Origin of the sequence: Streptomyces sp. NPDC049040 (assembly GCF_043197715.1) — a bacterium.
GTDB lineage: Bacteria > Actinomycetota > Actinomycetes > Streptomycetales > Streptomycetaceae > Actinacidiphila.
Genome location: NZ_JBICTO010000022.1, coordinates 57,672 through 105,017 on the forward strand (window position 1 = coordinate 57,672; position 47,346 = coordinate 105,017).

The window sequence follows — 47,346 nt, forward strand, 5'->3', positions numbered from 1 at the left end:
GTCCGCCTCGCCCTGCGCCTCGGCGCGCACCCGCTCGGCGGCGTGCTCGGCCGCGGACCGCAGCCCGGCGATCTCCTGCTCCGCCTCATGGTGCAGGTGCGCGACCGAGTCCCGCACCTGCTGCGCGGTCGCCTCGGCCGCCGCCACCAGCTCGCCGGCCCGCTGCTCGGCCTCCGCCGCCAGCCGGTCGGCCTCCGCCGCCGCGTCCTCGACCCGCTTGCGGGCCGCCGCCAGCAGCTCCTCGCTCTCCCTGCGGGCCTGCGCCCGCTCCTGCTCGGCCTCGCCGCGCGCGGTGGCCAGCTGCTCCTCCGCAGCCCTGAGCCGCCTGGCCGCCTCCTCCTGGGCGGCGGCCAGTGCCTCGGCCGCCTCCACCCCGAGGCGTTCCGCCGCGGCCGAGGCCTCGGCGCGCACCCGGTCGGCGGTCTCCTGCGCCTCGGTCCTGCGCTGCTCGGCCTCCGCCGCCGCCTCGGCCTGCACGCGCAGCGCGATGTTCTCGCCCTCGGCGCGGGTCTGCGCCGCGTCGGCGGCCGCCTCGTCCCGCAGCCGTACGGCCTCGGCCTCGGCCTGCTCGTGCAGGGTACGCACCCGCTCGGCGGTCTCCTGGCGCAGCCGCTCGGCCTCCTCGGCCGCCTCCGCGCGGATCCGGTCCGCCTCCGCGGTCGCGTCCCGCAGGCCCTGCTCCGCGGTGGCGACCCGGGTCTCGGCCTCCTCGCGCAGCCGGGCCAGGTCGACCTCGGCCTCCTCGCGCATCCGGGCCACGATCGTGCCGGCCTCGGCCCGCTGCCCTGCGGCCGCCTGCTCGGCGGCCTCCGTGACGGCCGCGCCCTGCCGCTCGGCCTCGGCCCGCAGCTCGTCGGCCTCGGCGCGGGCGGCGCGCAGCGCCTCCTCGGCCTTCGTGTTCAGCGCCGAGGCCCGCTCCAGGGACTCGGCCCGCATCCGCTCGGACTCGGCGGACGCGCTCTGCCGCTGCTCGTCACCGTCGGCCTTGGCCTTGGCCAGCAGCTCCTCGGCCCGGCTCGCGGCCTCCTCGATCTGCTGCACCGCCTCGCGGCGGGCCTCGCCGCGGATGCGCTCGCCCTCGGCCACCGCGTCGGCCCGCAGCTGCTCGGCCTCGCCGCGCAGCCGCCTGGCCTCCTCCTGGAGCTCGACCGTCCTGGCCCGGTACTCCTCGGTGTCGTCCTGCGCGGCCCCGCGCAGCTCCTGCGCCGAGGCCTCGGCCTCGCTGCGCAGCCGCTCGGCCTCGGCCTCCGCCTCGCCGCGGATCCGCTCGGCCTCCTCGCTCGCCCCCTTGGTGGTGGAGCGGGCGTCCTCCGAGGCCTTGGTCAGGATCTCCTCGGCCGAGCGGGCGGCCTGCGCCAGCTGGGCCGCGGCGTCCTCGGCGGCGGCGGCCCTGGCCGCCTCCTGCGCGTCGGTGCGGATCCGCTCCGCCTCGGCCCTCGCGTCGGCGACGGTCTGCTCGGCCTCGGCCTTGGCGGCCTCCGCCTCCCTGGTCGCCTCGTTGACCATCCGGGCGATCTCGGCCCTGGCCGTACGGGTGCGCTGCTCGTTCTCGGTCTCGGTGGCGGCCAGCCGCTTGGCGGCGCCCGCGGTGGCCTCCTCGCGCAGCCGCTCGGCCTCCGCGGTGGCGGTGCGCAGCGTCTCGTCGGCCTCCCGCAGCCGCTCCTCGGCCACCCGGGACAGCTCTGCGGCCCGGGTCCTGGCGTCGTCGGACTCGCTGCGGGTCGACGTCCGCAGCTGCTCGGCCTCTGTGGTCGCCTCCTGGGCCTGCGCGGAGGCGGCGGCCAGCAGCCGCTCGGCGTCCGCGCGGGCCCTGCGCAGCAGCTGCTCGGCCTCGGTGCGCGCCGTCTGGGCGTCGGCGGTCAGCCGCTCCCTGGTCTGCTCCGCCACCCGGGTGGCCTCGGCCCGTGCCGCGGCAAGCGCCGCGTCCGACTCGGCCCTGGTCTCGTCCAGCAGCCGGCGGGCCTGCGATTCGCTGCGGGCCCGCAGCTGCTCGGCCCACGCCACGTTCTCGTTGACATGGGTCTCGACGTTGGCCCTGCGGTCGGCGAGCTCCTCGTCCAGCTGGCGGCGCCTGGCGATGGCCTCGGCGTGCCACTCGGCCTCGAAGCGCGACTGGTGCTCGGCCTGCTCCTGGAGCAGCCGCTGGGTCTGGGCCCTGGCCTCGCGCAGTTCGCGCTCGGCGTCGGCGCGCAGCTGGTCGGCCTGGATCTGCGCGTTGCGCAGCAGCTGGTCTGCCTGGTGCCCGATGTTGTCGTAGGCAGGACGGGACGCCAGCATGCGCCGCGCCTCGTGCAGTTTGGCGCGCAGCACCTCGACCTGGTATCCGAGGTCGTCGGCGTGGTCGACCGCTTTGCCCCGCTCGGTACGAAGCCGGTCCATCTCGGCTTCGAGCTGAGAGAGGTGGTCGTCAGCCCGGTAGCTGTCGTTGCCCCGCACTCCGCGGTCCCATCGGTCTCCTGGCGTCCTCACCCGCCAACCGGGTGAGATTCTCCGTGGCCCTGTTTGAATCCAGGGCCATAGGAAGAATGGTGTCAGATCAACGGCGCGGAGCGGGAGCGTACCCAGAGCCCACCCCGGTCGGCCCGGTCACTCTACCGGGCAGGACGGGGGTTGGGTCAGTGGTCCTGAGGGTCCTGAATCTCCCGCGCACCGTCCGCGGCCCCGCCGGGGGCGTGCGCGGCGGCCGCGGTCACCAGTTCGGTGAGCACGCCGTGGCAGTCCTTGGGGTGCAGGAAGGTGATCCTTGAGCCCATGGAACCGGTCCGCGGCTCGTCGTAGAGCACCCTGACGCCCTTGCCGCGGATGTCGGCGGCGTCCGCGTCCACGTCCGCGGTGCCGAAGGCGATGTGGTGCACGCCCTCGCCGTTCTTGGCCAGCCACTTGCCGACGGCCGAGTCCTCCCGGGTCGGCTCCAGCAGCTGCAGGTAGGAGGCGCCGCCGTCCGAGGTACCGCTGATCTTCAGCATGGCCTCGCGGACGCCCTGCTCCTCGTTCACCTCCGTGTGCGACACCTGGAAGCCGTAGGTGGCCCGGTAGAACTCGACGGTCGCGTCGAGGTCGAAGCAGGCGATGCCGATGTGGTCGATGCGGGTCAGCATGGATCCAGTGCACCCCACGGGCCCGTGATTACGCAACGTGCGCGCCATCACACGGTCCGGCGGGTGACTCCGGCTTTACCCGTCAGTACATTGATGCTAACCCTCGTTAACTTCCTCTCTTCAGCCGAAGGGGTCGCACTATGCAAGACAGGACTCGATCGGTGATCGTCGCGGGTGCACGCACCCCGATGGGCAGGCTGCTCGGCAGCCTGCGTGGCTTCTCCGGCACCGACCTCGGCGGGATCGCCATCAAGGCGGCCCTGGAAAGGGCCGGCATCGGCGGCGACCAGGTGCAGTACGTGATCATGGGGCAGGTGCTCCAGGCCGGTGCGGGCCAGATCCCTGCCCGTCAGGCCGCGGTCAAGGCCGGCATCCCCATGTCGGTGCCCGCCCTCACCGTCAACAAGGTGTGCCTCTCCGGGCTCGACGCCATCGCCCTGGCCGACCAGCTGATCCGGGCGGGCGAGTTCGACATCGTGGTGGCCGGCGGCCAGGAGTCCATGACGAACGCCCCGCACCTGCTGCCGAAGTCCCGGGGCGGCTTCAAGTACGGCGCCGTCGAGATGCTCGACGCGATGGCCTACGACGGCCTCACCGACCCCTTCGAGAACATCGCGATGGGCGCGTCCACCGAGAAGCACAACACCCGGCTCGGCATCGAGCGCGCCCCGCAGGACGAGTTCGGCGCCATGTCCCACCAGCGGGCCGCGGCGGCGCAGAAGAACGGCCTGTTCGACGCCGAGATCACCCCGGTCGAGGTCTCCCAGGGCAAGGGCGACCCGGTGGTCATGACCAAGGACGAGGGCATCAGGCCCGAGACCACCGCCGAGTCCCTGGCCCGGCTGCGCCCTGCCTTCTCCCCCGAGGGCACGATCACCGCGGGCACCGCCTCGCAGATCTCCGACGGCGCGGCGGCCGTGGTGGTCATGAGCCGGGCCAAGGCCGAGGAGCTCGGGCTGTCGTGGATCGCCGAGATCGGCGCGCACGGCAATGTCGCGGGCCCCGACAACTCGCTGCAGTCCCAGCCCTCGAACGCCATCGCCCACGCCCTGGGCAAGGAGGGCCTCACGGTGGCCGATCTCGACCTCATCGAGATCAACGAGGCCTTCGCGGCCGTGGCCGTCCAGTCCATGAAAGACCTGGGTGTGACACCCGAAAGGGTGAATGTGAACGGCGGTGCGATCGCTCTGGGCCATCCCATCGGGATGTCGGGAGCCCGTATCGTTCTGCATCTGGCCCTGGAGCTGGGCCGACGCGGCGGCGGCACCGGTGCCGCCGCGCTGTGCGGGGGCGGGGGGCAGGGCGACGCGCTGATCCTGCACGTGCCCGCGAACTGAACCGGCCTCCTGCCGGGGGGTCGGCGCCGAACGGGCTCGCCCCCCCCGGCGAGTGGGCACGAGGCCGCGCCGCTGTCGAAGCGCGCCGCTGTCGAAAGGGAGAACGCGCAGAGTGAGCGAGGAACGGGCGAGGGAGCAGGACCGGCCGGCGGCAGCCGGTGTGGGCGGCCGGAGGCGCACCGAGCCGCCGAGGACGGTGGATGTCGGCTCGCTGGTCGAGCAGGCCCGCGAGGGCAGGCCCCGGGCGGTGGCGCGGCTGATCTCGCTGGTCGAGGGGGCGTCCCCGCAGCTGCGCGAGGTGATGGCCGCGCTCGCCCCGCTCACCGGCGGTGCCTACGTGGTGGGCCTCACCGGCTCGCCCGGCGTCGGCAAGTCCACCTCCACCTCGGCCCTGGTCAGCGCCTTCCGCAAGGCGGGGCGCCGGGTCGGGGTGCTGGCCGTCGACCCGTCCTCGCCCTTCTCCGGCGGCGCCCTGCTCGGCGACCGGGTGCGGATGTCGGAGCACGCCTCCGACCCCGGCGTCTACATCCGCTCCATGGCCACCCGCGGCCACCTCGGCGGCCTGGCCTGGGCGGCCCCGCAGGCCATCAGGGTGCTGGACGCGGCGGGCTGCGAGGTGATCCTGGTCGAGACCGTCGGCGTCGGCCAGTCCGAGGTCGAGATCGCGGCCCAGGCCGACACCTCGGTGGTGCTGCTCGCCCCCGGCATGGGCGACGGGATCCAGGCGGCCAAGGCCGGCATCCTGGAGATCGGCGACGTCTACGTCGTCAACAAGGCCGACCGCGACGGCGCGGACGCCACGGCCCGCGAGCTCAACCACATGCTGGGCCTCGGCGGCTCCCGCGGGCCCGGCGACTGGCGCCCGCCGATCGTCAAGACCGTCGCCGCCCGCGGCGAGGGCATAGACGAGGTCGTCGCCGCCCTCGACAAGCACCGGGCCTGGATGGAGGAGCACGACGTCCTCGCCGCCCGCCGCCGCGCCCGCGCCGCCCATGAGATCGAGACGATCGCGCTGACCGCGCTCAGGGCCCGCATCGGCGACCTGCACGGCGACCACCACCTCACCGCGCTCGCCTCCCGCGTCACCGAAGGCACCCTCGACCCGTACGCGGCCGCGGACGAGCTGATCGCCGACCTCACCGCGTAACGCCGTCCGGAGCCGGGCCGGGAGCCGGGGCCCGTCAGGGGCCGGGCGTCACGGCCGCCGGAAGCGCAGCCGCAGCGGCCGCGCCAGGGCCAGCGCGGGCAGCACCAGTGCCGCGCCGCCCGCCAGCAGCCCGGCCAGATCGCCCGTGGACGAGGTACCGAACCGCCCGGTGCAGTAGTGCGCGGCGGCCAGGGCCGCCGCGGCGCCGGGCAGGAAGGCGGCGAGCAGCCGCAGGTGGTGCGACAGCACCCGGGGGCGCCAGGCCAGCCGGCGGCGCAGCAGCGTGGAGGTCGCGAGCAGGCCCGCGGTGCAGGCCACGGCGTAGCCGGCCGCCATGCCGGTGACCGCCCAGCGGGCGGGCAGCAGCACGTAGGAGGCCCCGGCGAGCGAGGCGTTGACGGCGGCGATCAGCACGTTGAGGAAGAAGGGCGTCCTGGTGTCGCCCAGCGCGTAGAAGCCGCGGGCCAGCAGGTACTGGCCGGCGAACGCGGGCAGGCCGAGCGCGAAGGCCGCGAGCATCCACCCGATGGCGCCGGCGTCCGCGTCGGTGGTGGCCCCGTGCTGGAAGACCACGCCGGTGATCTGCGGGGCGAGGGTCAGGAAGGCCAGCACCGCGGGGACGACGGCCGTGCCTGACGCGTTGAGGCCGCGGGTCAGGTCGGCGCCGATCGCCGCGTGGTCGCCGTCGGCCGCGGCCCGGCTCATCCGCGGCAGCAGGGCGGTGACCAGCGAGACGGTGACGATGCCCTGCGGGACGACCCACAGGCTGTACGCGTTGCTGTACGCGGCATAGCCGACGCCCGCGTGGTGGCCGGCCGCCAGCGCGTGCTGGCCCGCGGAGGTGGAGAGCCGGGTGACGACCCAGTAGGCGGCCTGGTTGACCAGCACCAGCAGCAGCGTCCAGACCGCGGCCCGTACCGGCTGGGTCAGCCCCGCGCCCCGCCAGTCGAACCGCGGGTGCCAGCGGAAGCCGGCGGACCGCAGCGACGGCAGCAGGCCGAGCGCCTGCACGGCGATGCCCGCGGTACTGCCCAGGCCGAGGACCATCGCGTCGCGGTGGTCGATGCCGCCGTGCGCCATGGCGAGGTAGAGGGAGAGCACGGCGATGACGACGAGGTTGTTGAGCACCGGGGTCCACATCATCGCGCCGAACCGGTCGCGGGCGCCCAGCACCTGGCCGAGCAGTGTGAAGACGCCGTAGCAGAGGATCTGCGGCAGGCAGTAGCGGGCCAGCGTGACCGTCAGGTCGCGCTGCCCGCCGCTGAAGTCCGGTGCGTAGGCGGTCACGAGCAGCGGCGCGGCCAGTACTGCGAGCGCGGTGACCGCCACGAGGCCGACCGCGCACAGTGTCAGCAGCCGGTCGGTGTACACCCGGCCGCCGTCGGCGTGCTCCTTGGCGGCGCGGACCAGTTCCGGCACGAAGACGGACTGGAGGGCGCCGCCGATCATCAGGGCGTAGATGATGTTCGGCACCGTGTTGGCGACTCCGAAGGCGTCGCCAGAGGCGGCCGTGCCGACGGCCGCGGTGATCACCGCGAGCCGCAGGAAGCCGGTGGCCCGCGAGGCGAGCGACCCGGCGACCATGAGGGTGCCGCTGCGGCGCAGCGAAGGCCTCGCGTGGGCGCGCCTGCCCTTGCGGACCGCGGCTGTCGTCACCTTGCTCCCGTTCCCGTCCGCTGCGCTCTTCCGGCCGGCGCGCGCTTCTCCCCCCAGGGCCCGGCCGGGCGCCCCGGGTCCCGCCGATGCGCGGCCGTCCTCCGACCGGAGCGACGCCGTGGCCGGCGGCCCGGTTCCCCGAGCGCCAGGGTCGCCGCGACGCGGGCCGCGCGGGCGGTGCCCGTGGGCGCGCCGCCGGCGCCAGTGTGTCGCACGTGTCCCGGGCGCTCCAGCCCCGGGCGGTGTCGGGAAAGTCTCTGTCACCTCGGGGGCGGCACAGGCGTGACACAGGTGAGCGGGCCGCCCGGGCCCGCCGCCACGCGGAGGACGACGCCTTGACGATGACCACCCACCATCGCCCGCAGTCCCCCGCGGGGGAGCGCACCGCCCTGCGTGTGGGGCCGATACCCGCCGCGGTGCACGCGGACTTCCTGCGCCGGCCCGGCGCGCACACCGCGAGTTTCCTCCAGACCCCGGCGTGGGCCAGGGTCAAGACCGGCTGGCAGGCCGAGAGCCTGGGATGGTTCGACGCCGGCCGGCGCCTGGCCGGCTCCGCCCTGGTGCTCTACCGGCGGCCCCCCGGCGTACGCCGCTTCTTCGCGTACCTCCCCGAGGGGCCGGGGCTGGACTGGGCGGACCCGCAACTGGAGCGCTGGCTGGACCCGTTGCTCGACCACCTGGCAGGCACCGGCGCCTTCGCCGTACGGATGGGGCCGCCGCTGGCGTACCGCAGGTGGTCGGCGCGGACCCTCAAGGACGCGGCGGGGCCCGGCCGCAGGGTCGGCGACATCCTGCCCGACCTGGTGGAGCCGCTGGGCGCCGCGGTCGCCGACCGGCTGCGCGAGTCGGGCTGGCGGCGCTGCGGCGAGGACGGGCAGGGCGTGGGGGCACCTCCCGGGCGGCTCTCCGGGGGAGCGCAGCCCCGGCTGGTCTTCGAGGTCCCGCTGGCCGGGCGCGGCCTGGACGACCTGTGGACCGGCCTGAACCAGGAGTGGCGGCGCAACATCAAGAAGGCCGCCAAGTCCGGTGTGTGGACCGGTGTGGAGGGCCCGCAGACGCTGCCGGCCTTCCACGCCCTGCTGCGGATCACCGAGCGCCGCGACGGCTTCGACCTCGGCCGCGGTCTCGACTACTACCAGCGGCAGTACGCCGAGCTGAACGCGGAGCAGCCCGGCCGCATGTACCTCTACACCGCACGCCACCAAGGCGAACTGCTCGCCGCGCACACCCTGCTGACCGCGCCTGACGGCGGCCGCGTCTGGTACCAGACCGGCGCGTCCGCCGACCACCGCCGGGAGGTGCGGCCGAGCAACGCGCTCCAGTGGCGGATGCTGTGCGACGCGCTGCTGGCGGGCGCCGGGGTATACGACATGCGCGGGGTGCCGGACGACCTGGACCCTGGGTCCCGCGCGCACGGGCTGCTGCGCTGGAAGCTCGGCACGGGCGGCGAGGCGGTGGAGACCGTGGGGGAGTGGGAACTGCCGTTGCAGGGCGCGGTGAACAAGGCGCTGCACCGGGCGATGCACACCTATCTCACCCGGCGCTGAGTCCCGCGGGCCGGACCGCCGGCACCGCCCGGGTGCGCCGCACGGAGCGCAGCACCAGCAGCACGCTCAGGGTGCCGCCGACCCCCGCGCCGGCGATGACCGCGTACGGCGGCGCCCACTCGGCGAGGGCGCCGCCGACCGTGATGCCGATGCCCTGGAGCGTCATGAGCCCGGCGCCGAGCAGCGACATGGCCTGCCCGCGCATGTGGTCGGGCACGTCGGTGACGAACCACTTGTCCATGCCGAGCGCGTAGGCCGCGCACAGCCCGGTGAGCACCAGCAGGACCAAGGCCAGCGGCAGCGACGGGTCGACGGCGAAGAAGACCAGCGGCAGCAGCGAGACCGCCGCGAGCGGCAGCACGATCCGGTCCCGGGCGGCGGGCGAGAGCAAGGTGCCCGCGAGCACCTCGCTCACCGCGGTGCCCGCGGGCATCGCGGCGAGGAAGAGGCCGAAGCCGACCGTGCCGATGCCGGCGGCCTTGGCGAAGGGCGCCGCCAGGCCCTCGGCGACGATGAAGAACATCGGCGGCACCCACCACATCAGCAGCAGCGCCCTGATCCGCGGGTCGGCCATCAGCCGTCCGGCCGAGGCGATCGACTCGCGCATCAGCCGCCCGCTGCCGGTGACCCGGGCCGGGCGGTCGGCGGTGCCCAGCCGCAGCAGCAGCGCGGACCCCGCGAAGGTGCAGGCGGTCAGCAGCAGTGCGGAGCGCGGTGACAGCCACACCAGGACCAGGCCGCCGAGCCCGAAGCCGGCGATCTGCGAACCCTGGGCCACGATCCGGACCAGCGACCGCCCGAGCACGTAGCGGTCGCCCTCCAGGATGTCGGCAAGGCTCGCGGCGCGGGTGCCGGTGAACAGCGGGGCGATCAGCGAGACGGCGATCCGCAGCGCGAACAGCAGGGCCACCGGCGCCCCGGGTATCGCCATCGCGGCCACGCAGCCGCCGGACAGCACGTCGCAGGTCACCAGGACCCGGCGGGACGGATAGCGGTCGGCGATACCGGACAGCAGCAGGCCGCTGAGCGCGTAGGGCAGGTAGGTCAGGGCGAAGACGAGGGCGGAAAGGATGGCGGAGCCGGTCTCGGCGAAGACAAGGACGGCGAGCGCGACCTCGGCGAGCACACCGCCGAGCAGGGACAGCACGTGCGCGGCGAAAATGGGCCGGAATTCGCGGACAGAGAAGACGGCACCGTATCCGATGGGGGTGTCACTGTCGCCGCCGTGGGTGGTGGAGGCGTTCTCCGCGTTGTTCACGTGCTCTTCTCCGGCCGGCGAAAGCGGGTTGACACCGCGTGGAGGGTGCTCGCTGTCCGTTGTCATGCCATCACCCTGGAGCCGCAGGGACCCCACGTGTAGTCTTTCGCGTCCAGCCGAATCTTGGGGGTCATGATGTCGCTTCGCATGCGATTTGCGGCTGAGGACCTGCTGAGGTGCCGTTTCGCCATCTCGCCGCTGCGTGAGGCGCAAGGTGCGGTGCGCACCCTGTCCCGCCCCGACCGGCACGGCCACCACCTGCCCTGGCTGCGCCAGGTGCGGGCCGCCGCGGCCGGTCTCGACCTGGCCCCGCTGTGGCTGCTGGCCCCCGAGCACGGCTACGGCCCCGACTTCCTCCAGCCGATACCCGAGATGCCGCTCGCCGCCCTCGACGAGGAACTGGACATCGTGCGGGCCACCCCGCCCGAGGTCGCGAGACGGCAGATCCGCGCCGCCCTCGCCCAGACGCCTGGCGCCGCCGACACCCGCAGGGGCCGCGCCATGCTGGCCGACCCGGCGGGCACCGTACGGCAGCTCGCGGGACTGTACGAGCACGTGTGGGCGGCCCTGCTCGCCCCGCACTGGCCGCGGCTGCGCGCGGTGCTCGAAGCCGACGTCGCCTACCACGCCCGGCGGCTCGCCGACGGCGGCATGCAGCGGCTCTTCACCGGGCTGCACCCGAAACTGCACTGGTCGGACGGTGCGCTGACCACGGCAGGCGCCATGGGCCCGCTGCCGGAGCCCGGCGGCCGCGGCCTGGTGCTGGTGCCCAGCGTCTTCTTCTGGCCCGAGGCCGGCAGCGCCTTCGACCCGCCGTGGCAGCCGCTGGTGGTCTACCCGGCGCGCGGCATCGGCGGCCTGTGGGCCCCGGGCGGGCCGACCGCGTCCACCACTCTGGTCCGGCTGCTCGGCGGGAACCGGGCCGCGATCCTCAGCGGCCTCGACGCCCCCACCACCACCACGGCGCTGGCGCACCGGCACGTCATGGCGATGTCGTCGGTGTCGTCCCACCTCGCGGTGCTCCGCGACGCGGGCCTGCTGACGTCGCGCCGCTACGGGCACCAGGTGCTCTACGAGCGCACCGCGCTGGGCATCGCGCTCGCCACCGGTGGCCCGCTGTGACCGGCGGACCGGCGCGCGCGGCCGGACCGATGCGGTCCGTTCGTAGTCCGTGCTTGCCCGGCGCGTGACGGAAACGTGATCACTGTGCTACGCCAACATGTCCGGAAACGGCCGTCATCCGGCCAGATAACGCTCCACCGTCGCGACCTTGGAGTCCAGTCCGTCGGTGACTCCCGGCCGCAGATCGGCCTTGAGGACCAGCGACACCCGCGGCGCCCGCTCCTCGACCGCGGCGACCGCCCGCTTCACCACGTCCATCACCTCGTCCCAGTCGCCCTCGACGGAGGTGAACATCGCGTCCGTACGGTTCGGCAGGCCGGACTCGCGCACCACCCGCACCGCGTCGGCCACGTACTCGCCGACGTCCTCGCCGACCCCCAGCGGGGTGATCGAGAAGGCGACGATCATGCGCCGACCGCCTCCTGCGTCTGCGCGCGGGCGGCGACGACCACGTCCTCGCACTCGCGGGCCAGGGTGCGCTCGGCGAAGAAGCCGCCGGTGGGCAGCACCGACAGCACGAACAGCAGCGCCGCCCGCCCCAGGTTCCAGCGGGCGGCCCGCCAGGCCAGCGCCCACAGCGCGACATAGCCGAGGAACAGCACGCCGTGCACCGCTCCCATCACCGGCACCGCGTTGAAGTCCGTGGTGCGCTTGAGCACCGAGCAGACCAGCAGAAGCAGGAACGAGACCGCCTCCGGGGCGGAGATCAGGCGCAGCCTGCGCAGCGCGCGGGCGGTCATCAGATCCACGGGAACCTCACTGTAGGAAAGGGGAGGAGCTGTAGGAGCTCCCGGAACTGCCGGCCGGGATCTTGTGAACGCGATCACAAGCCCCGTCCCATTATCACCGCCCCGTATCGATGGCCCGCCCCCGGGGTAGGAAACCGTCCGACGGGCGATAGCGTCCCTGTCCACGACATCGTTACGTACACGACGGGGACCGAGACACGATGAGCATCGACTGGGACCGCCGGCACTGCGCCCGCAAGGGCCACATCACCTACGCGCCCGACGAGCTGCGGCTGCGCGCCCGGCTGCACGCCAGCACCGTGGTGGGCGAGGTGTGGCGCTGCCTGCGCTGCGGCGACTTCGTGCTGGGCGAGCCGCACGGCACGGGCCCCGCCGACCAGGCGCCGCTGGTGCCGCGCGGCCGGGCGCTGCGCGACCTGTTCATCCTGCGCTTCCTCGCGATCGAGCGGATCCTGCGCGGGCTGCTGATCATCCTGGCCGCCTGGGCGGTGTGGAAGTTCAGCAATTCGCAGGACGCGGTGCGCAAGCTCTTCGAGGACGACCTCACCGCCTTCAAGCCGGTCGGCGAGCACTTCCACTACGACCTGGACCACTCGCCCGTCGTCGACACCATCCGCAAGGCCTTCGACTACAAGAAGTCCACCCTGCACCTCGTCGCCGCCGCGCTGCTCGGATACGCGCTGATCGAGATCATCGAGGGCTTCGGCCTGTGGTGGGCCAAGCGCTGGGCGGAATACCTCACGGTCGTGGCCACCGCGGCCTTCCTCCCGCTCGAGGTCTACGAGCTGACCGAGAAGCTCAGCTACTTCAAGATCGGCACGCTCGCCCTCAACGTGCTGGCCGTCCTCTACATCCTGCTCGGCAAGCGGCTGTTCGGGCTGCGCGGCGGGCACGCGGCCTTCGAGGCGCAGCGGCGCACCGCCTCGCTGCTCGAGGTCAAGGAGGCGGCGGGCGAGAGCGGCGAACCGCTCGAACCGCTGCCGGTACGCCCCCGCACCGCCGCGGACAGCGGCTGACCCATGGCGACCTTCAGGCTCCAGGGCACCCGGGTGCTCGCCGTCGACCTGGCCGGCGACGCGGTCAAGGCCAAGAAGGGCGCCATGGTCGCCTACGACGGCGAGATGACGTTCAAGAAGATGGCCGGCGGCGGCGAGGGCCTGCGCGGCCTGGTCACCCGGCGGATCACCGGCGAGGCGATGGCGGTGATGGAGGTCAAGGGCCACGGCACCTGCTGGTTCGCCGACCGCGCCACCGAGATCAACCTGGTCCGCCTCACCGGCGGGAAACTGCACGTCGAGGCCTCCAACCTGCTGGTCACCGAGCCCTCGCTGCGCACCGGCACCACCTTCACGGGACTGCGCGGCGCCTCCCAGGGAAACGGGCTGTTCACCACCACCGTCGAGGGCACGGGACAGGCCGCGATCATGTCCGCCGGCCCGGCGATCGTGCTGCGGGTGACGGCCGGCACCCCGCTGGTCGTCGACCCGGGCGCCTATGTCGCCCACACCGGCGAGCTGCGCCAGCAGCTGCGCTCCTCCGTGGGCCTGCGCACCCTGATCGGCGAGGGCTCGGGCGAGAGCTTCCAGATCCACTTCGAGGGCGAGGGCCTGGTCTACGTGCAGCCCAGCGAGCGCAATACGGTCGGGGGGCAGATCTAGATGGCCTTCACCCGCCTCAACTCCAAGCTGGTCGAGGCCAGGATCGTGCCCGGACAGCGGATGTTCAGCCAGCGCGGCGCGATGCTGGCCTACCGCGGCCGGGTCACCTTCACCCCCAGCATCGCCGGCGGCCAGGGCGGTGTGATGTCGATGATCGGCCGCCGGGTCGCCAACGAGGCGACCCCGCTGATGATCGTGGAGGGCGACGGCCTGGTGATGTTCGGCCACGGCGGCCACCACATCCACACCGTGGACCTCACCGGCGAGACGCTCTACGTGGAGGCGGACCGGCTGCTCGCCTTCGACGGCTCGCTGGCCCAGGGCACGATGTTCATGGGCTCCCAGGGCGGCGTGATGGGCGTGATACGCGGCCAGGTCACCGGGCAGGGCCTGTTCACCACCACCCTCCAGGGCAAGGGCTCGGTCGCCGTGATGGCCCACGGCGGCGTCTTCGAGCTCCCGGTCACCCCCGGCCGCCCCGTGCACGTCGACCCGCAGGCGTACGTCGCCCACCGCGGCGAGGTGCGCAACAAGCTGGCCACCGCGGTGGGCTGGCGCGAGATGGTCGGCCGCGGTTCCGGTGAGGCCTTCCAACTCGAGCTCAGCGGCCAGGGCACGGTCTACGTGCAGGCCTCGGAGGAGAAGCTGTGAACCACGGCGAAGGCCCCGTCGTCCACGACCCGCACACCCTGCCGTCCGACGACAACGTCAACCCGTACGCCTTCTGCGTCGACCTCGACGGCCAGTGGTTCCTGCAGAAGGGGAAGATGATCGCCTACTACGGGCAGATCGACTTCCACGGCATCGGGCACGGCCCGCTCGACCACCTCGTCGCGGCGAACTTCCACTCCCCGCTGCACGCGGCCGCCTGGGTGGTCGCCCAAGGCCGCGGCAAGATGCTGCTCGCCGACCGGGCGTACGACATCAACTCCTACGACCTCGAGGACGGCAACCTCACCATCCGCTCGGGCAACCTGCTGGCCTTCCAGCCGGGGCTCGCCCTCAAGCAGTCGATCATCCCCGGCTTCCTGACCCTCATCGGCACCGGCAAGTTCGTCGCCGCCTCCAACGGGGCCGTGCACTTCGTGGAACCGCCGATCCGGGTCGACCCGCAGGCACTCGTCGGCTGGGCCGACTGCCCCAGCCCCTGCCACCACTACGACCACGCGTACCTGCGCGGCATCCTCGGCGGCATCAGGGCGCTCACCGGCATCGGGGGCGCGTCGGGTGAGGAGCACCAGTTCGAGTTCACCGGGGCGGGGCAGGTACTGCTGCAGTCCACCGAGCAGTTGATGCCCGCGGCGGAGACCGGCGGCGTCCCCGGCAGCGCGGGCGCCGGAGTGCCGGGCGCCGGGGTATAGGTCCATACCAGCTCAGGGCATATCGCTGCTTACCGTGACCGGATCACTACCCTGGCGATCATCCGGTATTCAACGGACGGTAGAATTCCCGGTATGACCACCGAGACCGCGGAAAGCGCCGCCACCTGGCTCACCGAGGAGGAGCAGCGCGCCTGGCGCATCCACCTCGACGTCAGCCGGCTGCTGATGTACCAGCTGGAGCGTGACCTGCAGCCCTTCGGCCTGACCAACAACGACTACGAGATCCTCGTCAACCTCTCGGAAGCCGACGACCGGCGGATGCGGATGAGCGATCTGGCGAAGTCGACGCTCCAGTCCAAGAGCAGGCTCTCGCACCAGATCACCCGCATGGAGGCCGCAGGATTCGTCCGGCGGGAGAACTGCGAGTCCGACCGGCGCGGGCTGTACGCGGTGCTCACGGAGCAGGGCTGGGACACCATGCGGCAGGTCGCGCCCCGCCATGTCGCCTCGGTGCGCGAGCACTTCATCGACCTCATCCCCGAGCAGGACCTGGCGGCCTACCGCCGGGCCCTCACCCCGGTCGCGGCCCACCTGCGCGAGGCCCGCTCCCGCTGAGGCCGGCCCGCAGCGGGGTGCCGGCGAAAAAGATCGGCGCCGCGCGTCACAAAAGGTTGCCGTCCCGCGTGTAAGAAGCGGGAGGGCAACGTACATGAACCCAGAACCCGCGGAGCTCACCGCGGACTTCGACCAGTTCTACGCCGCGACGGCGAAGAGGATGGTCGCCGTGGTGTTCGCGGTGACCGGCGACCTCGCGGAAGCGGAGGACGCGGTCCAGGAGGCCTACGCGCGGGCGTGGCTGCGCTGGCCCGCGCTGACGGCGGAAGGCGACCCGGCCCCGTGGGTCAGGACCGTCGCGCTGCGGCTCGCGGTGAGCACCTGGCGCAAGGCGCGCAACCGCGTGCGCGCCCACTTCCGCCACGGCCCGCCCCCCGACACCCCCGGCCTGGCCCCCGACCGGGTCGCCCTGGTCGCCGCGCTGCGCGCGCTCGGCGCCGACCAGCGCACGGCCGTGGTCATGCACCATCTGCTCGACCTGCCGGTGGAGGAGATCGCCCGGGAGACCGGGGTGTCGCCCGCCGCGGTCAGGACCCGGCTGAGCCGCGGCCGCAAGGCGCTCGGCGCCCGGCTCAGGGACGAACCCGAGCCCGCAGACCCAGAACCGGCCGCCCCCGGGCGACGACGCACCGAAGGGGTGCCCCTCCATGGCTGACGAGCTCGACGACCGGTTGCGGGACCTGGCAAGTGATGCCGAACCGCTGGTCGTCCTCGCCGGGCCGCAGGCCGCCCGCCGGCACGGCGAGAGGCGCAGGGCACGGCGCAGGGCGGCAGCGGCCGGGGCGGCCGCGGCGCTGGCGCTGACCGTCGGCGGCTGGCAGTTGCTGCCCCGGCTGCAGGACGGGCCCGACACCGCCGCGGCGCCCGCCGCCTCCGCGACCCGCGCCACGGGCCAGGCCCCGACCGCGCTCCAGGAGCGGGTCGGCGCGGAGCTGCTGCCGGCCGGCTCGCTGCCCTACGCCGACAAGTGGCAGTGGACGGTGGTGAGTCCCGCGGAGGTGGCGAAGTTCCCGCTGCCCTGCGGGATGGTGCCGCTCTCCGGCGCCCGCGCCGAGGCGAGCCGCACGTATCTCGCCCGGAACATCTCGGCGGTCGCGAACTACCGCCTGTACGCCCTCGACGACGATGACGCCGCCGCCTCCCGGTCCGACGCGCTGCGCCGGCAGATGCAGACGGCGTGCGGGATCGGGCTGCCTACCGGAGGCAAGCCCTCGGCGTACTCCGATCGGGCGGAGCGCTTTTCGGGGACATCGAAGCTGCAGCCCGGGGTAGCGGTGTGGATGGAGAGCGAAGGCCCCTATGTCGCTGTGCTGTTCCTGACGACGCCCTCGGGCGACTCGCAGAGCCTTCTCCAGAGCACCGGGGTCGAGAAGTGCATCGCCGCCTCGCTCGGCCGGCTGGTCGCGCCCGGCGCACCGCGCTCGCCGCACGCGGGCAGCGGCGAGAGCGAGAACGCCGGCAAGAACGCCGTCCCGGGCAAGGACACCGGCTCCGGCGGCGTCCCTTCACCCGACAACTGCTGAGAGGGAATCGAACCGCCGTGTACCGCATACGCATTCCCCGTATCCCCCGTCCGCGGGCGCTCGCCGTGCCCGCCGTGCTGCTGGCCCTCGTGCTCGGCGCCACCGCGTGCGACAGCCACGACAGTTCGGCGGGCGGCGACCGGCCGCCCGGCAAGGGCGGCGGCGCGACATCGACCGCCGCCGGCCCCCGGGTCACCGTGAGCCCCGCCGCGGGCAAGAGCGGCGTCGCCCCTGGCAGCCCGGTCACCGTGGCGGTCGCCGGCGGCACCCTCGGCGCCGTCACCGTCACCCCGCAGGGCAAGTCGTCCGACGGTGTCGACCCGGTGGCCGTCAGCGGCGCCCTCGACCAGGCGGCCCACACCTGGACCTCGGACCGCACGATGACCCCGGGCACCTCCTACAAGGTCACCGTCACCGCGGCCGACGCGGCGGGCAAGCGGTCGCAGACGACCAGCACCTTCCGCACGGCCGCCGCGGCCAAGGTCAACGGCGTCACCCCGACCCCGCTCAACAACGCCGTGGTCGGCGTCGCGCTGCCGGTGTCGCTCGCCTTCGACGTACCCGTCACCGACAAGGCGGCCGTCGAGAAGGCACTGACCCTCACCACGACCCCGGCCGTGCGGGGCAGCTGGGGCTGGCTCACCGACCCGCTGACCGGAATCCAGCGGGTCGACTGGCGGCCGGACACGTACTGGACCACCGGCACCAAGGTCACGCTGACCGCGAAGCTCAGCGGCATCGACACCGGCGGCGGGCACTTCCTGCGCCGCGACATCCACGACACCTTCAGCATCGGCACCGCCCGGGTCTCGTACGCCGACCTCGCCAAGCACACCATGCGGGTCACCGAGAACGGCCGCACCGTCAAGCAGTTCAAGATCTCCGCGGGCAGCGCCGGCTTCCCCACCTGGAACGGCAAGATGGTCGTGATGACCAAGCAGTCCGACGTCCGTATGACCTCGGCGTCGGTCGGCATCGCCACGGACAAGGACGCCGCCGACTTCTACGACGAGGACGTCAAGGACGCGGTGCGCATCACCTCTTCGGGCACGTTTGTGCACGCGGCGCCCTGGAACGACCGCTACATGGGCAAGGAGAACAAGAGCCACGGCTGCATCGGGATGAGCGCGGCGGACGCCAAGTGGTTCTTCGACAAGGCCACCCGCGGTGACCTGGTCGTCACCACCGGGTCGAGCCGGGCCGTGGTCGACAAGGGCAACGGGTACGGCGAGTGGAATCTCAGCGCGGACCAGTGGCACGCACTGAGCGCGCTCGCCTGACGAGACACCTGTGCCCGGTATGTGACCGGCGGGTAGGCTCAGGGCCGTGTCAAAGCCCCTGAGCCTGCCCTTCGACCCGATCGCCCGCGCCGACGAGCTGTGGGCAATGCGCTGGGGCGGCGTGCCGTCGATGGGCGCGATCACCTCGATCATGCGCGCCCAGCAGATCCTGCTCGGCCAGGTGGACGCGGTGGTCAAGCCGTACGGGCTGACCTTCGCGCGCTACGAGGCGCTGGTGCTGCTCACCTTCTCCAAGGCGGGCGAGCTGCCGATGTCGAAGATCGGCGAGCGCCTGATGGTGCACCCCACCTCGGTCACCAACACCGTCGACCGGCTGGTCTCGGCCGGCCTGGTCGACAAGCGCCCCAACCCCAACGACGGCCGCGGCACCCTCGCCTCGATCACCGACAAGGGACGCGAGATCGTCGAGTCCGCCACCCGCGACCTGATGGCGATGGACTTCGGCCTCGGTGTCTACGACGCCGAGGAGTGCGGCGAGATCTTCGCGCTGCTGCGGCCGCTGCGGATAGCGGCGGGGGATTTCGACGAGGGCTGAGGCCCGAGCTGCGAGGTCCGGGCCGTCGGGGCAGGGGCAGGGGCGGGATCGGGGCCGGAAACGTACCGGTTAGGCTGCTTGGCATGAAACGAAGCGTGCTGACCCGCTACCGCGTGATGGCCTATGTGACGGCCGTCCTGCTGGTCGTGCTCACCCTCGGGGTCATCGGCAAGTACCTGCTGGACATCGGCGGCGCCGACGATCTCGTGCTCTACGTCGGCACCGCCCACGGCTGGCTCTATCCGGTCTACCTGATCTGCGCCTTCGAGGTCTGCTACAAGGCGAAGTGGCCGCTCGGCCGTATCGTGTGGGTGCTGCTCGCGGGCACCATCCCGACCGCCGCCTTCTTCGTGGAGCGCCGGGTCACCCGTGAGCTGACCCCGCGGATCGTCGAGCCGGAGACCGCCGAGCCGGTCAAGGCGTGACGCACGGCTCACCGTGTTTGGTGGGCCGCGCCTCATCGACATTTACTTGGACGTCCTAGTAAATTTGGACGTATGGACGCTCACGGCATTGAGGCAGGTCGCCTGCGCTGGCAGGCCCGGTACGACTCGGCCAGCAAGCGGGAGGCCGATTTCAGCACGCTGTCCGGCGACCCGGTCGAGCCCGTGTACGGCCCACCGGAGGGCGCCGAGCCGCCCGGTTTCGAGCGGATCGGCTGGCCGGGAGAGTATCCCTTCACCCGTGGCCTGCACGCCACCGGCTACCGCGGCAGGACGTGGACGATAAGGCAGTTCGCCGGCTTCGGCAATGCCGAGCAGACCAACGAGCGCTACCGCACGATCCTGGCCAACGGCGGCGGCGGCCTGTCGGTGGCCTTCGACATGCCCACCCTGATGGGCCGCGACTCCGACGACCCGCGCTCCCTCGGCGAGGTCGGCCACTGCGGGGTGGCGATCGACTCGGCCGCCGACATGGAGGTCCTGTTCAGGGACATCCCGCTGGGCGACGTCACCACCTCCATGACCATCTCGGGACCCGCCGTCCCGGTCTTCTGCATGTATCTGGTCGCCGCCGAGCGGCAGGGCATCGACCCGGCGGTGCTGAACGGCACCCTGCAGACCGACATCTTCAAGGAGTACATCGCCCAGAAGGAGTGGCTCTTCGAGCCCGCCCCGCACCTGCGGCTGATCGGCGACCTGATGGAGCACTGCGCCGCCTCGATCCCGGCGTACAAACCGCTGTCGGTCTCCGGCTACCACATCCGCGAGGCGGGCGCGACGGCGGCGCAGGAGCTGGCGTACACCCTGGCCGACGGCTTCGGGTACGTGGAGCTGGGCCTCAGCCGCGGCCTGGACGTGAACGCGTTCGCTCCCGGCCTTTCCTTCTTCTTCGACGCGCACCTGGACTTCTTCGAGGAGATCGCCAAATTCCGCGCCGCCCGCCGCATCTGGGCCCGCTGGATGCGGGACGTCTACGGGGCCACCTCGGACAAGGCGCAGTGGCTGCGCTTCCACACCCAGACCGCGGGGGTGTCGCTGACCGCGCAGCAGCCGTACAACAACGTGGTGCGCACCGCGGTCGAGGCGCTGTCCGCGGTCCTCGGCGGCACCAACTCGCTGCACACCAACGCGCTGGACGAGACGCTGGCGCTGCCCAGCGAGCAGGCCGCCGAGATCGCGCTGCGCACCCAGCAGGTGCTGATGGAGGAGACCGGGGTGGCCAACGTCGCCGACCCGCTCGGCGGCTCCTGGTACGTCGAGGCGCTGACCGACCGGATCGAGCGGGACGCCGAGCGCATCTTCGACCGGATCAAGGAGCTGGGCGCCCGCGCGGTGCCGAACGGCGAGCACCCGGTCGGCCCGATCACCTCCGGCATCCTGCGCGGCATCGAGGACGGCTACTTCACCGGGGAGATCGCCGAGTCCGCCTTCCAATACCAGCGGGCCCTGGAGAAGGGCGACAAGCGGGTCGTCGGCGTCAACTGCCACCACGGCTCGGTCACCGGCGACCTGGAGATCCTGCGGGTCGGGCACGAGGTCGAGCGCGACCAGGTACGGGTGCTGGCCGACCGCAGGGCTGCCAGGGACGAGGCGGCGGTGCGCCGCGGCCTGGACGAGATGCTCGCCGCGGCCCGCTCCGGCGGCAACATGATCGCGCCGATGCTCGACGCGGTGCGGGCCGAGGCCACCCTCGGCGAGATCTGCGACGTGCTGCGCGAGGAGTGGGGCACATACGCGGAACCAGCCCGCTTCTGAGCGCCCTCCGCGTCCCCCCGTCCGCCCCGTCCGGCGCTGACCTGGCGCGGTCGTCGATCGGTAGATTCGAGGCCGACCGACCCGCTCTCCAGGAAAGGACGTGTGTGGCCCTCGAAGCAACCGTCGGCGACGACGGGATGGTCTACATCAGGGAGACAGAGCAGCCGGACGTGGTGGCCGTGACCACCGCGGCGAAATGGGAGGCGTTCGTCAAGGGCGTCATGGCGGGGGAGTTCGACCACTTCGTGGCAGGGGTGGTCGAGGCGGTAGGTGTGGCCGGTGGGGAGGCCGCCGCGTGCAACAGGTCCTGAACGCAGTTTCTCACTGCGGGTCCTGAGCGGTGTGCAGACCGGCGAGACCGACGACGAGGAGAACGGCGAGCCGGCCCGCCCACTCCTCGTCGACCGGTTCGGAACTGACCATCACCCGGTGCACCACGGCGCCGGCGACCACGTCGAAGACCAGATCGTCCCTCGCGGGTCCCGCGGCACTGTCCTCGGGCGGGATCTCGCCGCGCTGCTGGGCGCGCTTCCTGCCCAGCACCACCAGATGCTTCTGCCGGTCCACGATCGCCTCGCGGATCCGGGTCCTCAGCGCGTCGTCGTGCGCGGCCTCGGCGATCACCGCCATCAGCGCCGTCCTGGTCTCCGGCCGGTTCAGCAGCTCCGCGAAGCGCAGTACCACGCCCTGGATGTCGGCCTCCAGGCTGCCGAGGTCCGGCAGGTCGAGCTGCTCCTCGAAGAGCGCGGCCACCGCGTCGACCACCAGCTCGTTCTTGCCCGCCCAGCGCCGGTAGAGGGTGGTCTTGGCCACCCCCGCGCGGGCCGCGACGTCGCCGAGGGTGAGCCTGCCCCAGCCCTGCTCCGCCAGCGCGCTCCTGGTGGCCGCCAGGATCGCACGGTCCGCCTCGGCACTTCGCGGGCGTCCGGTGCGTTTGCTGGGGGAGAAGGGGCACATAGGCCGGACCATACCGGCCGGTAATCAGCGTGACGAGTGAGCGGTATCACAGCGGGCGGTGCCGCGGCGAAGATCCCGGCGCAGTTACGCTACGGGTCGTAGCGAAAGTTTGCCGTGGCCTCGCGTGCCGCGGCATCCGGCGACAACCACACCGGTACGGATGGGGATCCGTACCACCGCACAGCAGTGCAGCATGACACGACCGGGTGGTCGCGACCCCGCAAACCGGCGGGGAAGCCGGGCCTGATCCGGGGTCTGTGCACGATCGGGTCCAGGAGGGGGGAGGATTGCCTCATGCAGCCACGGAACATGTCCATGAGCGGCGTGGTCGACCTCGCCGCGGTGAAGGCGGCCGGTGAGGCCAAGGTCAAGGCCGAGCAGGCCAGAGCGCAGCGGCAGGACGCCGGCGCCGACGCCACCACCGCTTCCCCGCTCGTCATCGAGGTGACCGAGGCGACCTTCGAGAGCGATGTGCTCGAACGCTCCGCCGAGGTCCCGGTCGTCATCAGTTTCTGGGCCGACCAGGCCGAGCAGAGCAAGCAGCTCAACGAGGTGCTCGAACGGCTCGCCGGCGAGTACCGCGGCCGGTTCGTGCTGGCCACCGCCGAGGTGTACGCCAACCAGATGCTCTTCCAGCAGTTCGGCGTGCAGGGCGTGCCCGCGGTCTTCGCGGTGCTCGCGGGCCAGGCGATGCCGCTCTTCCAGGGCCTCGCGCCCGAGGACCAGGTCACCGAGGTGCTCGACCAGCTGATCGCGGTCGCCGAGCAGCGGTTCGGCATCGTCGGCGCCGACGTCGACCCGGGTGCCGCGGCCCCCGCGCAGGCCCAGGAGCCGGCGCCGCCGCGCCCGGCCACCCCGCAGGAGCTGGCGCTGACCGCCGCGCACGACGCGCTGGACGCCGGCGATCTGAGCGGCGCCATCCGCGCCTACCGCGACGTGCTGGCCGACGAGCCGGCGAACGCCGAGGCCAAGCTCGGTCTCGCGCAGGCCGAACTGCTCGACCGGGTCCAGGGCGTCGACCAGCAGGCCGCCAGGAAGGCCGCGGCCGACGCGCCGGGCGATGTGCAGGCGCAACTCACCGCGGCCGACCTCGACCTGGTCGGCGGTCATGTGGAGGACGCCTTCGGCCGTCTGGTGGACACCGTCCGCCGCACCTTCGGCGACGAGCGGGACACCGTCCGGGTGCGGCTGCTCGAACTGTTCGAGGTCATCGGCCCTGATGACCCGCGGGTGGGCAGTGCCCGCACCGCGCTGGCCAGGGTGCTGTTCTGACGGCCGGGTGCGCAGCGATTTAGCGATTCGGCGACCGCTCTTTATCAAACCGTGACAGTGGGCGGTCGCCGTCACCCCCGGTGAGATCGGCGCCCTGATTTGCCGGTCGTTGGTGACATTTGCCGGACTTCCTCACCCACGATTCCGCTACGCGGTGTGAGATCACTCCGAGTGGCGACCCCGCGTGCGGCACTCTTGCGTTACTCGCTGGTAACGATCCCCTTGTGCGGCGGCCTGGAATGGACCACGATCGGCCAAGCTCGGTCCGTAGCCATTGCCCGGCATCCAGTCGGCGCCACGGCCAACGGGTCCCCGCCGAGCGGGAGTGCGCGGCGACCCGTCGTGCCTCCAGGGCAGGGGGGTCTCCGTCCAGCGGATGGAACCGGATGGAGCCTGTCCAGCAGGTTGCGCGAGAGCGTGGCCAGTGGTTGTCGCTCGGGGGTGATCGCCGACGTCTCGGACATCGCCGTCCGGACTCCGCAGGGACCCCTCGAGGGCTCCCTCCCGGAGGGACGGCCTCGCCCGACCCGGCGCTCTCCTTCCCGAGGACGTAGCACTTCTCCCATCCCAGGCCAGGACCCGAACTCCTGGCCGGAGATGTACGTCCGAGAAGGAGGAAACATGGAATCGCTCGTTCGTGGCGGTACCAGATGGCGCCGGTTCGCCGTCGTCATGGTGCCGAGCGTTGCGGCCACCGCCGCGATAGGCGTGGCGCTGGCTCAGGGCGCGCTCGCCGCGTCGTTCAGCGTGTCGGGCCAGCAGTTCAAGGTCAGTGCGGCGACTCTGCACGGTACGGGCTTCGAGCAGTACGGCGCGCTCGATGTCAAGCAGGACGGCAAGTACGTGCCGGTGGCCGTTTCGGCGTTCACCGACGCGACCATCACCGGCCTGTGCCAGTCGGTGGTCATCCCGACGCCGATCGGGAACGTGACGCTGAAGCTGACCGCCGGCAACGGCGGCAAGAAGGTCAAGGCGCACAACCTCTACATCGACCTCGACCAGCTCGACGCCGATGCCGTCTTCCACGACATCAACATCGGTGTCGCGGCGGGTGCCAAGGGCCAGCCCGGTCCCGGCATCCACGACAAGGACGCCACCGACCCGGGTTCCTTCGCGCAGACGGCCCAGTCGGCCGACCTGACGGGGGTTCAGCAGACGGCGTGGGCCACCAGCGCGGGCACCTTCCGCCTGAGCGGTCTCAGCCTGCACGTGGGCATGGGCTCCGGCAAGGGCGTCGAGTGCTACTAGGCACGGTCTGAGTCGCTCTGGGCGAGCCGCGCGGGGCGCGGCTCGCCCATGGCACCGACCACTTTCCTTCGTACTGCCAGTTCCAGGGAGCTGTTTTCCATGAGCGCCGAGTCGACAGGGCTGAGTGCCCACCTCCGCCGCGGCCGTATCGCGTTCCGGCGCTGGCGGTGGCAGTGCCCGTTCTGGGCGGGGCTGCTGACGATCCTGTCCGGACTCCCCATCGGGTACCTGCCGTACAACAACGTGACCTTCGGTCAGCTGACCGTACGGATGGCGACCACCGCGGGCGCCGGTGCGTTCATCATCGGTGTGCTGCTGGTGGTGCTCGGCCTGACCATGTGGTTCCAGAGCGCGGTGCGGATCTTCGCCGGTGTCGCCACCATCCTGCTCGGCCTGGTGTCGATCCCGGTGGCCAACTTCGGCGGTCTGGTGATCGGCTTCCTGCTGGCCCTGCTCGGCGGTGCGCTCGCCGTGTCGTGGGCGCCCGGCACCCCGGCTCCCGACGTACCGGGCGAGAAGGCGGAGCTGCCCGACGGCACCCCGTACCCGGAGGGCGACGCGGCCGACCCCGGCGCGCCCGCCCCCACCGTGCCCGCGCCCGCGTTCCCCGCGGACCCGTTCACGAAGCCCGAGCCGGTGCACGCCGGTGGGCGGGCCGACGAAGACACCACCGAGGAGAACGGGAGGCACCGTGCTGGGTGACGAGGCTCAGCCGGCCGAGAGCGACGGGGAGGGCAGGGCGAGGTCAGGGCCGCGGCACGCGGCCCCGCGCAAGTCCCTGCTGACCAGGCTGCACATGCCCGCGGGCAAGGCGGTGGCGCTCGCCGCCATGCCGACCGCGGTGCTGATGGGCATGGGCTTCACCCCGCACCTGGCGCAGGCCGACGAGCTGCCCAAGAGCCCGTTCAAGCCGGGTCCCTGCGTGACCCAGCCGGACACGCCGACGCCGTCCGCGACGGACAAGGCCGACGGCGGCGACACGGGCAAGACGGCGGGCAAGTCCCAGGACAAGCCGAAGCCGGACCCGTCGACCAGCCCGACGTCCACGCCCAAGCCGTCGAGCAGCCCGGCCGCGCCCGAACCGACGACGTCGCCGAGTCCGGCCGACACCGGCAAGCCGGCCACCGAGGCGCAGCCCGACACCAAGCCGAGCGCGAGCCCGAGCCCGAGCACGACGAAGGCCACGAACCCGCTGGACCCGCTGGGCCTTGGCGACCTGCTGGGCGGCCTGCTCGGTGTCGGCGGCTCGTCGTCTTCCGCCTCCTCGGCGGCCGACACGGCGCCGACCACCCAGGCACCCTCGCCCGACCCGACGACGACCACCGCGCCGCCCGCCGCCGACCCGGTGAAGTCGACCGCCGACAGCGTGGGCAAGACCGTCAAGGACACCACGGACGCGGTCAAGGACACCGTCAAGGGCACGGCGGACGCCGCGGGGGACGCGGCGAAGGACACCGTCAAGGGCGTCACCGGCGGCGTGAAGAAGGCCACCAAGGGCGTCAAGGACGCCGCCACGCCCCCGGCCGGCACCGACGGGCAGCAGTCCTACCCCTGCCCGACGACCGACGCCCAGGCGCTGGCAGACGCGCAGGCCGAGCAGGGCATACCCCTGCTGCCCGACGACCCGTGGATCCTCAAGAGCTCGCTGCTCACCCTCTACGGCCTCGAATACCACGGCATCGTCGAGGTGAAGACCTACAGCGGGCACATCAAGAAGGTCCTGAAGTTCACCGCCTCCGGCGTGGACATCGGCGACCTGCACCAGATCCAGAACGGCGCGGGGGGCACCAAGACCCACGTCACCGCCCGTCCCGGCTCCACCTCCACGATCCGCAACGGCACGGTGACGATGTACACCGAGTCGCTCAGCGGCAATCTGCTCGGCGCGGTGCCGATCACCTTCACCCCGGAGTTCCCCCCGCCGCTCACCGTCCCGGTGCTCTTCTTCACCAACGTGACGGTCATCCAGGCGGGCCAGTTCGGCGGCGACCTCACGGTCCCCGGCATGAAGGTGCTGCCCGGCCAGAAGTCCTGACGGTCCGCTCGGCGGACACGTGCACAACGGCCGCCGGCCCGGGGAATCCCCGGGCCGGCGGCCGTTGTCACATGTCCGCCGAGCGGGCGGAGGAGGGTCAGGCCCCCAGGTGGTGGACGCGGACCAGGTTGGTGGTGCCCGCCACGCCGGGAGGGGAGCCGGCGGTGATGATGACCGTGTCGCCGTCCGTGTAGTCGGAGAGCTTGAGCATCTCGCGGTCGACGATCTTGACCATGTCGTCTGTGGTGTCGACGTGCTCGACCACGAAGGCCTCGACGCCCCAGGTCAGGGCCAGCTGGTTGCGGGTCGCCGGGTCGGTGGTGAAGGCCACCACGGGCTCCGGGACGCGGTAGCGGGCCAGGCGGCGGGCGGTGTCACCGGACTTGGTGAAGGCGACCAGCGTCTTGGCGTCGAGGAAGTCGGCCAGCTCCGCGGCGGCGCGGGCGACGGCGCCGCCCTGCGTGCGGGGCTTCTTGCCGGGGGCCAGCGGCTGGAGGCCGCGGCACAGCAGCTCCTCCTCGGCGGCCTCGACGATACGGGCCATCGTCTTGACCGTCTCGATCGGATACTTGCCGACCGAGGACTCCGCGGACAGCATCACCGCGTCGGCACCGTCCAGGATCGCGTTGGCCACGTCGGAGGCCTCGGCGCGGGTCGGCCGGGAGTTGGTGATCATCGACTCCATCATCTGGGTCGCGACGATCACCGGTTTGGCGTTGCGCCGGCACAGCTCGACCAGCCGCTTCTGCACCACCGGCACCTGCTCCAGCGGGTATTCCACCGCCAGGTCGCCGCGGGCCACCATCACGGCGTCGAACGCCGCGACGACGTCTTCCATGTTCTTGACCGCCTGCGGCTTCTCCACCTTGGCGATGACGGGGACCCTGCGGCCCTCCTCGTCCATCACCCGGTGCACGTCGCGGACGTCCTTGGCGTCGCGCACGAAGGACAGCGCCACCATGTCGACGCCCATCTGCAGCGCGAACCGCAGGTCGGCGATGTCCTTCTCGGACAGCGCGGGGACGTTCACCGCGGCGCCCGGCAGGTTGATGCCCTTGTGGTCGGAGATCACACCGCCCTCGACGACCAGCGCCCGCACCCGCGGACCGTCCACCTCGATGACGCGCAGCGCCACGTTGCCGTCGTTGATCAGGATCGGGTCGCCCTGGGACACGTCACCGGGCAGGCCCTTGTACGTCGTCCCGCAGATGGTCTTGTCGCCGGCGACGTCCTCGGTGGTGATGGTGAACTCGTCACCCGCCACCAGCTCCACGGGGCCGTCGGCGAACTTGCCCAGACGGATCTTGGGACCCTGCAGGTCGGCGAGTACGCCGACGGCCCTGCCGGTCTCCTCGGCCACCTTGCGCACCCGCTGGTAGCGGTCCTCGTGCTCGGCGTGGCTGCCGTGGCTGAAATTCAGGCGGGCCACGTTCATGCCGGCCTCCACCAGTGTCTTCAACTGGTCGTAGGAGTCAACGGCGGGACCCAGGGTACAGACGATCTTGGCTCGGCGCATGGGCGCTATCCTATCGGTTTGTTCCGGTGCGGAATATTCCTGGGGCTTCGCGCGGCCGCGGGACGGTCAACCATCGTGCCCGGCCGGGGTCTTGTCGGCCAGTGCGTAGCTGCCGCGGGCGATCTCCAGCTCCTCGTCGGTGGGGACCACCGCCACCGCGACCCGTGACGAATCCGCCGACACCAGACGGGGAGCGGCGCCGCGCACGGCATTGCGCACCGGATCCATGGTGACACCCAGATTGTCAAGATCCGACAAGGCCGCCTCGCGAACGGCAGCCGAATTCTCGCCGACGCCCGCTGTGAAAGCGATCGCGTCGACCCGGCCGAGCACCGCGGTGAAGGCCCCCACGTAGCGGCGCAGCCGGTGCACGTAGACGTCGAAGGCCAGCTGGGCCGCCCGGTCGCCCTCCGCCATCCGGCGGCCGATCTCCCGCATGTCGTTGTCGCCGCACAGGCCGAGCAGCCCGGACTTCTTGTTGAGCAGCGTGTCGATCTCGTCCGTGCCCATCCCGCCGACCCGCTCCAGGTGGAAGACCACCGCCGGGTCCAGGTCGCCCGAGCGGGTGCCCATCACCAGGCCTTCGAGCGGCGTCAGCCCCATCGAGGTGTCGACGCACACCCCGCCGCGCACCGCCGAGGCCGAGGCCCCGTTGCCCAGGTGCAGCACGATCACATTGACCTCGGCCGGCTCCCGGCCCAGCAGTGCCGCAGTCGCCCGTGAGACGTACGCGTGCGAGGTGCCGTGGAAGCCGTAGCGGCGGATGCCGTAGCGGTCGGCGGTCGCGGTGTCGATCGCGTAGCGGGCCGCGGCCTCAGGCAGGGTGGCGTGGAAGGCGGTGTCGAAGACCGCGACCTGCGGCAGGTCGGGCCGCAGCTCCCGGGCGACCCTGATGCCGGTGACGTTGGCGGGGTTGTGCAGCGGCGCGAGCGGCACCAGCTCCTCGATGCCGGCCAGCACCTCGTCGGTGATCAGCGTCGGCTCGGTGAAGCGCGTGCCGCCGTGCACCACCCGGTGGCCGATCGCGGCCAGCTCGGGCGAGTCAAGGCCGAGACCGCGCGCCGCGAGGTCCTCGGCCGCCTGCCGCAGCGCCCGCCCGTGGTCGGTGACCCCGCCGGGCTCGCCGATCCGCTCCACCAGGCCCGAGGCCAGCCGCTGCTCGCCCGCCATGTCGATGAGCTGGTATTTCACCGACGAGGAGCCGGAGTTCAGCACCAGCACCCTGGTGGCGCGGCTCATGACGTCTCTCCCTGCTGGGCCTGGATCGCGGTGATCGCGACCGTGTTGACGATGTCCTGCACCAGCGCGCCCCGCGACAGGTCGTTCACCGGCTTGCGCAGGCCCTGGAGCACCGGGCCGACCGCGACCGCGCCGGCCGAGCGCTGCACGGCCTTGTAGGTGTTGTTGCCGGTGTTCAGGTCGGGGAAGACCAGCACGGTCGCCTGCCCGGCCACCACGGAGCCCGGCATCTTGGTGGCCGCGACGGACGGCGCCACCGCGGCGTCGTACTGGATCGGCCCCTCGACCAGGAGCTCCGGGCGCCGCTCGCGCACCAGCTCGGTGGCCGTCCGCACCTTGTCGACGTCCGCGCCGCTGCCGGAGGTGCCGGTGGAGTACGACAGCATCGCGATCCGCGGCTGCACGTCGAAGCGGGCCGCGGTGGCCGCGGCCTGGATCGCGATGTCGGCCAGCTGTTCGGCGTCCGGGTCGGGGTTGACCGCGCAGTCCCCGTAGACCAGGACCTTGTCGGCCAGGCACATGAAGAAGACCGACGAGACGATGGCCGCCCCCGGCCGGGTCTTGATGATCTCGAAGGCCGGGCGGATGGTCGCCGCGGTGGAGTGCACCGCGCCGGAGACCATGCCGTCGGCCAGCCCCTCCTGCACCATCAGGGTGCCGAAGTAGGACACGTCGGCGACCACGTCGTAGGCCAGCTCGTAGCTCACCCCCCGGTGCGCCCGCAGCTCCGCGTAGAGCGAGGCGAAGCGCTCGCGCAGCGGCGAGGTCTGCGGGTCGATGATCTGCAGGCCCGGGTCGTCGAGCGCGATGCCCAGGTCGCCGGCCTTCCTGCGGACGGCGTCCTCCTCGCCCAGCAGCGTCAGCTCGCACACCCCGCGGCGCAGCAGCACCTCGGCGGCCCGCAGGATGCGCTCCTCGGCGCCCTCCGGCAGCACGATCCGCCGCTTGTCGGCCCGCGCCCGCTCCAGCAGTGCGTGCTCGAACATCATCGGGGTGACCCGCGACGAGCGGGCCACCGAGAGCCGATCGGTCAGCTCCGCGGTGTCGACGTGGGTCTCGAAGAGCCCCAGCGCGGTCTCCGCCTTGCGCGGGGTGCCTGCGCCGAGCTTGCCGTCCAGCGTGAAAAGGCCGGTCGCGGTGGTGAACGAGCCGGTCGCGACCGCCAGCACCGGGGTGCCAGGGGCGAGCCGGTCGGCCAGCGCCAGGATCTGCGGGCCCGGCTTCTCGTCGAGCGTCAGCAGCACCCCCGCGATCGGCGGCGAGCCCGCCGAGTGCGCGGCGAGCGCCCCGATGATCAGGTCCGCCCGGTCGCCCGGGGTCACGACCATGCACCCCGGGGTCAGCCGCGGCAGGAAGGTCGGCAGCATCGCACCGCCGAAGACGAAGTCCAGCGTGTCCCTGGCCAGCCCCGCGTCGTCGCCCAGCAGCACCTCGGCGCCCAGCGTCTCGGCGATCTGCTCGACCGTGGGAGCGGCGAGGGCGGGGTCGTCGGGCAGCACGTACACGGGCACATCGGGCGAGCGGCCCAGCCTCTCCGCCGCCTCGGCGACCTCGGCCGGGTCCACCCGGTTGGCGACCATCGCGATCACGTCGCAGCCCAGGTTGGTGTACGCGTGGTGCGCGTTGCGCACCTCGGCGACCACCGACTCCGCGCTCTGCGCCCGGCCGCCGATCACCGGCAGCACCGAGGCGCCGCACTCGTTGGCCAGCCGGGCGTTGACCCCCAGCTCGGCCGGCAGGTTGGTGCCGGCGAAGTCGGAACCGAGGATCAGCACGGTCTCGTAGTCCGCGGCCACCCGCAGATAGCCCTCGACCAGCCGGGCCGTCAGCGCCTCCTGGCCCTGCTCGGCCTGGAGCGCGGCGGCCTCCTCGTACCCCATGCCGTAGACCGTCGCCTGGTCCTGGACCAGCCGGTAGCGGCCCCGCAGCAGCTCGAAGATCCGGTCGGGGGTGTCGTGCACCATCGGCCGGTAGATCCCGACCCGGTCCACCTGCCGGGTCAGCAGCTCCATCACCCCCAGCTCGACCACCTGCCGGCCGTCGCCGCGGCCGATCCCCGTGACGTAGACGCTGCGCGTCACCCCATGACTCCGATCCCTCAGCCCCTGTGTCGCGTACGCCCTGACGCTAACGTGCCCGCCCGCGCGACGCCCGCCGAGGCCCCCGCGCACGCCGGGGCGGCCATTGCGGCGCCCCCCGGGTGCGGGCTGCCGGGGATCGCCGCACAGTGCACGTAGGGTGAAGGGCGAGCGAGCGAGGAGGGCCGTGCGATGGACGTCCTGGCCACCGGAGTGCAGCGCGACGAGCGGCCCCTGCTGGAGGCGGCGTTCGCCGGGCGGCACGAGATCCGCTGCATCGAGACCCCGCTGACCGCCGACACGCTGCCGCTGGCCGCCGGCTACGAGGCGGTCTCCACCAGCGTCAACGCGGTCCTGGACGCGCCGGTCCTGGAGGGCCTGGTGCGCGGCGGGACCCGGCTGGTCGCTCAGCGCTCCACCGGCTACAACAACATCGACCTGGCCCACGCCGAGCGCCTGGGCATGACCGTGGCGCGGGTCGCCGCCTACTCCCCGTACGCGGTCGCCGAATTCGCCTGGACCCTGGCGCTGGCCCTGAACCGCCGGATCGTCAGGGCCGCGAGCCGCACCCGCGACTTCGACTTCCGGCTCGACGGGCTGCTCGGCCGGGACTTCCACGACCGGACCGTCGGTGTCATCGGCACCGGCAGGATCGGCACCGCCTTCACCGCGATCGCCCGCGGTTTCGGCATGCGGCTGCTGGGCTGGGACATCACCCCGAACCCGGAGTGCGAGGAGCTCGGCATGCAGTACGTCGAGCTGGACAGGCTCTTCCGGGAGGCGGACCTGCTCACCCTGCACGTGCCGCTGATGCCGTCCACCCACCACCTGGTCGGCAGCAGGCGGCTGGCCGAGATGAAGGACGACGCGATCCTGATCAACACCAGCCGCGGCGCCCTCATCGACTCCACCGCCCTGGTGGAGACGCTGCGCGACGGCCGCCTCGGCGGGGTGGGCCTGGACGTCTACGAGGAGGAGGCGGGGGTCTTCTTCTACGACAAGTCGCTCGAGGTGATGACCGACGACGTCCTGGCCAGGCTGCTGACCTTCACCAACGTGCTGATCAGCTCGCACCAGGCCTACTACACGGTGGACGCCGTCGAGGAGATCGTCGCGGCGACGCTGCGCAATGTGAACGACTACGTGGCCGGCCGGATCACCGACAGCACCCTGATCCCGCGCAGCCCCTGACCCCCCCTTTCCTGGAGACACCCGCTCATGCGTATCGGAGTCCTCACCGCCGGCGGCGACTGCCCCGGCCTCAACGCCGTCATCCGGTCGGTCGTGCACCGGGCACTGACCGGCCACACGGACGAGGTCATCGGTTTCGAGGACGGTTTCGTCGGCCTGCTCGAAGGCCGCTTCCGCCCGCTCGACCTCAACTCCGTCAGCGGCATCCTGGCCCGCGGCGGCACCGTACTCGGCTCCGCCCGGCTCGAACGCGGCCGGCTGCGCGAGGCCGCGGACGGGGCGGACGACCTGTGCTCGCGCTACGGCATCGACGTCCTCATCCCCATCGGCGGCGAGGGCACGCTGACCGCCGCCCGGATGCTGTCGGACGCGGGGATGCCCGTCGTCGGCGTGCCCAAGACCATCGACAACGACATCAACGGCACCGACCGCACCTTCGGCTTCGACACCGCGGTCACCGTCGCCACCGAGGCGATCGACCGGCTCAAGACCACCGCGGAGTCCCATCAGCGGGTCATGGTCGTCGAGGTGATGGGCCGGCACGCCGGCTGGATCGCCCTGGAGGCCGGCATGGCCGGCGGCGCCCACGGGATCTGCGTCCCCGAGCGCCCCTTCGACCCCGCCGATTTGGTCGACATGGTCACCGAGCGCTTCGCCCGCGGCAAGAAGTTCGCCGTCATCTGCGTCGCCGAGGGCGCCCACCCGGCCAAGGACACGATGGAGTACGGCGTCGGCGAGATCGACAAGTTCGGCCACGAGCGCTTCAACGGCATCGGCACCACCCTGGCCCGCGAGCTGGAGCGCCGCCTGGGCAAGGAGGCCCGTCCGGTCATCCTCGGCCACGTCCAGCGCGGCGGTGTCCCCACCGCCTACGACCGGGTGCTCGCCACCCGCTTCGGCTGGCACGCCGTGGAAGCCGCCCACAAGGGCGCCTTCGGCCACATGACCGCCCTGCACGGCACCCGGATCGACATGGTCCCGCTGGCGGACGCGATCACCTACCTCAAGACGGTCCCCGAGGACCGCATGGAGGAGGCCGAGTCGGTGTTCTGACCCGGCCTCCCGCGGCTCAGGGCGTGTCGTCCCTGCGCAGCCAGACCGTGGACAGCGGGGGCAGCGTCAGGGTGACGCTGTGCGGGCGGCCCTGGTAGGGGGACGCCTCGGTCTTGATCTGGTCCGGGAGTGCCACGCCGCTGCCGCCGAAGCGCAGCTCGTCGGTGTTCAGCACCGGGGTCCACACCGCGGCCGGCGAGCCGAGCCGGTAGCCGTCCCTGACGACGGGGGAGAAGTTGCTGACGCACAGCAGCGGTTCGCCCGCCGCGTCGAGGCGGAGGAAGGCGAAGACGTTGTCCTCGCTCGCGCCGCCGTCGATCCACTCGAAGCCGCCCGGGTCGGTGTCGCGCTGCCACAGCGCGGGTGTGGCCGTGTAGACGGTGTTCAGCTCCCGCACCAGGTCACGCACCCCGCGGTGGTCGCCGGCCGCCGAGTAGCCCGGGTCCACCAGCCACCAGTCCGGGCCGCTCTCGTGCGACCACTCGGCGCCCTGGGCGAACTCCTGGCCCATGAACAGCAGCTGCTTGCCCGGGTGGGACCACATGAAGCCCAGGTAGGCGCGCTCGGTGGCGCGCTGCTGCCACCAGTCGCCCGGCACCTTGCTCACCAGCGCGCCCTTGCCGTGCACGACCTCGTCGTGCGAGATCGGCAGCACGTAGTTCTCGCTGTACGCGTACACCATCGAGAACGTCATCTCGTCGTGGTGGTATTTGCGGTGCACCGGCTCGTGGCCGATGTAGCCGAGCGAGTCGTGCATCCAGCCCATGTTCCACTTCAGGCCGAAGCCGAGGCCGCCGAAGCCGGTGTGGCCCACGTGGTGGGTGGCACGGGTGACGCCGTCCCAGGCGGTGGACTCCTCGGCGATCGTGATGACGCCGGGGCTGCGGCGGTAGACGGTGGCGTTCATCTCCTGCAGGAAGGCCACCGCGTCCAGGTTCTCCCGGCCGCCGTGGACGTTGGGCAGCCAGTCGCCGCCCTCGCGCGAGTAGTCGAGGTAGAGCATCGAGGCGACCGCGTCGACCCGCAGCCCGTCGATGTGGAAGTCCTCGCACCAGTACACGGCGTTGGCGACCAGGAAGTTGCGCACCTCGGTGCGGCCGAAGTCGAACTCCAGGGTGCCCCAGTCCGGGTGCTCCGCCCGCCGCGGGTCGGCAGGCTCGTACAGCGGCTCACCATCGAAGCGGGCCAGCGCCCAGTCGTCCTTGGGGAAGTGCGCGGGCACCCAGTCCATGATCACGCCGATGCCGGCCCGGTGCAGCGCGTCCACCAGGTACCGGAAGTCGTCGGGCGAGCCGAGCCGCGGCATCGGGGCGTAGTACGAGGTGACCTGGTAGCCCCAGGAGCCGCTGAAGGGGTGCCCGGCGACCGGCATCAGCTCCACGTGCGTGAAGCCCAGGTCCGCCACGTAGGCGGGCAGCTGCTCGGCCAGCTGCCGGTAGTCGAGGCCGGGCCGCCAGGACGGCAGGTGCACCTCGTAGACCGAGAAGGGCGCCCGGTGCACCGGGGTGTCGGCGCGGTGCGCCATCCACTCCGCGTCCTGCCACTCGTACGCCGACTCCGTGACCACGGAGGCGGTCGCGGGGGGCACCTCGCAGGCACGGGCCATCGGGTCGGCCTTCATGCCGTGCGAGCCGTCGGGGTGGGCGATGTCGTACTTGTACGCGGTGCCGGGGCCCACGCCGGGCACGAACAGCTCCCACACGCCGGAGGAGCCGAGCGAGCGCATCGGCAGCGAGGTGCCGTCCCAGAAGGTGAAGTCCGCGGCGAGGCGGACGCCGCGGGCGTTGGGCGCCCACACGGCGAACCGGGTCCCGGACACGCCCGCGTGGGTCATCGGCTCCGAGCCGAGCGCCTTCCACAGCTGCTCGTGGCGGCCCTCGCCGATGAGGTGGAGGTCGAGCTCGCCGAGCGACGGCAGGAAGCGGTAGGGGTCCTCGACCAGGATGTCCTCGGCCCCGTCGTAGGTCACCGCCAGGCGGTAGTCGGGGATCTCCCGCTGCGGGAGCAGCACGGAGAACAGGCCGTCCCCCTCGTGGGCCATGGCGACCCGCTCGGCGCCGGGGACGACCACCGCCACGGCGCGGGCGTACGGGCGCAGGGCGCGGATCCGCACCCCGTTCCCCTCCGGGTGCGCCCCGAGCAGCCCGTGCGGGTCGTGGTGCTCCCCGCTGAGCAGCCTGCGCCGGTCCTCGCCCGCGAGCGCGCCTTCGCCCTCCCGTGGACTCCCGGTGGTGCCTGCGGCCGCCGGCCGGGCGGGGGCGTCGTCGACTGTCCGCAGGGGGGTGGTGGGCCGGTCGGCCCGTTCGTCGCGGGGCTGCCGGGGGGCTTCGGGGGCGCGGGCGGCCGCCGGCCGTACCGGCTGCTCGCCGTCGCCGTCGTCGCCGGGCGGCCGGGAGCCCGCGGTCCGGTCGCGGTCGGGGACGGGTGCGGCCGCCGGCCGGGCGGAGGTGCCGGCGACGGTCCGCAGGGGGGTGGTGGGCTGGTCGCGCTGCTCGTCGCGGGGCTGCCGGGCGGCCTCGGAGGCGTGGGTGGCCGCCGGCCGTACGGGCTGCTCGCCGTCGTCGTGCCCCCGGGGCGCGCCCTCCGCTGAAGAGGGGGCGCCGGGAGGCTTGGGGGCTGTCCCCGAAGCCGCGGGATGAGGGGTCATGGCGTCGTAGCCGCGGGCCGCGGCCTCGGGGAGGGCGCCGTTTGCGGGATTCGGCTCTGAGGACGGGGTCACGGGCGGGATCTCCTCGGGCGGGTGCGGACGGTTCCGGCGGTTCATGGGACGCATCAGCGCGGCGCCGCCATGGACAGCCGGGCCAGTGCGGACAGCGGGATCGGGAGCCAGGCGGGCCGGTGGCGGGCTTCGTAGCGGGCCTCGTAGACGGCCTTGTCCGTCTCGAAGGCCCGTATCAGCACGGGCTGTTCGCGCGGGTCGTTGCCGGAGACGTCCGCGTAGCCCGAGCAGAACGCGTCCCGGTGCCTCGCCGCCCAGGGGCCGTTGCCGCTGTGGTGGGCGGCGTAGTCGAAGGACCGCAGCATGCCCGCCACGTCCTGCACCGGCGGCGCGGGCCTGCGGCGCTCGGCCAGCGGGCGGGCCGGCTCGCCCTCGAAGTCGATCAGCACCCACTCCCGGTCCGGCCCGCGCAGCGCCTGGCCGAGGTGGAGGTCGCCGTGGATGCGCTGGGCGGTGACCACCTGGCCGGGGAGCGTGCCGGCGCCGAGCTTGGCCAGGTCGTCGAAGGCGGACCTGAGCGCGTCGGCGTACGGGCGTACCGCGGGCACCTCCGCTGCCGTCTCGTCGAGCCTGCGGGCCATGCCGGCCGCGACCTGTTCGAGTGCCGCGCCGCCCAGCGCACGCACCGGCAGCGCGGCGGCGAGCGAGGCGTGCACCTCGGCGGTGGCGCGGCCGAGGGCCGCCGCCTCGGTGCGGAAATCGCCGTCCTCCGCCACCGAGGCCAGCGCGAGCGCCCAGCCGTCGGACGAGCCGGGCAGGAAGCGCTGGAGCACCCCGAGCGTGGTGGGCTCCTCCGCGGCGGGACCCGGCCCCGGCTCGAGCGACTCGAACCACGCGACGGGCTCGGCGACCCGCTGCGACCCGGCCCTGGCCAGGGCCAGCGACAGTTCGAGGTCCGGGTTGGTGCCGGGGGAGACGCGGCGGAAGAGCTTGAGGATGTACGCGTCGCCGTAGACCACCGAGGTGTTGGACTGCTCGGCGGTGGACACCCGGGGGGTCAGTCCGGCCGGGAAGACCGCGTGCGGCTCCGCGGTGAAGCGCAGCCGCCCGGTGCGGCCGGGCAGCCGGAGCCGTTCGAGCAGCAGCGCGGCGAGGCGGGGGTCGTGCGGGGCGTCGTAGAGGGTCAGGCCGTCGTAGGGCCCGCCGACGGCCGGGCCAAGCGCGGTGCGCACCAGGGCGGAGGGCAGCAGCGGATGCGCGCCGAGCAGCAGTTGGTAGCAGTCCGCGGGCCTGCCCGGCTGCTCGACGTCGACCAGCACGTGCAGCAGCCCGACCGGTCCTGACCGGCCCCCTGGCGGCATCAGCTCGGTGGCCGAGGCCAGCCGGAAGCCGCCGATGGGCAGGCCTTTGCCGGCGAACCAGCGCTGCCGGGGCAGCCAGCCGCGCAGCAGCGGTTCGAGCGAGCGCAGCAGTCCGGGCGCCGCGTCGCGCCCGCCGAACGAGGGCGCGGGCGGCGGGGCGGCCGCGGGAGTTGCGGGAGCGGCCGAGGAGGGCCGCTCCGCGGGGGAGACGGGTGGGACGGGAACGGGGGGGACACGGGTCCAGGAGCTGTCCGACATGACGTCCTTTCCCCGGGGAGTCGCGCACCCGGCCGCCTCTTCGAGCGGCAGGGGCGCCAGCCTCCCGGATGACGGGTTCGGGCTGTCCGGCGACACGGGGAGCCTGCCCCGGGCGGGTGACAGGAAACCGCCGTACGGCCCGCCCGCGTAACGTTCCGGTTGCCACTTCGCGCACCGGTCGTGCGGTCGGCTCAGGCGGAGCCCGGGATACTGCGAACGGGGTACGTCCGGGTAAGTCCGATTACGCAAGAGTGCGTCCGGATACCTCTGGATACTGCCAAAGGTGCGTCAGGCCCGCGACTCGGGCGCGCTACCGGGGTCCTTCGGGCGCGGGGGGCCGGACCTGCCGGCCCCCCGCCGTCATGACGGGTTGCGGCGCAGCCGGAACCAGTAGAAGCCGTGGCCCGCGAGGGTGAGCAGGTACGGCAGTTGGCCGATCGCCGGGAAGCGGACCCCGCCGATCAGCTCCACCGGGTGCCGGCCCGCGTAGCGGCGCAGGTCCAGCTCGGTGGGCTGGGCGAACCTGGAGAAGTTGTTCACGCACAGCACGAGGTCGTCGCCGTCCTCCCGCAGGAAGGCCAGCACGGCGGGGTTGCTGGACGGCAGCTCGGTGTACGAGCCCAGGCCGAACGCGCGGTTCTGCTTGCGGATCTCGATCATCCGCCGGGTCCAGTGCAGCAGCGAGCTGGGTGAGCTCATCTGCGCCTCGACGTTGGTGACCTGGTAGCCGTAGACCGGGTCCATGATGGTCGGCAGGAAGAGCCGTCCGGGGTCGCTGGAGGAGAACCCGGCATTGCGGTCGGGCGTCCACTGCATCGGGGTGCGCACGCCGTCCCGGTCGCCCAGCCAGATGTTGTCGCCCATGCCGATCTCGTCGCCGTAGTAGAGAATGGGCGAGCCGGGCAGGGACAGCAGCAGGGCGGTGAACAGCTCGATCTGGTTGCGGTCGTTGTCGAGCAGCGGGGCGAGCCGACGGCGGATGCCGATGTTCGCCCGCATCCGCGGATCCTTGGCGTACTCCGAGTACATGTAGTCGCGTTCTTCGTCGGTGACCATTTCGAGGGTCAGCTCGTCGTGGTTCCGCAGGAAGATGCCCCACTGGCAGCTGTCGGGGATGGCCGGGGTCTTGGCCAGGATCTCCGACACCGGGTAGCGGGACTCACGGCGTACCGCCATGAAGATGCGCGGCATGACGGGGAAGTGGAAGGCCATGTGGCATTCGTCGCCGCCCTTGTGGAAGTCGCCGAAGTAGTCGACGACGTCCTCGGGCCACTGGTTGGCCTCGGCCAGCAGCACGGTGTCCGGGTACTGGGCGTCGATCTCGGCGCGCACCTTCTTCAGGAAGTCGTGGGTGCGCGGCAGGTTCTCGCAGTTGGTTCCCTCCTGCTGGTACAGATAGGGCACCGCGTCGAGCCGGAAGCCGTCGATCCCCAGGTCGAGCCAGAAGCGCAGCGCGGCCAGGATCTCCTCCTGCACCTGCGGGTTCTCGTAGTTGAGGTCCGGTTGGTGCGAGAAGAACCGGTGCCAGTAGTACTGCTTGCGCACCGGGTCGAAGGTCCAGTTGGACGCCTCGGTGTCGACGAAGATGACCCGGGCGTCGGGGAACTGCTTGTCGTCGTCCGCCCAGGTGTAGTAGTCGCCGTAGGGGCCTTCGGGGTCGCTGCGGGACTGCTGGAACCACTCGTGCTGGTCGCTCGTGTGGTTCATGACGAAGTCGATGATCACGCGCATGCCGCGCTGGTGGGCGGCATCCACGAATTCCACGAAATCCGCGAGGTCGCCGAATTCCGGGAGCACGGCGGTGTAGTCGGCGACGTCGTAGCCGCCGTCGCGCAGTGGGGAGGCGAAGAACGGCGGCAGCCACAGGCAGTCGACGCCCAGCCATTGCAGGTAGTCGAGTTTGGCGGTGATGCCCTTCAGGTCGCCGACACCGTCGCCGTTGCTGTCCTGGAAGGAGCGGACGAGGACTTCGTAGAACACCGCCCGTTTGAACCAGTCGGGATCACGGTCCTTGGCCGGGGTGTCCTCGAAGGTGTCAGGGACGGGTTCGTTGACGATCAACTGAGTGACCCTCCGATCGATGGAGACGGTCGCAGCGACAGGACGTGCGCGGGCGCACGGCCCGGCTCAAGGCGCACATAGTTGTCTCTGCCCCAGTGGTAGGTCTCACCGGTGAGCGCGTCGCGCACCGGGAAGGACTCGTGCCAGGAGAGGCCGAGTTCCGGCATGTTCAACGACACGGTGGCCTCCTGGGTGTGGAACGGGTCCAGGTTGACGACCACCAGTACGACGTCGTCGCCGCGGCGCTTGGAAAACGCCAGCACCGCGTCGTTGTCCACCGGGTGGAATGTGATGTCCCGCAGCTGCTGGAGCGCCGGATGACGGCGGCGCAACCGGTTGAGGGTGGTGATCAGGGGGGCCAGCGAGCGCCCCTCGGCCTCGGCCGCCGCCCAGTCGCGGGGCCGCAGTTCGTACTTCTCCGAGTGCAGGTACTCCTCACTCCCGGGCTTGGCGGGGTCCGCCTCGCACAGTTCGAAGCCCGCGTAGACGCCCCAGCTGGGGGACAGGGTCGCCGCGAGCACGGCCCTGACCTCGAAGGCCGGGCGGCCGCCGTGCTGGAGGTAGGCGTGCAGGATGTCCGGGGTGTTGACGAAGAAGTTCGGCCGCATCCAGGCCGCCTTCTCGCCGCTGAGCTCCCGCATGTAGTCGGCGAGCTCGCCCTTGCCCGTACGCCAGGTGAAGTAGGTGTACGACTGCTGGAAGCCGACCTGCCCCAGAGCGCTCATCATGGCCGGGCGGGTGAAGGCCTCGGCCAGGAAGATCACGTCGGGGTGGGTGCGGTTGATGTCGGCGATGACCTTCTCCCAGAAGACGACCGGCTTGGTGTGCGGGTTGTCGACCCGGAAGATCCGCACCCCGTGCGCCATCCAGTGCCGCAGCACCCGCAGCGTCTCCCGGACGATGCCGGGGAAGTCCTCGTCGAAGGCCACCGGGTAGATGTCCTGGTACTTCTTCGGCGGGTTCTCCGCGTACGCGATCGTGCCGTCCGCCCGGTGCGCGAACCACTCCGGGTGCTTGGCCACCCACGGGTGGTCGGGGGAGCACTGGAGCGCGAAGTCCAGCGCGATCTCCAGCCGCAGCTCCTTGGCCGTGGCCACGAAGTGGTCGAAGTCCTCGATCGTGCCCAGCTCGGGGTGGATGGCGTCGTGCCCGCCCTCGGGGGAGCCGATCGCCCAGGGCGAGCCCACGTCGTCGGGGCCCGCCGTCAGGGTGTTGTCGCGGCCCTTGCGGAAGGCTGAGCCGATCGGGTGGATCGGCGGCAGGTAGACCACGTCGAAGCCCATCGCGGCGATCGCGGGCAGCCGCTCGGCCGCGGTGCGGAAGGTGCCGTGCCGGGGCGGCGCGCCCTCCTTGACCACCGCGCCCTCCGAGCGCGGGAAGAACTCGTACCAGGACCCGAAGAGCGCCCGCTCCCGCTCCACGTGCAGCGGCAGCGGCCGCGAGGCGCTGACCAGTTCGCGCAGCGGGAAGCGGTCGAGCACCCCGACGACCTCGGGCGTCAGCGCCGCCGCGTGCCGCGCGCCGACCGGCCGCGCGACATCCCGCAGCGCGTCGGCCGCGGCCAGCACCGCGGCCCGCCCGTCGCTCTTGGGCACCCCGGCCGCCGCCCGCTCGTAGAGCAGCGCGCCCTCGGCCAGCACCAGGTCGGTGTCGATGCCGGCCGGGATCTTGATGCCCGCCGTGTGCCGCCAGGTCGCGACCGGGTCGGACCAGGCCTCCACCGCGTAGGACCAGCGGCCCTCCGCGGTGGGCGTGACCAGGGCGCCCCAGCGGTCGCTGCCGGGCTCCAGTTCGCGCATCGGGGTCCACGGTCCCGACCTGCCCGCCGGGTCGCGCAGCACCACGTTGGCGGCGACCGCGTCATGGCCCTCCCGGAACACGGTGGCCGTCACCTCGAAGGTCTCTCCCACCACCGCCTTGGCCGGGCGGCGGCCGCAGTCGACCAGCGGCCGGACATCGAGAACGGGAATGCGACCGATCAATTTCCTCACCTGACAGCGCTGGGTACGGGACGACGACTTCCGCTCTTTTTAACTGTTCTTGGCGTTGTCGGCCTGCCTGCGGGGCCGCGGCCCACCGCGATCACCCTTGTGGCGGTGGCAGGGCCGTACGGGTGCTCTCGGCAGGGCCGGATCAGCCGTTCGGGTGCTGTGTACCGAGGAGCCTGCCCACCGTCGGGCGGCGAAACGCACCGCCTGACGGCGCATCGGGAGCGCGCCCCCAATGCTCTGATCCGTGCGCCCGCGACCTGGGCGGGCGCCGGAGCGGCCACACGTCCGGGGCGTCCCGGCAGGTCCGGTTTCGTACCCCCCTGCGCGCCCCGGAATGCGCCCCCGCGTACGCCCCAGGCGGACGCGGAGCCGCAGTTGTGCTCCCTGCGGGCCGTGTGATCCAAGCCATCAGGATCGCACCCGGCGGCCGCGTGTGCACGGCTCTCGGCAGGCCTGACCGGCGGCCCGGCACGCGCGACACCCCGGCGACATTTGCCTGTCGCCTCTCGTACACAAGACTGAACGCGCCCGCGTTCGCGCACCGGTCACGCTCACTCCGGTGAGCCGCCGTTCGAGCGTTTGAACCACCGGATCGGGGACAGGACCCGCGGCTCAAGGGCCCGCCGGGCTACGGTCGAAGGGTGAAGGCTATCCGTCGATTCACCGTGCGCACCGTCCTGCCGGAACCTCTGCGCCCGCTGGGGGGTCTGGCCCAGAACCTCCGCTGGTCGTGGCACCAGGAGACCAGGGAGCTATTCCAGAGCGTCGACCCCGAGGGCTGGCGGGCGGCCCAAGGCGACCCCGTACGGCTGCTCGGCGCCGTCGGCAAGGACCGGCTCGCCGCGCTCGCCGGCGACCGCCGCTTCCTGCGCCGCCTCACCGCGGTCGCGGAGGACCTCGCCGACTACACCGGCAGCCCCCGCTGGTATCAGGAGCAGACCGACCTGCCCGCCGCCATCGCCTACTTCTCACCCGAGTTCGGCATCACCTTCGCCCTGCCGCAGTATTCGGGCGGCCTCGGGATCCTCGCAGGAGACCACCTCAAGGCCGCGAGCGACCTCGGCGTCCCGCTGATCGGCGTCGGCCTGCTCTACCGGCACGGCTACTTCCGCCAGACCCTCTCCCGCGAGGGCTGGCAGCAGGAGCAGTACCCGGTGCTCGACCCCAACTCCCTGCCCGTCACCCCGCTGCGCGAGGCCGACGGCACCCCCGCCCGGATAAGCCTGGTGCTGCCCGGCGGCCGGGCGCTGCACGCCAGGATCTGGAAGGCCCAGGTCGGCCGGGTGCCGCTGCTGCTGCTCGACTCCGACGTCGAGGGCAACCAGGCCGCGGAGCGCGATGTCACCGACCGGCTCTACGGCGGCGGCAGCGAACACCGGCTGCTGCAGGAGATGCTGCTGGGCATCGGCGGTGTCCGCGCCGTCCGCGCCTACTGCCGGATCACCGGCCACCCCGAGCCCGAGGTCTTCCACACCAACGAGGGCCACGCCGGCTTCCTCGGCCTCGAGCGCATCCGCGAGCTGTCCCTCGAAGGCCTCGACTTCGACGCGGCGCTCGAAGCGGTCAGGGCAGGCACCGTCTTCACCACCCACACCCCGGTGCCGGCCGGCATCGACCGCTTCGACCGCGAACTGGTCGCCCGCCACCTCGGCGACGGCGGCGAGCTGTCCGGCGTCGACACCGGGCGCATCCTCGAACTGGGCATGGAGACGCACAGGGGCGGCGACCCGAACCTGTTCAACATGGCCGTCATGGGCCTGCGCCTCGCGCAGCGCGCCAACGGCGTGTCCACCCTGCACGGCGCCGTCAGCCGGGAGATGTTCGCCGGCCTGTGGCCAGGATTCGACCCCGAGGACGTCCCCATCACGTCCATCACCAACGGGGTGCACGCGCCCACCTGGGTCGCCCCCGAGGTGCTGCGGATGGCCGCCAAGCAGATCGGCGTGCAGCGCGCGGAGGACGCGCTGATGATCGGCGGCACCGACCGCTGGGAGGCGATCGGCGGCATCCCCGACACCGCCGTGTGGGAGCTGCGCAGGGAACTGCGCGAGCAGCTCGTCGAGGACGTGCGCCGCCGGCTGCGGGCCTCCTGGCGGCAGCGCGGGGCAGGCGAGGCCGAACTCGGCTGGACCGACCACGTCCTCGACCCCGACATCCTCACCATCGGCTTCGCCCGCCGGGTCCCCTCCTACAAGCGGCTCACCCTGATGCTGCGCGACCAGGACCGGCTGATGGAGCTGCTGCTGCACCCCGACCGGCCGATCCAGATCGTCGTCGCCGGCAAGGCGCACCCCGCGGACGACAGCGGCAAGCGGCTGGTGCAGGAGCTGGTCCGCTTCACCGACGACCCCCGGGTACGGCACCGCATCGTCTTCCTGCCCGACTACGACATGCGCATGGCGCGGCTGCTCTACCCCGGCTGCGACGTCTGGCTCAACAACCCGCTGCGCCCGCTGGAGGCGTGCGGCACCTCAGGCATGAAGGCCGCGCTCAACGGCTGCCTGAACCTGTCGGTGCTGGACGGCTGGTGGGACGAGTGGTTCGACGGTGACAACGGCTGGGCGATCCCCACGGCCGACGGCATCACCGACGAGGACCGGCGCGACGAGCTGGAGGCAGCGGCGCTCTACGACCTGCTGGAGAACCAGGTCGCCCCGCGCTTCTACGACCACGGCTCGCGCGGGCTGCCGCAGCGCTGGATCGAGATGGTCCGGCACACCCTGGCCACCCTGGGACCCAAGGTGCTGGCCGGACGCATGGTGCGGGACTACGTCACCCGGCTGTACGCGCCCGCCGCGCGCTCGCACCGGGCCATACAGGGGCCCGCCGCGGTCGAGCTGGCGGAGTGGAAGAGCCGGGTACGCCGCCAGTGGCCGCAGGTGTCGGTGGACCATGTGGAGACCGACTCCGTCGAGGGCACCCCGGAGCTGGGCTCCACCCTCACCCTGCGCACCCAGATCAGCCTGGGCGGCCTCGACCCCGCCGACGTCGACGTGCAGTTGCTGTCCGGCCGCGTCGACACGGCGGACCGGCTGGCCTCGCCCACCGTCCAGTCACTCAAGCCGACCGGCCGCGCGGACATCTCGGGCCGCCACTCCTACGAGGGCCCCCTCACCCTCGACCGCACCGGCTCCTTCGGCTACACCGTCCGGGTCCTCCCGGCCCACCCCCTGCTCGCCACCCCGGCGGAACAGGGCCTGGTGGCCGTCCCACCCGAGGCCACCGGCATGACCGCCGGCATCCTCCGGTAGCCCGGCGCGAGGAGGCGGGGCCGGGCCGCGGACGGCCGGGCCCCGCGTCCGGACGGTCAGGCGGCGCGGCGGCCGCCGGTACCGCGGGCGCGGCGTCCCGCGGCACCGCCGCGGCCCGCGGCGGCACCGGGGCCGGTGCGGCGCCCGGCCGGGTTGGTCCCCGGCCGGCGTCGCGGCTGGGCGGCCGGCGCGGGCGCCGGCTGCTCGGGAGCCGCGGGAAGGGAGACGGGCGTGCCGGACGGCTTGCGGGCGCCGGTGATACGGACCAGGTCCGGGTCACCGGGGCGGACCCGGGCGGTCGCGGGGCGGATCCCGGCCTGGGCCATCAGCCGCGCGTTCTCCCGGCGCTGCTCGGGCAGCACCAGGGTGATCACGGTCCCGGACTCGCCGGCGCGGGCGGTCCGCCCGCCGCGGTGCAGGTAGTCCTTGGCCTCGGTCGGCGGGTCGACGTTGACGACCATGTCCAGGCCCTCGATGTGGATGCCGCGTGCGGCGACGTTCGTCGCGATGAGGGCGTCGGCGGTGCCGGTACGGAACTGGTCGAGTGCGCGGTTGCGCTGCGGCTGCGACTTGCCGCCGTGCAGGGCCACCGCGCGTACGCCCTGGCCGAGCAGGTGCTTGGTGAGCCGGTCGGCGCCCCGCTTGGTGCCGACGAACATGATCACCCCGCCCTTGCGGGCGGCGATCTCCGCGGTGACCGCCCGCTTGGTGGCCTCGTCGACATGCAGCACGTGGTGCTCCATGGTGGTGACGGTCGCCGACGAGGGGTCCACGGAGTGGGTCACGGGGGCGTCGAGGAACCGCTTGACGAGCTTGTCGACATTGCGGTCGAGGGTGGCCGAGAACAGCATCCGCTGCCCGTCCGGCCGCACCTGTTCGAGCAGCCGGGTGACCTGCGGCAGGAAGCCCATGTCGGCCATCTGGTCGGCCTCGTCCAGTACGGTCACCGCGACCCGGTCCAGCGCGCAGGCCCGCCGCTCGATGAGGTCCGCGAGCCGCCCGGGCGTCGCGACCAGCACCTCGGCGCCGGCCTTGAGCGCGGCGGTCTGCTTGTTGATCGACGAGCCGCCGACGACCGCGGTGATCCGCAGGCCCAGCACCTTCGCGTACGGGTCGAGCGCCTCGGTGACCTGCCCGGCCAGCTCACGGGTGGGCACCAGCACCAGCGCCAGCGGACGCCTGGCCTCGGCCCGCCGCCCGGCGGCCTTCGTCCTGGTCAGCAGGGGCAGCCCGAACGCCAGGGTCTTGCCGGAGCCGGTCCTGCCGCGGCCCAGCACGTCCCGCCCGGCCAGCGAGTCCGGCAGCGTGGCGGCCTGGATCGGGAAAGGCTCGGTCACCCCGTTGGCTGCCAGGGCGGCGACGAGCGCCGGGTCCAGCGGCAGCTGGGAGAAGAGCGTGACGGGTGACACAGGTGACACGGGCGTTTCCTTCCTCGGGCCGCCGGTGCGGCGGCAGCATGCGAGAGGCCCGCACCGTGCGGTGCGGGCCTCCCAAGACCGGGCACAGCGGCCCGGTGACGCCGGTCAGAGCGCCCGGATCTTCTCCGCCTGCGGACCCTTCTGGCCCTGGGTGACCTCGAACTCGACCTTCTGGCCTTCGAGCAGCTCGCGGTAACCCTGCGACTCGATGTTCGAGTAGTGGGCGAAGACGTCGGAGCCGCCGCCGTCCTGCTCGATGAAGCCGAAGCCCTTTTCCGAGTTGAACCACTTCACGGTTCCGGTAGCCATATCCATCTCCTACTGGGGGGGCAGTTTCCAGATCCGCACTGTACGGATCCGGGTCGCTGTAGATGATCACCCCACACCGGAGAACTCCGGTAAAAACAAAAGTGCGCCCGGGGATCGCAATCATCCAGGCGCACGCAAAGTTCTGGGTACCACAACTGCAACAGGCCCCACCCTACCAGATCGGCACCGGGGTCGCCCGGACCGGCCGTGCAGGGCCGGTCCGGGCGTGTTCCCCCCTCTCGGGCGGAACAGCGGGTGTGCGCCGGTGTCGGTTCAGCTGACGTTGACGGCGGTGTCGTCGATCAGGAAGGAGGTGGCGAGTGAGGTGTCCTCGGTGCCGGTGAACTTCAGGGCGATGGTCTGGCCGATGTAGGGGGTGAGGC

39 protein-coding genes (1 of these 39 cut by a window edge) are annotated in these 47,346 nt (G+C 72.4%); 23 read left to right on the forward strand and 16 right to left on the reverse strand.

Annotated features, from left to right (window positions below; all coding sequences use genetic code 11):
• A protein-coding gene (gene scy, locus ACGFMP_RS32885) for a polarized growth protein Scy (protein ID WP_393677143.1) crosses the window boundary here: on the reverse strand, window positions 1-2,436 show its 5' portion. Its footprint begins 1,128 nt before the window's first position; 2,436 of the gene's 3,564 nt are visible here — the first part of the coding sequence; the start codon lies at window positions 2,434-2,436; its stop codon lies beyond the left edge, outside the window.
• Window positions 2,437-2,615: 179 nt separating this feature from the next.
• Window positions 2,616-3,098: a methylmalonyl-CoA epimerase gene (gene mce, locus ACGFMP_RS32890; protein ID WP_393677144.1), complete on the reverse strand. Its 483-nt coding sequence runs from the start codon at window positions 3,096-3,098 to the stop codon at window positions 2,616-2,618.
• A 140-nt stretch (window positions 3,099-3,238) separates the two neighbouring features.
• Here mce and ACGFMP_RS32895 point away from each other — a divergent pair, with 140 nt between their 5' ends.
• Both ACGFMP_RS32895 and meaB read left to right on the forward strand, forming a co-directional pair.
• Window positions 3,239-4,435: an acetyl-CoA C-acetyltransferase gene (locus ACGFMP_RS32895; protein WP_393677145.1), complete on the forward strand. Its 1,197-nt coding sequence runs from the start codon at window positions 3,239-3,241 to the stop codon at window positions 4,433-4,435.
• A 196-nt stretch (window positions 4,436-4,631) separates the two neighbouring features.
• Window positions 4,632-5,582: a methylmalonyl Co-A mutase-associated GTPase MeaB gene (gene meaB, locus ACGFMP_RS32900; RefSeq protein WP_393677200.1), complete on the forward strand. Its 951-nt coding sequence runs from the start codon at window positions 4,632-4,634 to the stop codon at window positions 5,580-5,582.
• A 48-nt stretch (window positions 5,583-5,630) separates the two neighbouring features.
• On the opposite strand, the gene murJ is transcribed toward meaB, so the two are convergent.
• Complete coding sequence (gene murJ, locus ACGFMP_RS32905; RefSeq protein WP_393677146.1) at window positions 5,631-7,238, reverse strand: murein biosynthesis integral membrane protein MurJ; 1,608 nt, start codon at window positions 7,236-7,238, stop codon at window positions 5,631-5,633.
• 341 nt (window positions 7,239-7,579) lie between these two features.
• Here murJ and ACGFMP_RS32910 point away from each other — a divergent pair, with 341 nt between their 5' ends.
• Window positions 7,580-8,785 (forward strand): lipid II:glycine glycyltransferase FemX, encoded by a 1,206-nt coding sequence (locus ACGFMP_RS32910; protein WP_393677147.1) that lies wholly within the window; start codon window positions 7,580-7,582, stop codon window positions 8,783-8,785.
• Here the strand turns inward: ACGFMP_RS32910 and ACGFMP_RS32915 are convergent.
• Window positions 8,772-10,043, reverse strand: a complete 1,272-nt coding sequence (locus ACGFMP_RS32915) for an MFS transporter (RefSeq protein ID WP_393677149.1) — start codon at window positions 10,041-10,043, stop codon at window positions 8,772-8,774. The genes ACGFMP_RS32910 and ACGFMP_RS32915 overlap by 14 nt on opposite strands.
• 135 nt (window positions 10,044-10,178) lie before the next feature.
• Between ACGFMP_RS32915 and ACGFMP_RS32920 the strand changes: the two genes are divergently transcribed.
• Window positions 10,179-11,165, forward strand: a complete 987-nt coding sequence (locus tag ACGFMP_RS32920) for a DUF5937 family protein (RefSeq protein ID WP_393677202.1) — start codon at window positions 10,179-10,181, stop codon at window positions 11,163-11,165.
• Between the two features lie 114 nt (window positions 11,166-11,279).
• On the opposite strand, the gene ACGFMP_RS32925 is transcribed toward ACGFMP_RS32920, so the two are convergent.
• Window positions 11,280-11,573 (reverse strand): MTH1187 family thiamine-binding protein, encoded by a 294-nt coding sequence (locus ACGFMP_RS32925; protein WP_329174560.1) that lies wholly within the window; start codon window positions 11,571-11,573, stop codon window positions 11,280-11,282.
• A complete protein-coding gene (locus tag ACGFMP_RS32930) occupies window positions 11,570-11,914 on the reverse strand; it encodes a DUF3817 domain-containing protein (protein ID WP_393677151.1) in 345 nt (114 codons plus the stop codon). The genes ACGFMP_RS32925 and ACGFMP_RS32930 overlap by 4 nt, the downstream gene beginning before the upstream one ends.
• A gap of 200 nt (window positions 11,915-12,114) precedes the next feature.
• Here ACGFMP_RS32930 and ACGFMP_RS32935 point away from each other — a divergent pair, with 200 nt between their 5' ends.
• The 12 genes from ACGFMP_RS32935 to ACGFMP_RS32990 all read left to right on the forward strand — a co-directional run bounded on the left by ACGFMP_RS32935 (window position 12,115) and on the right by ACGFMP_RS32990 (window position 21,377).
• The gene (locus ACGFMP_RS32935) at window positions 12,115-12,930 is read left to right on the forward strand and encodes a DUF2127 domain-containing protein (RefSeq protein ID WP_393677152.1); all 816 of its coding nucleotides are present in this window, start codon (window positions 12,115-12,117) and stop codon (window positions 12,928-12,930) included.
• A 3-nt stretch (window positions 12,931-12,933) separates the two neighbouring features.
• Entirely contained in the window at window positions 12,934-13,572 is a 639-nt protein-coding gene (locus ACGFMP_RS32940; protein WP_393677154.1) for an AIM24 family protein, read from the forward strand.
• The gene (locus ACGFMP_RS32945) at window positions 13,573-14,223 is read left to right on the forward strand and encodes an AIM24 family protein (protein ID WP_393677155.1); all 651 of its coding nucleotides are present in this window, start codon (window positions 13,573-13,575) and stop codon (window positions 14,221-14,223) included. It abuts the gene before it with no gap.
• Window positions 14,220-14,933, forward strand: a complete 714-nt coding sequence (locus tag ACGFMP_RS32950; RefSeq protein WP_393677157.1) for an AIM24 family protein — start codon at window positions 14,220-14,222, stop codon at window positions 14,931-14,933. Before ACGFMP_RS32945 ends, ACGFMP_RS32950 begins: the two co-directional genes overlap by 4 nt.
• A 93-nt stretch (window positions 14,934-15,026) precedes the next feature.
• Window positions 15,027-15,509, forward strand: a complete 483-nt coding sequence (locus tag ACGFMP_RS32955; protein WP_393677159.1) for a MarR family winged helix-turn-helix transcriptional regulator — start codon at window positions 15,027-15,029, stop codon at window positions 15,507-15,509.
• 94 nt (window positions 15,510-15,603) lie between these two features.
• A complete protein-coding gene (locus ACGFMP_RS32960; protein WP_393677160.1) occupies window positions 15,604-16,164 on the forward strand; it encodes a SigE family RNA polymerase sigma factor in 561 nt (186 codons plus the stop codon).
• Window positions 16,157-17,032, forward strand: coding sequence for a hypothetical protein (locus ACGFMP_RS32965; protein ID WP_393677162.1), 876 nt, complete (start codon window positions 16,157-16,159; stop codon window positions 17,030-17,032). The genes ACGFMP_RS32960 and ACGFMP_RS32965 overlap by 8 nt, the downstream gene beginning before the upstream one ends.
• Before the next feature lie 17 nt (window positions 17,033-17,049).
• Window positions 17,050-18,312: an Ig-like domain-containing protein gene (locus tag ACGFMP_RS32970; RefSeq protein ID WP_393677163.1), complete on the forward strand. Its 1,263-nt coding sequence runs from the start codon at window positions 17,050-17,052 to the stop codon at window positions 18,310-18,312.
• Between the two features lie 46 nt (window positions 18,313-18,358).
• The gene (locus ACGFMP_RS32975) at window positions 18,359-18,868 is read left to right on the forward strand and encodes a MarR family winged helix-turn-helix transcriptional regulator (RefSeq protein ID WP_393677165.1); all 510 of its coding nucleotides are present in this window, start codon (window positions 18,359-18,361) and stop codon (window positions 18,866-18,868) included.
• Window positions 18,869-18,951: 83 nt separating this feature from the next.
• Window positions 18,952-19,293: a DUF3817 domain-containing protein gene (locus ACGFMP_RS32980; protein ID WP_393677166.1), complete on the forward strand. Its 342-nt coding sequence runs from the start codon at window positions 18,952-18,954 to the stop codon at window positions 19,291-19,293.
• A gap of 72 nt (window positions 19,294-19,365) precedes the next feature.
• Window positions 19,366-21,066, forward strand: coding sequence for a methylmalonyl-CoA mutase (locus tag ACGFMP_RS32985; RefSeq protein WP_393677168.1), 1,701 nt, complete (start codon window positions 19,366-19,368; stop codon window positions 21,064-21,066).
• A 104-nt stretch (window positions 21,067-21,170) separates the two neighbouring features.
• Window positions 21,171-21,377 (forward strand): DUF397 domain-containing protein, encoded by a 207-nt coding sequence (locus ACGFMP_RS32990; RefSeq protein WP_393677169.1) that lies wholly within the window; start codon window positions 21,171-21,173, stop codon window positions 21,375-21,377.
• A gap of 10 nt (window positions 21,378-21,387) precedes the next feature.
• Here the strand turns inward: ACGFMP_RS32990 and ACGFMP_RS32995 are convergent, their stop codons facing one another.
• Window positions 21,388-22,023: a TetR/AcrR family transcriptional regulator gene (locus ACGFMP_RS32995; RefSeq protein WP_393677170.1), complete on the reverse strand. Its 636-nt coding sequence runs from the start codon at window positions 22,021-22,023 to the stop codon at window positions 21,388-21,390.
• A 294-nt stretch (window positions 22,024-22,317) separates the two neighbouring features.
• On the opposite strand from ACGFMP_RS32995, the gene ACGFMP_RS33000 reads away from it, so the two are divergent.
• The 4 genes from ACGFMP_RS33000 (at window position 22,318) to ACGFMP_RS33015 (ending at window position 26,578) form a co-directional block, all read left to right on the forward strand.
• Window positions 22,318-23,295, forward strand: coding sequence for a tetratricopeptide repeat protein (locus ACGFMP_RS33000; protein ID WP_393677172.1), 978 nt, complete (start codon window positions 22,318-22,320; stop codon window positions 23,293-23,295).
• A 621-nt stretch (window positions 23,296-23,916) separates the two neighbouring features.
• Entirely contained in the window at window positions 23,917-24,543 is a 627-nt protein-coding gene (locus ACGFMP_RS33005) for a DUF6230 family protein (RefSeq protein ID WP_393677174.1), read from the forward strand.
• Between the two features lie 99 nt (window positions 24,544-24,642).
• On the forward strand, window positions 24,643-25,245 hold the full coding sequence (locus tag ACGFMP_RS33010) for a DUF6114 domain-containing protein (RefSeq protein WP_393677176.1): 603 nt from the start codon (window positions 24,643-24,645) through the stop codon (window positions 25,243-25,245).
• Window positions 25,235-26,578: a hypothetical protein gene (locus tag ACGFMP_RS33015; RefSeq protein WP_393677177.1), complete on the forward strand. Its 1,344-nt coding sequence runs from the start codon at window positions 25,235-25,237 to the stop codon at window positions 26,576-26,578. The genes ACGFMP_RS33010 and ACGFMP_RS33015 overlap by 11 nt, the downstream gene beginning before the upstream one ends.
• A gap of 97 nt (window positions 26,579-26,675) precedes the next feature.
• Here ACGFMP_RS33015 and pyk read toward each other — a convergent pair whose 3' ends face one another.
• From pyk to pta, 3 genes are all read right to left on the reverse strand, one after another.
• Window positions 26,676-28,094 (reverse strand): pyruvate kinase, encoded by a 1,419-nt coding sequence (pyk, locus tag ACGFMP_RS33020; RefSeq protein ID WP_393677179.1) that lies wholly within the window; start codon window positions 28,092-28,094, stop codon window positions 26,676-26,678.
• 66 nt (window positions 28,095-28,160) lie between these two features.
• Entirely contained in the window at window positions 28,161-29,333 is a 1,173-nt protein-coding gene (locus tag ACGFMP_RS33025; RefSeq protein ID WP_393677181.1) for an acetate kinase, read from the reverse strand.
• Window positions 29,330-31,414 (reverse strand): phosphate acetyltransferase, encoded by a 2,085-nt coding sequence (gene pta / locus ACGFMP_RS33030; protein ID WP_393677182.1) that lies wholly within the window; start codon window positions 31,412-31,414, stop codon window positions 29,330-29,332. Before pta ends, ACGFMP_RS33025 begins: the two co-directional genes overlap by 4 nt.
• 189 nt (window positions 31,415-31,603) lie before the next feature.
• On the opposite strand from pta, the gene ACGFMP_RS33035 reads away from it, so the two are divergent.
• On the forward strand, window positions 31,604-32,602 hold the full coding sequence (locus ACGFMP_RS33035; protein ID WP_393677184.1) for a 2-hydroxyacid dehydrogenase: 999 nt from the start codon (window positions 31,604-31,606) through the stop codon (window positions 32,600-32,602).
• A 27-nt stretch (window positions 32,603-32,629) separates the two neighbouring features.
• Window positions 32,630-33,655, forward strand: coding sequence for an ATP-dependent 6-phosphofructokinase (locus ACGFMP_RS33040; RefSeq protein WP_393677185.1), 1,026 nt, complete (start codon window positions 32,630-32,632; stop codon window positions 33,653-33,655).
• A 16-nt stretch (window positions 33,656-33,671) separates the two neighbouring features.
• Here ACGFMP_RS33040 and glgB read toward each other — a convergent pair whose 3' ends face one another.
• The 4 genes from glgB to ACGFMP_RS33060 all read right to left on the reverse strand — a co-directional run bounded on the left by glgB (window position 33,672) and on the right by ACGFMP_RS33060 (window position 41,976).
• Window positions 33,672-36,302, reverse strand: a complete 2,631-nt coding sequence (glgB, locus tag ACGFMP_RS33045) for a 1,4-alpha-glucan branching protein GlgB (protein ID WP_393677203.1) — start codon at window positions 36,300-36,302, stop codon at window positions 33,672-33,674.
• A 125-nt stretch (window positions 36,303-36,427) separates the two neighbouring features.
• Window positions 36,428-37,933 carry a maltokinase gene (locus ACGFMP_RS33050; RefSeq protein WP_393677187.1) on the reverse strand — a complete coding sequence of 502 codons (1,506 nt, stop codon included), beginning with the start codon at window positions 37,931-37,933 and terminating at the stop codon, window positions 36,428-36,430.
• A 360-nt stretch (window positions 37,934-38,293) separates the two neighbouring features.
• Window positions 38,294-39,994, reverse strand: a complete 1,701-nt coding sequence (gene treS, locus ACGFMP_RS33055) for a maltose alpha-D-glucosyltransferase (RefSeq protein WP_393677189.1) — start codon at window positions 39,992-39,994, stop codon at window positions 38,294-38,296.
• Complete coding sequence (locus ACGFMP_RS33060) at window positions 39,991-41,976, reverse strand: alpha-1,4-glucan--maltose-1-phosphate maltosyltransferase (protein ID WP_393677191.1); 1,986 nt, start codon at window positions 41,974-41,976, stop codon at window positions 39,991-39,993. The genes treS and ACGFMP_RS33060 overlap by 4 nt, the downstream gene beginning before the upstream one ends.
• A 650-nt stretch (window positions 41,977-42,626) precedes the next feature.
• Between ACGFMP_RS33060 and glgP the strand changes: the two genes are divergently transcribed.
• A complete protein-coding gene (gene glgP, locus ACGFMP_RS33065; RefSeq protein ID WP_393677193.1) occupies window positions 42,627-45,236 on the forward strand; it encodes an alpha-glucan family phosphorylase in 2,610 nt (869 codons plus the stop codon).
• Between the two features lie 56 nt (window positions 45,237-45,292).
• Here the strand turns inward: glgP and ACGFMP_RS33070 are convergent, their stop codons facing one another.
• Together ACGFMP_RS33070 and ACGFMP_RS33075 are read right to left on the reverse strand one after the other, a co-directional pair.
• Window positions 45,293-46,654 carry a DEAD/DEAH box helicase gene (locus tag ACGFMP_RS33070; RefSeq protein WP_393677195.1) on the reverse strand — a complete coding sequence of 454 codons (1,362 nt, stop codon included), beginning with the start codon at window positions 46,652-46,654 and terminating at the stop codon, window positions 45,293-45,295.
• A 105-nt stretch (window positions 46,655-46,759) separates the two neighbouring features.
• Window positions 46,760-46,963 (reverse strand): cold-shock protein, encoded by a 204-nt coding sequence (locus tag ACGFMP_RS33075; protein ID WP_329174503.1) that lies wholly within the window; start codon window positions 46,961-46,963, stop codon window positions 46,760-46,762.
• Between the last annotated feature and the right edge of the window lie 383 nt (window positions 46,964-47,346).

Coding starts and splice junctions, on each gene's coding strand:
- mce (WP_393677144.1), bottom strand. CDS start 3,098: ATGCTGACCCGCATCGACCACATCGGCATCGCCTGCTTCGACCTCGAC.
- ACGFMP_RS32895 (WP_393677145.1), top strand. CDS start 3,239: ATGCAAGACAGGACTCGATCGGTGATCGTCGCGGGTGCACGCACCCCG.
- ACGFMP_RS32910 (WP_393677147.1), top strand. CDS start 7,580: ATGACCACCCACCATCGCCCGCAGTCCCCCGCGGGGGAGCGCACCGCC.
- ACGFMP_RS32920 (WP_393677202.1), top strand. CDS start 10,179: ATGTCGCTTCGCATGCGATTTGCGGCTGAGGACCTGCTGAGGTGCCGT.
- ACGFMP_RS32925 (WP_329174560.1), bottom strand. CDS start 11,573: ATGATCGTCGCCTTCTCGATCACCCCGCTGGGGGTCGGCGAGGACGTC.
- ACGFMP_RS32935 (WP_393677152.1), top strand. CDS start 12,115: ATGAGCATCGACTGGGACCGCCGGCACTGCGCCCGCAAGGGCCACATC.
- ACGFMP_RS32940 (WP_393677154.1), top strand. CDS start 12,934: ATGGCGACCTTCAGGCTCCAGGGCACCCGGGTGCTCGCCGTCGACCTG.
- ACGFMP_RS32945 (WP_393677155.1), top strand. CDS start 13,573: ATGGCCTTCACCCGCCTCAACTCCAAGCTGGTCGAGGCCAGGATCGTG.
- ACGFMP_RS32955 (WP_393677159.1), top strand. CDS start 15,027: ATGACCACCGAGACCGCGGAAAGCGCCGCCACCTGGCTCACCGAGGAG.
- ACGFMP_RS32960 (WP_393677160.1), top strand. CDS start 15,604: ATGAACCCAGAACCCGCGGAGCTCACCGCGGACTTCGACCAGTTCTAC.
- ACGFMP_RS32965 (WP_393677162.1), top strand. CDS start 16,157: ATGGCTGACGAGCTCGACGACCGGTTGCGGGACCTGGCAAGTGATGCC.
- ACGFMP_RS32980 (WP_393677166.1), top strand. CDS start 18,952: ATGAAACGAAGCGTGCTGACCCGCTACCGCGTGATGGCCTATGTGACG.
- ACGFMP_RS32985 (WP_393677168.1), top strand. CDS start 19,366: ATGGACGCTCACGGCATTGAGGCAGGTCGCCTGCGCTGGCAGGCCCGG.
- ACGFMP_RS32995 (WP_393677170.1), bottom strand. CDS start 22,023: ATGTGCCCCTTCTCCCCCAGCAAACGCACCGGACGCCCGCGAAGTGCC.
- ACGFMP_RS33000 (WP_393677172.1), top strand. CDS start 22,318: ATGCAGCCACGGAACATGTCCATGAGCGGCGTGGTCGACCTCGCCGCG.
- ACGFMP_RS33005 (WP_393677174.1), top strand. CDS start 23,917: ATGGAATCGCTCGTTCGTGGCGGTACCAGATGGCGCCGGTTCGCCGTC.
- ACGFMP_RS33010 (WP_393677176.1), top strand. CDS start 24,643: ATGAGCGCCGAGTCGACAGGGCTGAGTGCCCACCTCCGCCGCGGCCGT.
- pyk (WP_393677179.1), bottom strand. CDS start 28,094: ATGCGCCGAGCCAAGATCGTCTGTACCCTGGGTCCCGCCGTTGACTCC.
- ACGFMP_RS33025 (WP_393677181.1), bottom strand. CDS start 29,333: ATGAGCCGCGCCACCAGGGTGCTGGTGCTGAACTCCGGCTCCTCGTCG.
- ACGFMP_RS33035 (WP_393677184.1), top strand. CDS start 31,604: ATGGACGTCCTGGCCACCGGAGTGCAGCGCGACGAGCGGCCCCTGCTG.
- ACGFMP_RS33040 (WP_393677185.1), top strand. CDS start 32,630: ATGCGTATCGGAGTCCTCACCGCCGGCGGCGACTGCCCCGGCCTCAAC.
- glgB (WP_393677203.1), bottom strand. CDS start 36,302: ATGACCCCTCATCCCGCGGCTTCGGGGACAGCCCCCAAGCCTCCCGGC.
- ACGFMP_RS33050 (WP_393677187.1), bottom strand. CDS start 37,933: ATGTCGGACAGCTCCTGGACCCGTGTCCCCCCCGTTCCCGTCCCACCC.
- ACGFMP_RS33075 (WP_329174503.1), bottom strand. CDS start 46,963: ATGGCTACCGGAACCGTGAAGTGGTTCAACTCGGAAAAGGGCTTCGGC.